Raw genomic sequence first — 42,721 nt, forward strand, 5'->3', positions numbered from 1 at the left:
GGCGGAAGCCCGGCCCACCCCGAGGGGCGCGGTCACTTCAGTTCGGCGGACGACTTGCCCAGCAGCCGGCGGGCCACGATCAGTTGCTGGATCTGTTGCGTGCCCTCGAAGATGTCCAGGATCTTCGAGTCGCGCGCCCACTTCTCCAGCAGTGACGTCTCGCTGTACCCCGCGACGCCGGCCAGTTCGACGCAGCCCAGGGTCACGTCCGAGCCCGTCCGGCCCGCCTTCGCCTTGGCCATCGACGCCTGCAGCGAGTTGGGCTTGCGGTTGTCGGCCATCCACGCCGCCTGGAGCGCCAGCAGGTACGCGGCTTCCCAGTCGGCCTCAAGCTTGAGGAACTTCGCCGCCGCCGCGTGCTGCGAGCCGGCCGGGCGGTCGTAGTCGACCTCGACGCCCGCTTCCGCCAGCACCCTCCGGGTCTCCTCCAGCGCCGCCCGCGCGACGCCGACGGCCATCGCGGCCACCAGCGGGCGGGTGTTGTCGAAGGTCTGCATGACGCCGGCGAAGCCCTGCTCGGTGTTGATCTCCGGGCTGCCCAGCAGGTTGTCCTTGTGCACGCGCACGTTGTCCAGGCGGAAGTGCGCGGTGTCCGAGGCGCGGATGCCCAGCTTGTGCTCCAGCCGCACCAGTTCGAAGCCCGGCGTGCCGCGGTCGACCACGAACGACTTGATCGCCGCCTTGCCCAGCGACCGGTCCAGGGTCGCCCACACCACCACGCAGTCCGCGCGCTCCCCCGCCGTGACGAAGATCTTCTCGCCGTTGAGGACGTAGTGGTCGCCGTCCTTCACCGCCGTGGTGCGGATGGCGCCGGAGTCCGAACCGGTGTCCGGCTCGGTGATCGCCATCGCGGCCCACTTGCCCTGGTACCGCTTGAGCTGCTCGTCGTTGGCCACCGACGCGATCGCCGCGTTGCCCAGGCCCTGGCGCGGCATGCTCAGCAGCAGGCCCACGTCGCCCCAGCACATCTCGATGGTGCCCAGCAACAGCTGGAGGTTCGAGCCGTTGCGGTTGCCCTGCTTGGACTTGTCCGAGGACGAACCGCCGCGGCGCACGCCGCCCGCGCTGGCCCCGCCGCCGGCCGCGGACAGGCCGTCCAGCAGCGCGGCGAGCATGTCCAGTTCCTTGGGGTAGGTGTGCTCGGCCTCGTCGTACTTGCGCGAGTTGGGCCGCAGGAACTCCGCGGCGGCCTGGTGCGCCTGGTCGACGAGCTGCTCGAACTTCTTCGGAACTTCGAGGTTGATCATGATTCCCTTTCCGCCCGCGTCAGACGAGGACGACGCCCTCGGCCAACCCGACCGCACGCAGGTCCCGGTACCACCGCTCGACCGGGTGCTCCTTGACGAACCCGTGCCCGCCCAGCAGCTGCACCCCGTCCAGGCCGATCCTCATGCCCTTGTCCGCGCACAGCGCCCGCGCCAGCGCGGTCTCCCGGGCGAACGGCTTGCCCTGCTCGGCGCGGCCGGCCGCGCGGTAGGTGACCAGGCGCATGCCCTCCAGCTCGATCGCGATGTCGGCGACGGAGAACGCGACGCCCTGCCGGTGGCTGATCGGCTCGCCGAACGCGACCCGGTCGTTGACATACGGGATCACGTAGTCCAGCACGGCCTGCCCGGTGCCCACGGCCAGCGCGCACCACCCCAGCCGCGACAGCCGCACGCAGTCCGCGTAGGACTTCTCGTCGCCCAGCAACGCGGTCGCGGGCAGGGTCACGTCGTCCAAGTGCAGCCGGCCCATGCCGGCCGCGCGCAACCCCATGCCGGGGTCGGCCTCGACGGTCAGGCCCGGCGTGGCGGACTCGACCAGGAACAGCGCGGGACCGCGGCCGGCGAGGTCGGCGGCCACCACGAACAGCTCGGCCTTCGCGGCGTTGGGCACCATGGCCTTGACGCCGTTGAGCACGTACCCGCCGCCGGACCGGTGCGCCTTGGTGCGCAAGGCGAACGGGTCGAACAGCGGGTGCGGCTCCTGGATGGTCAGCGCGGCGGCGGGCACGTCGTCGCCGGTGAACGCGGGCAGGTACGTCGACTGCTGCCCGGCGTCACCCCACAGGGTCAGCGCGGTGCTCACGGCGGCGGGCGCGAGGCACGCCACCGCGAGACCCATGTCGCCGTGGGCCAGGGCCTCGGCGATGAGCACGCCGCTGACCGCCGACCGCTCGCTGCCCGCGCCGCCCAGCTCCTCCGGGACGCCGACCAGGCTGACGCCCAGCTCGTTCATCGCGGCCAGGACCTCCGGCGGCGCGGCGCACGCGGTGTCGGCGTCCCCGGCGACCGGGCGGAGCCGCTCGGCGGCGAACTCGCGCAGCATCTCGGTCATCATCTGCTGCTCGTCGGTCGGCGTGATGTCGAACAGCCCCTGCTCGGGGCGGTTCGGCAGCCGCGCGGGCTTGCCGAGCTTCTGCACGGCGCCGAACCGGCGGCCGGCGGCGGCGACGGTGCGGAACCCGCTCCTGGTCGCCTCGTACACCCCGCGCTCGACCGGCTTGCGCAGCCCGAACCGGTCCAGCACGTCCGACGCGGCCACCCGGTTGAGGACGGCCAACGCCATCCCCATCGGGTCCCGCCTGCCCTGCCCCGTGGTACTCGCCACCGCGACACCCCTGTTCCACACCCGACGACTATCTACTTCAGAGTAACCTACTCGGGAGTAGATACGGGAGCCCCTGCCGGCTCACGCCCGGTCCACGCACACCGCCCGCCCCACGGCGTACCAGTCGTGGGCGAAACCGTCGTCGTCCTCCCACGCGTTGAGCTGGAACCACGACGTCCCGATCGCCCACAGGTTCGGCGACACCTGGCCCGCCGGCGTCACGCCGCCCGCGGCGATGAACGACCACCCCGCCGCCAGCCACCGCTGGTGCGACTCGCACCGGACGTCGAACATCTTGTCCGACCGGTCGGTCACCGAGGTCGCGGAGTGCACGCTCTGCCCCGGCAACGGGTCGGCGCACACCGCGTAGGTCGAGAGCCGCCACGTGCCCGCGTACCCGTCGGGGTCCTCCATGCCGGTCACGGCGGCGCTGGTCAGGTCGAAGGCGAAGGACACCTGGTTCACCCAGACCTGGCCCTCGCCCTGGGTGTTCCAACCGGCGGTCAGGAGCTTCTTGCCGGTGGGACACGTGGCGCGGACCTGCTTGTCGGTCGAGGTGGTGTCGGAGTGCTGGACGACGATCTGGTGCCCGGGGACGGGCAGCGCGCACACCGCCTCCACGATCAGGCTCCACTCCCGCTCGGTGCCGTCCTCGTCCTCGCGGGCCAGGGCGACGGCGGCGGTGGCGGTGGGGATGAGCGCGGTGACCAGGGTGTCCCGGGGCGCGCCTCTGGTGAAGGCGCGAGCGCCGATGAGCTGCTTGCCCGACGGGCAGGACACGGAGTTGATGCGGCTGGTGGCGGAGGTCGGTCCGGCGGCGTCGGACCAGACGACCTCGTCACCGGGGATGGCGGCGTGGGCGGGGGTGACGGCTAAGAGGGTGGCGGCGGCCGTCAACACGGCCACGACGAGCGGACGGATCACACGGACCTCGCAAGGGAAGTGGGGGTTCACCGTCCGAGACGCCCGGAACCGCCCGGGGTTGCTACACCAGCCGCGAGAACAGGCGCTCGTGGGCGTCGTCCCACGCTTCGAAGGCCTCATGGACGTCCCGGACCAGGCCCGACGCGGGGTGGCGCTCGTGCAGGCCGGCCAGGAAGGGCCGCAGGACGCCCGACCGGTCCACGTACTCGACCAGTTGGACGATCGCCGCGTGTTCCACCGCGTCGGACAGCGCGTCGGGGTGGAAGTCGGCGGTCGGGACGGGCAGCACCTCGGCCGCCGCCTCCGCCACCGCCCGGACGCCCAGGTGGTCGGCCACCGCCCCGGCCGCCAGCCGGACCGCCGGGCGCAGCTCGGGGTTGTCGCCGCGCAGCACGTGCACCAGGTCGGCGGTCAGGCGGGACGGGACGATCCGCGCGCGCGGCCAGGTGCGGGCGAAGCGGGCGGACCACTCGCCCAGCAGTTCGTCGCTGCGCAGCGACCACGGGGCGGTGGGCGGGTCGGCCGCCGGGTCCGGCCCGCCGACCAGCGTGGCCCAGTCGCGCAGCCACGCCGGGTCGGGCCGGAACAGGCCGGACAGGCCGTGCAGGACGGTCGCTTCGCCGGCCGCCGCCCGCACGACGGCCCGGCGCAGTTCGTCCACCGGGTACAGGTCGCGTTCGCGCCCGGACCGGCCGAAGTCCCTGCCGCGCAACAGCAGCAGGAACCGGCCGCCGGAGGCCAGGAAGCGGTCCAGGTCGGGGCCGCGCAGGGCGTCCACGCGGCGGTCGTACTCGGCCAGGTCGTCGGGGTCGTGGGAGGCGAGCGCGTCGATCAGGGCGAAGCGGTCCACCCGCGCGCCGCCGGGTACGCGGGTGACCGTGGGCCAGTACTGCCGCCAGCGCGCCGCGTCGCAGTAGGCCCGCGCCAGCCACTCCGGCTCGGCCGCGTCACCCCGGCGGCGCAGGCGGTCCTCGAACAGGCGCACCGCGTGCTCGGCCAGGCCGTCGGCGAGCAGGTGCGCGCCGTGCGCCGCCAGCCACGGGTTCCACACCTCGGCGGGCAGCTCCAGCGCCTCCTCGTCGGTCAGGTCCTCGCCGCGCAACGCCCGCAGTTGCGCGGCCACGCGCGGGGGGAAGTCGCCGCCCGGTGGCGGGAAGCGCCCGCCAAGGACCTCGGTGACCGGCCGCCGGCCGTCCTCCAGCATCAGCAGGTGGTACAGGGCCTCGGCGCCGGCGGCGTCGTCACGCAGGTGCTCGTCGCGGCCCGAGGCGTACCAGTCGGCGGCGGCGCGGTGGATCGCGCGGACGCGGTGGCCGTGCGCGGGGTCGCCGGACATCATGCGTAGCACCGCCCGCCGCACCTCGGGGTGGTGGCGCAGGCCGTCGTGGGCCGCCGCGACCAGCCACACCTCGTCGCCGAGCAGGTCGACCAGGGCGTGCTCGTCGCCGTCGGCCAGGTCGATCCCGCAGTGCGGCGCGAGGACGTGCCGGACCAGGGCGGGCGTCACGCGGCGCAGCACCAGGCCGGGGTGGGCGAGCCGGCGCACGCGGTCGTCGCGGATGTGGCCCAGGAACCGGTCGTAGAGCACGGCGGCGCGCAGCTCGTCGTCCAGGCCGGGGTGGGTCTCGTGCGCGGTGGCCACGAACCGGCGGCGCTCGGCGCGCGACAGCTTGCCGTAGAACCGGGCCGCCACCCGCAGCGCCAACGGGTTGCCGCCGACCGCGCGGGCCACCACGCCGGCCGCGTCCGGGTCCACGCCGAACCCGGTGATCACGCGGACCGCCGCGTCGGCGTCCAGGTCGCCCAACTCCAGCGGCGGCAGCATGGCCAGGTCGTCCATCGTGGACACCGGCGCGCGACCGGACACGATGACCCGCAGGCCGTCCAGGCCCATCTCGTGCCGCAACCGCCAGATCCACTCCTGGACGCGCCGCTCCGGGTCGTTCCACCCGCCGCGCCGCGCCCCGGCCACCGGGCGGTCGCGCTGCCACTCCTCGAACGTGTCCAGCACCAGCACGACGGTCCGCCCGCGCAGGTCGTGCAGGTCGAGCAGGACCCGCGCCTCCAGCTCGAACCCGGTGGCCGTGCGCACGTCGGTCTCCACCGACTCCACCGCCAGGTCGGTGCGCACCTGGCGGCGCTCCTCGCGGGCCTGGTGGCGCAGGGCGGAGAAGTCGGCGGAGGCGACCGGGGCGGCCCAGCCCAGTTGGCGGGTGACCTCGAAGGACAGCTCCAGCTCGGCGTTGACCCGGAACACCACCCGGTCGAAGTCGATCACCACGGCGATCGGCCCGTCCGGGGCGTCGGCGTCGAGCTGCCGCTCCAGGTACGGCCGCACCAGCGCGGCCAGCAGCGTCGACTTGCCCGCGCCGCCCACCCCGGTGACCGCGAGCACCGGCACCGGGCCGGCCGGGTCGGCGGGCGCGCACACGAAGTCCCGCAGCACCGCCAGCTCGCGGTCGCGGCCGTGCACGCCCATGTCCAGCAGGGTCGCGTAGCTGTCCCGGACGGCCATCAGCCCGGCACGCCGGCGGGCCTCGGCCAGGTAGCCCTGCCGTCCGCCCAGCGGCGCGGCCCACGTCAGCGCCTGGAGGACCGCGCGGTCGTCGCGCTGTTCGCGGGCGAGCCCGCGCAACAGCTCCCGCGCGCCGCCCCGCCCGGCGGCGGCCAGCTCGCGCAACGTCCTCCCGGCTTCGTCGGTCGGGACCCGGGCGGCGTCGTCCAGCGCCGCGGCCACCCCGTTCGCCGCGGCGAGCCGGGTCAGGGCCTCCTCGCGCGGCCCGCTGCGCATGGTCCACCGCCAGTCGCCGGCGACCAGCGCGCGGTCGAAGTCGATCGCCACGACGTCCAGCACCCGGTCGGCGTCCTCGGCGGGCAACCCGCGCACCAGGTCACGGGGCGCGACCGCCCCCGAGAGCGCGGCCCGGTCCCGCACCGCGCGCACCGCGCCCTCGGCGACCGGCGGCGGCTCGGGCGGGGCCAACCGCCGCACCAACGCCTCCCGCTCGGCCGCCGACCGCCCCGCCAGGAACGCCGCCAGCAACCGGTCGGCGTCCGTCCCGCCGACCGCGGCGGCGGGGTCGAGCCCCGGTCCGTGAGCGGCCATCACGCCACCTCGCGGGCCTTGAGCATGCTCAACACCAGGTCGATGGCCTTCGTCGCCGCCCGGTACCCGGTCAGCCCGCCCGCCTTGGCCCGCTCCAGCGCGAACCCCGCGAACGCCACGTCGTCCGGCCCCGGCGCGCCACCCGGCCCGACCAGCGCGTACGCCACGTCCTCGGCCGTGGGCGGCTTCAGGTCCTCCACCGACAGCGCGAACCGCTCGGGCGGCGTCTGCTGCCACGACACCATCACCAGCCGCACGGTCCGGTAGTCCGGCAGCGCCCCGATCAACGTGAGCAGCAGGTTGTCGATCCCGTGCTGGTCGCTGACCCGCGCCCGGTCGAACCCCTCGAACACCAGCCACACCGCGCGCCGGCCGCCCACGCCGTCCAGCGCCGCGCCCAGCCGGGGCGCGATCCCGTTGCGGACCCGGCTCTGCCCGGTGGTCACGGGCGCGCCGCACGTCGCGTCGAGCTCGGCGGACAGCGTGCCCGCGATGTGCTCGGCGAACCCGGCCGCGTCGGTGGCCAGGGCGTTGGCCACGTCCAGCGCCACCACCACGCCGTCGCTGTGGGTGCGCACGTACTCCCCCACCAGCCGCTTGGTGAACCGCAGCCCGGTGTCCGGTTCGCCGCGCACGATCAGCAACCGGTCCTCGGCCGGCGCGCCCTCGCGCAACGCCCGCCACAGCCGCTCCTGGGTGCCCCGGCGACCCACGACCCGTCGGGGACCGGCCGGGCCGCGCACCTCCTGGAGGTAGGGCACCACGTCCTCCAGCTCGTCCAGCTTCGCCAGCCACCGGCACACCGGCACCGCCCGGTTGCGCGCCCGCGCCGGCACGCCTTGGGCGTCCCCGACGGCCTGCAACGTCCGCCCGCCGCCCTGGTGCAGGGCCACCACCCGCCATTCGTCGTCGAACAGCGGCGCGCCCGACGAGCCGGCCACGGTGTTCGCATCGTGCAGGTACCGCACGGCGGGCGCGCCGAGCTGCTCGTCGAGCTGCCCGATCGACCACAGCAGCGGCTCGGCGGTGCCGCTGGCCCGGCCCGGGTGGTGCAGGACGTGCACCGGGAACGGCTCACCGGGCGGTCGCGCGCCCAGCCGGGTGCGCCGGTCCACCCGGCGCGGCCGCGCCAGCCGGATCAGGGCCAGGTCCCACGGGCCGTCGGCCTCGGTGATGCCGGAGATGTCGCGGACGTCCGGCAGCCCCAGGCGTTCCGACGCCGTGGGCAGGCTGCACCACGCGAGCCACCGCGCGTCCAGCTCCGCCTCCTCGCCCTCGAACACGCGCACCTGGTCGGGCACCGCCTGCAGACCGGCCGCGCCGCGCGGGTCGGCGGCCGGCGGGGGCAGGTAGTCCTCGGCGTAGCCGAAGGTCAGCCTGAGCTTCTCCCGGCTGCCCTCGACGGCGGTCATCACGCCGTTCTCGGCCCGCACCAGCGCCGCGACGACGTGCGCGGCGGTGGCGACCAGCGTGGGCCGCACCAGCACGCCGGTGCCGTGGTGCCGGCCGTCGATGTCGATGCGGCACACCCGGTCGCAGCTGTCGAGGAACCGGCGGGCCGACACCAGCGCGCTCTTGGGCGTGAAGTCGCCGTTGACGAACAGCTGGAGGTTGAACGCCGTCGCCCCGAGCAACGCGGTCAGCCGCTCCTCGAACCCGGGCAGCACCAGCTCGTTGTTGATCAGGTCGATGGCCAGCCGGCGCAGCAGCCCGCGCCCCTCGGCGACGTGCAGCGCCTCGGCCGCGAACTGGAACGGGTCGGCCCCGGTGTCGCGGCGCAGGTGGATGCCGTGCGCCAGGCGCAGCGGCTCCCACACGCGGTCGAGCAGGACGGGGTCGTCCAGCCTGACCGCGTGCGCCAGCGCGACCACCCCGGGGTCCCAGCGACCCTCGTCCACCGGCGCCGCCACGGCACTACACCCCCACCGCCGCGTCCAGGTCGGAGGTGATCCGCTCGGCCGCGTGCGCCCAGTTCTCCCGCAGGTGGTTGCCCGCGAAGTGCAGGCCCAGCACGGTCCGGCCGTCATCGTCGAGGTCCACCAGCGCCGAGCCGGAGTTGCCGCCCAGCGTGCTGATGTCGTGGGTGAGGATCCACCCCTTCGGGTCGTGGGCGACCTCGCCCGCGCCGGCCATGATCGCGCCGGGGGCCAGCCGCTTGAAGCCGCGCACGCCCGCGAAGATGCTCGCGAACAGGTCCGGCGAGGTGGACCCGCCCGGGTAGCCGACCAGGTAGACGCCGCGCCCGCGGGTCGCGAGCCCGCCCATGCTCACCGGGTCGTCGCCGCGGGCCACCTTGACGGGGGCGGGGAACGGGCGGCCGGGCACCGGTTCCAGTTCCAGGATCGCGAGGTCCAGGCCGCCGAAGTTCAGCTCCGGGAAGTCCGGGTGCCGGGTGCCGGCGTCACCCTCGCGGCCGACCGCGACGACCCGGCGGACGGGGAACCGGCGCTCGGGCAGCGAACTGCGCACCTCGTGTCCGAAGTGGACGGACACGCCGGTCTTGAGCCGCCCCTGGAACCGGCCGTCGCTGCGCACGCCGCCGGGCGCGATGGCTTGCAGCACGTGGAAGTTCGTGGCCACCAGGCCGTCGCCGACGACCCAGGCGGTGCCGTGGTAGCCCAGCCGGACCTCCGGCGACGGGTCGTCCACCCGGCCCACCGACCGGCACACGTCCCGCACGGCGTCCGACACCCGCGACAGCGAGGCCGCGAACAGCCCCAGCGACGGGGTCTTGAGGTCCACGAAGTCGTCCTCGACGAACAGCACGGGCCGCGACCCGTCCGCCCGCACGACCGCCTCCAGCCCGGACATCTCGTCCTGGCCCAGCGACGCGTCGACGCCGTCGCCGTAGAGGTGGCTGATCGCCTCGTTCGCGTTGTCCAGCAGGGCGCGCTTGGCGTCCTCGTCGGCCCGCACCCCGGTCTTGCGCTCCACCCAGGCGATCTCGGCTTCGAGCTTGTCGAGCAGTTCGGACTTGGGCGGCGGGGTGCCGGGCGCGCCGCCGACGCCCTCCAGCCGCGCCGCACCGCGGCCCTGGCCCAGCAGGTGGAGGTAGTTCCTGGCGTCGGTCATGGCGTCACCCGCAGTCGTTTCCCGATCTTGCCGGTCATGGTGGCGGTGCCCGCCGCCGCGCCGGCCGCCACCAGGCGGTTGTCGGCGAGGCGCAGCACCAGGTACGTGATGCTCACGTCGGCCACCAGTGATACGTCGTCCCGGCCGATCGGCCGGTCGTTCACCAGCTGGGTGGTCGTGCCGGCCGCGCCCTTCACCAGCACGACGTGGTCCACCGACCCGTCGTGCAGCGCGTCGTGCAGGCACGCGTCGGCCCACGGCGAGCGCGTCGCGCCGTCCGGGACGGCGGTGATGGCGGCCAGGAAGGTGTCCACCGAGGCGAGGAACGACTTCAACTCGTCGCGCTCCGCGTCCTGCGCGCCGCCGAGCCGGTCGATGCGCTCGGCGACGTCCTTGCGCCGATCGTCCAGCGCCGCCAACGCGGCCTCGACGCGGGTGGCGGTCGGCATCCGGAAGTCGTCGTGCCGCACCACGAGGTTCTTCGCCAGCAGCCTGCCCAGCACGCAGGCGGCGGAGGCGAGGTCGTCGGCCGGGACGGCAGCGGTGGTCACGGTCCGCTTGCTGGACGTGAGCTGCAGCAACGCCGGCACCGCCTGCGTGACGAGCGCGCCGACGCCGAGGACCCCCATCGCCTCCTGCATCGAGGGCTGGACCGTCTTCAGCAGCTCGTCGGCGGTCCGCGTCAGCCGCTCGACACCGTCCACGACCGCCCGGTGCGCGGCCGCACCGCCCGCGAGGTCCACGTCCGTGGTGACCAGCACCGGCCCGGACGGCTTGAGGCCGTGCACCACCTCCGCGACCTTGGCGGCGGCGTCGTCCAACGCCCGCAACGCCAGCGCGCTGCCACGAACGGCCTGGTCACCGGCCACCGTGGTCGCCCCGGGCTGCACCTTGGACAGGTCGGGCACCAGCGCCGCCCACTTGTCCCGCTCGGCGCGGTCGGCGGCGATCCGCGCGGCCCGCGCGTCCGCCGCGGCCTTCTCCGCCTCCGCCGCCTTCTTGGCCGCGTCCGCGTCGACCGCGACCCCGCGCGCACCGTTTTCCTTCGTGTCCATGGCGAGGACCTCCTGCCGTCACGGCGTGTGACTCGCCGTCACTCCGGTCCTCGCCACGTCCACCCGGCGTATTACCGTTGGCGGAACAGGTTCACCCGTTCAGGCGAACGCGCCCGTCACCGCCGGTAGGCCTTTCAGATGATGTTGTGGCCGCCGTCCACGACCAGGTTCTGCCCGGTGACGTAGCTCGCGCGCGGCGAGGCCAGGAACAGCACCACCTCGGCGATCTCCGCGGGCTGCGCGACGCGCCCCAGCACGGTGGCCTTGCCGACCTGCTCGGCCACGCCGGGGTTCATCGCGAGCACGGTGTCGGTGGCCACCGGTCCGGGCGAGACCGTGTTGACCCGGACGCCCTTGAACTCGACCGCCCACGTGCGGGTCAGCGACTCGACGGCGGCCTTGGTGGCGCTGTAGACGGCGGCGCCGGGGATGCCGACGGCGGTGGCCATGGTGGAGACGTTGACGATGCTGCCCGACCCCTTGGCCACCATGCCCGGCGCGAGGGCGGCGGTCAGGAAGAACAGGGCGCGGACGTTGACGTCGAACATGAGGTCGTAGTCCTCCACCGTCTGCTCGACGGTGGGCGCGAACGGGTAGACGCCCGCGTTGTTGACCAGGATGTCGAGGTCCCCGACCTCGGCGGCCAGCCGCCGCACGGCGTCGAGGTCCCCCATGTCCGCCTCGACGAACCGCGCGACCCCACCCTCCCCTTCGATCTCCCGCACGGTCTCGGCACCCCGCCCGGCGTCCCGCCCGGTCACGACGACCTCGGCCCCGGCCCGAGCCAGCACCCGCGCGGTCTCCCGCCCGATGCCCGCCGTGCTCCCGGTGACCAGCGCGACCTGCCCCTTGAGTTCCACGACCACCCCAGTTTGTTCGATGTTCGGTGACTATCGAACACCAACCTAGCGCCCGTCGTTCGATGTTCGCAAATCATCGAACAGCTACCATCGTCCTCGTGCGCCACAAGGACACCGACCCGACCGTCGAGCAGCTGCGCCTGCCCGACGTGATGGCGGCGCTGAGCGACCCGCTGCGCCTGGGCCTGGTCCGCCTGCTGGCCGACGGCGAGGAACGCAACTTCGGCGAGTTCTGCGCACCGGTGGCGAAATCGACCCTGAGCCACCACATCCGAACCCTGCGAGCAGCCGGCGTGCTCCACAGCCGCAACGAGGGCACCCGCTGCTACCTGACCCTGCGCCGAGCCGACCTGGACACCCGCTTCCCCAACCTGCTGGACGCGATACTGGCCGCAGCCACCCACGACGAGGTAGGCGCCCACGTAGGCCTACAGGACACCTAGACCGGCATCCACGCCCGAGCGGCGGTGACGAGGGCGGCCACGCCTACGTCCAGGGTCGGGTTGATCACCGGCGCGAACAGCGGTGAGTGGTTGGCAGGGATGGTCGCCGCCACGTGTCGAAGCTCGTCAAACGTCGCAGCCCCCGCGAACGCCCCCGGATCGGCCCCACCCAACAGCCAATACACCAGCGGAACCCCAGCCGCCGTCGCGAAAACCCCCACGTCCTCGCTCCCCGTCACCGGCCCCGGATCGACAACCCGATCAGCCCCGAAAGCGACAGCCAACGCCTCCCCCACCCGACCCGCAGCCGCCGCATCATTGACCGCCGCCGGAAAGCTGGTCAGCACGGTCACCTCGGGTTCCCGGGGCGCGCCGGACGCCGCCGCCTCCGCCCGCACGATGCGCTCGATCGCGTCCAACGCCCGCGACCGCACCACCGAGTCGTAACTGCGCACGCTGAGCAGCAGTTCGGCGTCGTCGGGGATGATGTTGGCCACCGTGCCCGCCCGCATCGCACCGACCGTCACCACGCACGTGTCCCCGCCCGCGATCTCCCGCGACACCACGGTCTGCAGCCGCAACACCGTCGCCGCCGCCATGACCACCGGATCGACCGCCGCCTCCGGCCGGGACCCGTGCCCGCCGCGCCCGTGCAGGACCACCCGCACGGTGTCCGCCGCCGCGAACGCCGGACCCGGCCGCACGCCCAGCATCCCCGCCGGGATCGGGGCCACGTGCTGCCCCAGCACCACGTCGGGCTTGCCGAACCTTTCGAACAGGCCGTCCTCGACCATCGCCTCCGCTCCCCCGCCCACCTCCTCGGCGGGCTGGAACACCGCGAGCACCGTGCCGCGCCACCCGTCACGCCCGGCGGCCAACTGCCGAGCCGCACCGATCAGGCAGGTCACGTGCACGTCGTGGCCGCACGCGTGCGCCACCGGCACCTGCTCGCCGTCGCGGTCCGCCACGGCGGTGCTCGCGTAGGGCAGGCCGGTCTTCTCCCGCACCGGCAACGCGTCCATGTCCGCGCGCAGCAGGACCGTCGGGCCGTCACCGTTGCGCAGGACGCCCACCACGCCCGTCCCGCCCACGCCCTCCGTCGTGTCGAAGCCGGCGGCGCGCAGTTCGCGGGCGGCGATCGCGGCCGTGCGGGTTTCGGCGAAGGCCAGTTCGGGGTGCTGGTGGAGGTCCCGGTACAGGTCGGCGAGGTTCACGACGATCACTATCGACGGCCGCGCCACGCCCGGCAAGCCGGCCCATACACTACGAATCCACACCCACCGACCCAAAACCCCCCGACCCACGACCCACCGATCCGCGAACCACGGATCGATACGCTACGGATGTAGACACAAGCACCGGCGAGGAGCGGCATGCCCAAGGTCATCGACCACGACGAGCGGCGGGAACACATCGTCGACGTGACCTGGGACCTCATCGTCCGCGGCGGGTTCGAGGCGGCGACGATGCGCGAGATCGCCGCCGCCGCCGGGTTCGCCAACGGCGCGCTGAAGCGGTACTTCGCCAGCAAGGACGCCCTGGTGGAGGCGACGTTCGACCGCGCGCTGTCGCAGGTGCACGCGCAGATCGCCGCCGCGACCGCCGACCGCTCGGGCCTGGAGGCGCTGCGCGTGCTGTGCTACGGCGCGATGCCGCTGGACGCGAAGCGGATCACGGCCGGCCGCGTGCTGCTCGCGTTCTGGGACATGTCCCTGGGCAACCGCCGCCTGCACGACCGCTACGCCGAGCACCTCCGGTCGTGGCGCGCGGCGCTGCGCGAGCACATCCGCCAGGGCCGCGCCGACGGCGACATCCGCACCGCGACGCCGGACGAGCAGCTGGTGGACGAGATCGTGCTGATGAACGCGGGGGCCAACGTGATGAGCCTGGTCGGCCCCCGGTTCTCGACGCGCAAGCTCCAGAAGGCGCACCTCGACTCCTTCTTCGACCGCCTGACCCGCCCGTAGGACCTCACCAGGAGCCGTCGGCACGCACCCCGCGGTCGGCCCACAACGGGTCCAGCGCGGCGCGGAGCTCCGCACCGTGGTCGGTGGCCAGGCGCAGCGCGCCCAGGTTCTCCCGCAACTGCGCGAGCCGGCTCACCCCGAACAGGACGTTGGCCACCGCCGGGTTGGTCAGGCAGAACGCGATGGCCGCCTGCGCGGGCGTCGCGTCGAACCGGGCCGCGACCAGGGCCACCTCGTCGGCCGCCGCGCGGATCGCGTCCCGGATGCCGCCGGGGTCCGCGCCGATCTTGCGCTCGGGGAACTTGCGCCCCGCCAGGATGCCGCCCTCCAGCACGTCCGAGGCCTGCAGCACCAGCCGCCCGGACTCGAACCACGGCCCGTAGTGCTCACCCTCCGCCATCGACCGGCGCGCGACGCTGTACTTGAGCTGCGCGAACGTCGGCGGCACCAGCCCTTCGGCGTCGGCGAACTCCAGAGCCGCCGCCAGGTCGCTCGCGACCCAGTTGTTCACGCCCCACACCGCGAACCGCCCGGCGCGGATCTGCTCGTTGACGTCGGCGACGATGGCCCGCACGTCCGGCGGTGACATGTAGTCCCCCACCACCACGCTGTCGAACCGCTCGACCCCGATGCGCTCCAGCGAGGTCGTCAGCTGCCCCTCGAGCCCGGTCGCCGGGTACTCCCACAGCCACAGCTTCCCGCACAGGTGGTACTCGTCGCGCCCGATCCCGGCGGCCCGCACGGCCTCGCCGAAGATGATGTCGGTGCGCGCCTGCTCGGCGTGCGGCCCCATGTTGTAGTGCGCGACGTCGAACAGGGTCGCGCCGGCGTCCACCGCGTGCCGCAGGAGCGTGACCGCGTCGGTGAACTCCATGCGGTCCCAGGTGTTCCACGAGCCGAGCCCGAAGACCGGCCACTGCTGTTCGCCCATGAGAAGCACTCCCTCTCGCCGCGCCAGGTTCGGGTTAGTCTACACACATAGACTAAAACCTTGATCCCTTGCGCAACAGCAAGCATCATGAGGTCGCTTCATCTACATCCGTTGACGGAGGACGCCGTGCCGACACCCCCACCCGCCGACCTGGTGCTCACCGGGGGCACGGTGCTGACCTTCGACGCCCGCGACCGCGAGGCCGACGCGCTGGCCGTCGCCGGCGGGCGCGTGGTCGCGGTCGGCGACGTCGCCGACCTGGTCGGCCCGGACACCCGCGTGGTGGACCTGCGCGGCCGGACGGTCATGCCCGGCGTCAACGACTCCCACCTGCACGGCGCGTGGCTGGGCGCGCTGTGGCCGCGCACCCTGTTCGGCTCGGAGGGCGCGGTCGAGCACGCCGAACCCCTGATCACCGACGCCGAGGGCCGGCGCAAGGCGATCCTGCACACCGGCGACCTGCTCTCCCGGCTCGGCGTCACCAGCTACACCGAACCGGGCCTGGGCCCCGGCGAGGACGCCGGCCCGACCGGCTGCTTCGGCAGCGCGGTGCTCGACGAGTACGCCGCCCTGGCCGCCGAGGGCGAACTGCGCGCCCGCGTCACCGTCCTGCGGCTCTTCGGCGAACTGGACGGCCCCAGCTCGCTCCGGGCCTTCGAGGCCGGCCTGGCCACCGCGCCGCCGACCGCCGACCCGCGCTGGCTCAACGTCACCGGCGTGAAGATCTTCGCCGACGGCATCCCGCCCATGCGGTCGGCCTGGACCCACCACTGCTACGCCGACGGCACCTCCGGTCACCTGCTGGTCGAGGGCGAGCACGACCCCGACCGCGAGGCCAACCTGCGCGCCATGATCACCCTCGCCCACCGCGCCGGCCACCAGATCGGCGTGCACGCCACCGGCGACCGGACCACCGAGGTCGTCGTGGACGCCCTGGCCGACGCGATCGCCGCCCACGGCCCGGCGGGCCGCCACTACCTGATCCACGGCGACCTCGTCCCGCCGCACGTGCTGGACCGCCTGCCCGCCCTCGGCATCGGCCTGAACACCCAACCCGGCATCGCGGTCACCACCGCGCCCTGGCTGGCCGCCGCCCTGGGCGAGGACGTGGTGCGCACCGCGTGGCCGCTGCGGGACGCGTTCGAGCGCGGCGTGCGGGTGTGCCTGAGCTCCGACGCGCCCGTGCTCGACCCGGACTGGCGGCGCGGGGTCGCCGCCGCCGCCCGGTGGCTGGACCTGCCCGCGAGCCGCGTCCTGATGCGCCGCCTGCTGCGCGCCTACACCGTGCTGCCGGCGCACCAGGACGGCGCGGAGTCGTGGAAGGGCACGCTGGAGGTCGGCATGGCGGCCGACCTGTGCGTCCTGGAGACCAACCCGCTGGACGTGGACCCCGCCGACCTGCCGCACGTCGGCGTCGCCATGACCGTGGTGGACGGCCGGGTCGTGTTCGAGGCCTAGGACAACCCGGGGAACGCCCGGCGCAGTTCGGCGAACAGCACGTCGTGCCGCCCGTGCCCCATGGTCGCGGCGGCGGTGTGCACGACCTCCACCGCCGCGCGCAACGGGTCCTCCCCGGTCACCGCGAACAGCACCGGCAGCGCCATCGCCTGCTGGAGGAAGTTGTCGGTGCGCCCGTCCGGCGTGGTGATCAGGGTCTGCGGCACGGTGGGGTCGGCGAACAACCGGTCCCACGGCTCCCGGTCGTCCTGGAACGGCGGCGGCAGCGGCTCACCGCGGTCCGCCGCGTCCAGGGCGGGCGCGATCCACGAGACGCCGTCCAACCCCGCCTCCACGCACGCCCGTCGCGCCGCCCAGCGGGCGATGTCGCGCTGCACCTCTTCGGGCGCGGCTGCCAGCGCGTCGAGCAGCGGCCGGTCCATGCGGGCGAGGTTCAGGGCCGGCCGCCGCATCGCCACCAGCCGGGGATCGGGCAGCACCCCGCCCCACTCACGCACCAGCGCTTCGTGCCGCGCCCGCTCGTCCGCGCGCCGACGTTCCTCCTCGGCCGCGAGCCGGGCGCGTTCCTCCTCCTCCGGCGTCGGCGGCGGGGGTTGCTCGCGCGCGAAGGCGTGCCAGTACTCGGCCTGCGCGCTGGTCTGGCGGACCACGGCGTCGGGCGCGGGCGGTGCGGGCCAGAACTGGAGCAGGTACCGCTCTTTCGCCACGTCCTCCGGCTCGCCCGCGTTCTCGCGGTCCATGCCGACACCGCAGTAGCGCACCCGGTAGTCCGTCTCGGCCAGGTCCAGTTCCTCGGACCACTCGCCGGCCCAGCCCACCAGCGACGCCTCGCCGATCGGCCGGAACGACGCCTCCACGACGTCTTCCCATTCCGCGCCAAGGGAAGGCTCACTGTCGTGCAGCTCGACGGTGAAGCCGACCTCGCCGGTGTGCAACCCGGTCATGAGGAACAGCGTCCCCGGCACGGACGCGCCGAGCAGACCGTTGCGCTGCCCGCCGAAGCAGCCCCGCATGTCGCCGCCGATCTCGACGTCGCTCTCGACCGACAACTGCCCGTAGTGGACCCACACCGCGTCCTGTAAGAGAACCCGCACGGTTGCACTATCGCGTACGTCCACCCGGGCGGTGTGACGCGGTTCCCGGAACCGGTCGGCGCGGACGTTCGTATTCCCCGGTGTCGGAGGAAGATCGTTGGAAGGGTTGGTGGACCAGGTGACCGACGGCCGCGAGGAACTCGTCCCCCTGCGCACGGACTTCGACGCGGCGTGGCGCGGGTTCGACCGCCGCCAGGTCCGGCACTACGTGGCGGCGGTGGAGGCGGATCTCCGGCTGCTCGCGGTGGACCGCGACGCGGCGGTGGCGCGCGCCGACGACCTCGCGCGCGAACTCGAACGCGCCCGCGCGGAGATCCGGGAGTTGCGGGACGCGCTGGACCGGGTGTGCCGCACGCCCGTCGAGCCGGAGGCGTTGTCCGAACGGCTGCGCCGCATGCTCGAACTCGCGCACGCCGAGGCCGACGAGGTCACCGCGCGGGCGCGGGCGGCGGCGGACCAGGCGTGGGAGACCACCCGCCGCGCGACCGAACGCCTGCGGGAGCGGCACGAGCGCTTGGTCGCCGACCTCGACGCGCGCCGCCACGAGATGGAGACCGAGCACCGCGACCTGCTGCGCCGCACCCGCGACCAGGTGGACGCGATGACCCGCCAGGCCGAGCAACGCCGCCGCGACCTGGACGAGCAGGCCGCCCGCCTGCGCGCCCGCGTGCAGGCCGACTTCGAGGTCGCCATGGCGGCCCGCCGAGCCGAAGCGCTCCGCGAGGTCGCCGACCAGCGCGCCGCCGCCCGCGCCCACGCCGAACGACTGGTCCGCGAGGCCGAGGACCGAGCCCACCGCCTGGTCGCCGAGGCCCGCGCGCGAGCCGACCGGCTCGACGCCCGCCGAGCCGGCATCGCGGAGTCGCTGGCCGAAGCCGAACGCCTGCTGACCGACCTCGACCCCCTGCTCGACCCCCTGCCGGAAGAAGCCGAACTACTCGCCGCCTGACCCGCCCGCCGCCGTCTCCGCACAGCCCCGGCCGCGCACCCCGCGCTGGTCCGTTCGAGTGATCATCGGCCTCCCCGGGGAGACGCCCGCCCGCCGCTCCACGTACGGGGCGCGGGCGAGGTGCCCGCCGGGAAGGAGACATCATGCGCACAGCGTGGAAAGCACTGCGGACCCTGGGGCTCCTGGTCGTGGTCGTCGCCGGCGCGTTGCTCGGCACGGCCGCGCCCGGGTGGGCGTTGCCGGTGTTCGTCAACGACGAGACCTGGGCGTACCTGAGCAACCCCCAGACCGGGATGGCGGTGGACGTCGAAGCCGCGGCCACCGGCGACCAGGCGCGCGTCCAGACGTGGCCGTTCCACGGCGACCTCAACCAGTACTGGCAGGTCAAGAAGGTCGCTGGCACCCCGTACGTGCTGGTCGTGGCCGCGCACAGCCGCCGCTGCCTGGACGTGCGGTGGGGCGACTGGAACAACGGCACCCCGGTCTGGCAGTGGGGCTGCCACGGCGGCGACGCCCAACTGTGGCAGCCCGAGCAGGTGGCGGCCGACGGTGCGGGCGGCGTGACGTTCCGGCTGCGCAACAAGGGCAGCGGTCGGTGCCTGGAGATCCCCGGCGGCATGGCGGCGCACGGGGCGAAGCTGGGCATCTGGGACTGCCACGGCGGTCGCAACCAGGAGTGGCGCTACGGCAGCTACCTGAGCAACCCGGCGCGCGGGCACGTGGCCGACATCCCGGGGTGGCACCCCCACCCCGGCATGGGCGCGCAGATGTGGACGTTCCACGGCGGCACGAACCAGCAGTTCACCGCCGCCTACACCGCGGGTCACGGGGTGAGCGCCCGCAAGCTGCGGGTGGCGCACTCGGGTCTGTGCCTGGGGCTGCAGAACGCCGACATCGGCCGCAACGGGGCACGGGTCGTGCAGCAGGTCTGCGAGACCGACCCGCGCGGCGACGCCAACCAGGTGTGGTTCGAGGAGCGGGTCGCGAGCGACAAGTGGGGCTGGCCGATCCACCGCTACCGCAACGCGGCCAGCGGCAAGTGCCTGGACATCTGGGTGCACGACGCGGCCGTGGGCGCGCGGGTGCTCCAGTGGGACTGCCACAACGGCTGGAACCAGCAGTGGCGGGCCAGGTGAGGTAGGCGGGGCGGGTCTGGGACCGGGTGCGTCGAGCGCACCCGGTTCCGGCTCACGCCGACGGTTCCTGGAACACCATGACGGGCACGTCCCGCACGACCCGGGCAGCCGCCACCGGCTCCTGCACGGGCAGCGCGACCACGTCCTCGGCCACGTCCTCGTCAAGACCGAGGACGGGGTCCAGGTCGGCCACGACGTCGTGCTCCGCCACGGGCGCCGCGGGCGCGGTCTCGACCACCAGGTGCTGCTGGGCCTGGTTGATCCACAACAGCCACATCACCTCGTCCCGGTGCCCCCGGAACTCGGCTTTGAGCGCCGACAGCGCACCCCGCACCCGAGCGACCAGCACCTGGTCCTCGGCCACGGCCCCCCACACGGCCCGCGCCCCGGCGTCCCGCGCCTTGACCATCAGCCGCACCTGCTCCGCCAACTGGTCGGCCGCGAGCTCCGACCAGGCAGCGGCAACTTTCCGAGCTCGGTTCACAATGCACATCCTCGCTCAGCCGACCCCCTGCCGGTGGTAGGACACGGAGTAATCCATCTCTCGTTTCCGCCGTCCGCAATGGACGCCGCCGCTCCCGACCCCGCCAATCGAGACGGCGTCGGAGACCGGCCTTCGGAGATCCACAGTGGACCTCGGGCGGAGGTCAGGACAGGGCGAGCAGGGCCCGGACGGTCGTGCCGGCGGGGCCGGTGTGGAGGCGGACCAGGTCGGCCAGGTCGTTGACCATCAGCAACCCCCGCCCCGAGAGCTGGCCCGGCTCGGGCGGCCGCCGCCCGGCCAGCGGGTCGCTCAACGCCCCGCCGTCCCGGACCTCGCACACCAGGTGCCCGTCGGCCCGCCACACGCCCACCCGACAGGGCCCGCCGCTGTGGCGCAGGCTGTTGGTGGCCAACTCGGTGACGATCAGCTCCACGTCGGCGACCCGGTCCGACGCGCCGCACCGCGCCGCAGCGAACCGGCGCGCCTCGGCCAGGTCCCCGGTCGTGGACACCTCGAACACCGCGTCCGCCGGCGGCTCGGGCAGCGGCTCGTTGTAGCGGTCCAGCAGGCCGGGCACGTCGTACTCGTCGCTCTCGTAGGACGACGTCCCCTCCCACACCACGGGATGGGTCACCAACGCGTCCGCGACGGCCCGCTCCGACAACGACGACACGTCGTAGGGGCACAGGATCGTCACGTCCCGGCCGTCGAACGCCAGGTTGATCAACGCCTCGTGCTGGGCGCACGCCGGGTACTCGGTGGCGCTGCGCCCCGCCCACACCGGCTCGCCCACGATCCGGACGTGCCGGTCACGGTGCCGGTCGGCGAAGCGGCGCAGCACGCGGGCGATGATGCGGCCGGGGTTGCGGCCCTCGACGGCCATGTCCAGCAACGTCACGTGCTGCGCCAGCGCGCCCAGGCCGGAGCGCACCAGGTCGAGGCGGTCGCCCGGCACGGCCATCGCCACCGGGTGGCCGGCGTCGAGGCCCTCGGCCGCGAACGGCACCAGCGCCGCGAGGTACTCCTGGTCGGTCCGGTAGAACAGCGCGGGGTGGACGAAGGTGTTCATGGGATCTGCTCCACCCGGACGTCGGGGATGTCGAGGACCTCGACCAGGCGCGCCGCACCGGTGGCGCGGGTGCGCAGGACCAGGCCCCCGCCCCGCCGTCTCGCCGAGTCGGCCAGCATCAGCAACCCGCGGTGGTCGATGAACGACAGTTCCGGCGCGTGCACGACCAACCCGCCGGGCCCCGCGTCGATGCGTTCCAGCAACGCCCCGAGCAGCTCGTGCCCGGACGCGTCCAACTCCCCGCCCAACTCGAAAACACCGCCGGCCGGGCCGCTGTCGCCGTCGGGACGCACGGCCACCGCGTGCAACCGGAACGGCGCGGGCCGGTTCGCGCACGGGTGCACGCCGGCCAACTTGGTGATCGCGGGTCCGTCCAGCTGGGTCGTGTCGTAGCCGCACATCGCCGAGAACGGGCGTTCGGCCATGTACCGGTCCACCAGGTGCTCGTACCGCAGGAAGGCGGCGAGTTGCGTGGGCGTGCGCACCAGCGGCGTCGCCTCCGCCGCGACCCGCAGCCCGGTGTGGCCGGCCGCCAGCGCCTCCTCGGTGGCCGCGGCGTAGGCGCGGACCTGGTCCTCGGGCACGACGACGGAACCACTCGCATAGGTGTCACCCAGTGAGGTGATTTGCGCAGCGCCGGACGCCAGCGCCTCCTCGAACCCGGACAGGACGCCGGTGTCGTCCCCGGCGGTGACGTAGCGGACCCGCTGCCCCAGCGCCAAGCCCTCGGCGAGGTACTCGCGCGCACGGTCCCGGAAATCCGCGATGTCGTCGTACGACCAGCACACGTGGTCGTGGCGACCCAAGTCGCGCGCGTGCTGCACACTCCCCGACCTGCGCATGAGCCAACCCCACCGTGAGAGTCCCGGATCGCCGGGCCGCGCGGGCTGGCTGCTGAACCCGGGGCGTGGAATGCCGGTCACACCCGGCACACCGCACTCTACACACCTCGGGTGCCCCCGGAAGAGGACCCGGGGACACCCGAGGCGACGCTCAGAACACCGACACGCCGTACTTGGCCAGCGCCTCGGTCACCGGCTGGTAGAACGTCGTCCCGCCGCGCCGGCAGTCGCCGCTGCCGCCCGAGGTCAGGCCCAGCGCGGTGCCCCGGTCGTACAGCGGCCCGCCGCTGTCGCCGGGTTCGGCGCACACCGTCGTCTGGATCATGCCGCGCACCGTGCCGCCGCCGGAGTAGTGCACGGTCACGTCCAGCGCGGTGACCGTGCCGCTGTGGGTGCCGGTGGTGCTGCCCCGGCGCGTGACGGACTGGCCCACGACCGGGTCGGCCGCCGCCGTGATGTCCGTGCCGCCGACGGTGCCGGAGATCGCGACGGAGGTGTTGGTGTAGCGGACGATGCCGTAGTCGTTGCCGGGGAAGCTGGACCCGGTGCGGTCGCCCAGCTTGGTCCGCTGCGCGGAGTCGGCGAACCACGCGGTGGCCGAGTCCGTGCAGTGGCCAGCGGTCAGGAAGTAGTACGTGCCGCCGCTGCGCACGTTGAAGCCCAGCGAGCAGCGGTACCCGCCGCCGTAGATGGCGTCGCCGCCGGAGATGAGCGGGGCGAACGTGCCGGTGGCGCGGTCGACGCGGGCCGCTCCCCCGGTGTCCTCGGCCGCCGAGCGCAGGCGCGCCAGGCGGTCGGCGGGCACGGAGTCGTCGGCGGTGACGACGACCTGGTTGGCGGCCGGGTCCAGGGCCAGGGCCGTGCCGGGGGTGGCGGCGTCGAGCGCGGCGCGCACCCGCTCCAGGTGCCGGGCGCTGCGGGTGACCAGGCGGGCCTGGCCGCCCGCCGCGCGCACGGCCGCCGCGGCCGCGTGGTCGGTGACGTTGACGACGAGCCGCCCGGCGTCGAGGTGCGCGCCGGCCGTGCGGTCGGGGCCCAACGACGACGTGACCGCGGCCAGGTCGGCCGGCGCGGCGGTGGCGGTGGTGGCGGGGATCAGCGCGGTCGCCGCGGCGACGGCGACGACGAGGGCATGACGAACCGTTCTCATTGCTCCGCCCTTTCGCAGGGGCGAGGGGCGCGGGTAGGCGCGACCCCTCGGACGGGTGTTTGAGACCCGTCCCACCCAACGGGACGGCGGAAGCGCGCACAAGGCTGCGAAGGGCTGACGCTTGCTGCACTGCGGAGGTCCGCAACCCTTTCGGGTTCGCGAACGGCGGCATGGTTTACCCGCCGTTCGGCGGAGGTAACTCCCTGCTGAACGGGTGCGAGCAACGTGTCCCACCGGAGAACGCCCCCAGAGGAGAAGTCATGCGACGTCTTCCGGGCCAAGCCCTTTTCGCCGCCGTCCTCCTGGCCACCGCGGTCACCGCCGCACCCGCCGGCGCGGAGTCCGCCACCGGATACATCGTCCTGCTCGACGAGAACGCGCCGGTGACCTCCGTGGCCGCCGAACTCGGCGTGCAACCCGTGCACCTGTACGAGTCCAGCGTGCGCGGCTACTCGGCGCTGATGACCCCGTCGGACGCCGCCCGGATCGCGGCCGACCCGCGGGTGAAGCTGGTGCAGCCGGACGGCGTGGTCACCACGACCGCGCAGACCCTGCCCACCGGCGTCGACCGCGCGGAGGCCGACCTGAGCCCGACGGCCAAGATCGACGGCAAGGACGAGAAGGTGGACGTGGACGTCGCCGTGATCGACACCGGCATCGACCTGGACCACCCGGACCTCAACGTGCACACCGCCGGCGCGAAGAACTGCTCCACCGGCCAGAGCGCCGACGACGGCAACGGCCACGGCACGCACGTCGCCGGCACGATCGGCGCGCTGGACAACGAGGTCGGCGTCGTCGGCGTCGCGCCCGGCGCGCGGGTGTGGCCGGTGCGGGTGCTCAGCAACAGCGGCAGCGGCACGTGGTCCGACGTCATCTGCGGCATCGACTTCGTCACCGCCAACGCCAAGGACATCGAGGTCGCCAACATGAGCCTCGGCGGCACCGGCAGCGACAGCAAGTGCGGCGCGAACACCGACGTGATGCACGAGGCGATCTGCCGCTCGGTCAAGGCGGGCGTGACCTACGTGGTGGCGGCGGGCAACAGCGCCACCCCGACGACCTCGTTCGTGCCGGCCACCTACGAAGAGGTCATCACGGTCAGCGCGCTGGCCGACTTCGACGGCAAGCCCGAGGGCGGCGCGCCCTCGACGTGCCGCCGGGACGTGGACGACACGTTCGCGGACTTCTCCAACTACGGCGAGGACGTGGACATCATCGCGCCGGGCGTGTGCATCCTGTCCACGTGGCCCAAGGGCGAGCGGTACAACACGATCTCGGGCACGTCGATGGCCAGCCCGCACGTCGCCGGCGCGGCGGCGCTGCACAAGGCGAAGAACCCGACCGACCCGCCCGAGGCCGTGAAGGCCGCGCTGCTCAAGGCCGGCACCGACAAGTGGACCACGTCCACCGACCCGGACCAGGCGCACGAGCCGCTGCTGGACGTGGCGAAGTTCTGATCCACAGTGGACGCGCATCCCCCCGCGTGCCACGATCGGGACATGGTGGAGCGGCGGCGCATCGCGGAGTCCTACAGCGACACCAACGTCCTGTTCCACCTGCTGCGCCACGTCGGCTGGGGCGACCTGGTCAACGTCGGGTACTACACCGTCCCGACCCTGCACCACGCCCTCGGCGGGCTCGGGTGGTTCCAACGGGAGTTGCTGCGGCGGTCGTTGGACCTGCTGGAGGCCGAACCGGGCGACCGGGTGCTGGACGCGTGCTGCGGGCGCGGGTTGTCCACGGCGGTGTTGGCCCAGCGGGGCTGCGACGCGCTGGGTGTGGACGTGCAGCCGGAGCAGGTCGAGGAGTCGCGGCGGCGGTTCGGCGATCGGCCGGGTGCCTCTTTCGCGGTCGCCGACGTGACGGAGTTGTCCAACCTGGGCGGGTTCGACCGGGTGCACTGCCTGGAGGCGGCTTTCCACTTCGGCCCGGAGGGGCGGCGGGCGTTCCTGGGCGAGGCGTTCCGCGTGCTGCGGCCGGGCGGGCGGCTGGTGCTGGTGGACTTCACGTGGCGTTCGGCGGACCCGACGACCATCGAGTCGGTCGACCGGGACGGTGTCGTGCGCTCGGCGTGGTGCTTCGAGGAGGTCGAGCCGCTGGACCGGTACGTGGTGCGCGCGCGGGAGGCGGGCTTCACGGTGACCGCCGTGCACGACTGGACCCGCCCGGTGCTGGACCGACCGATGAGCCTGGCCGGTCCCGTGCTCACCCTGATGCGGTCACCGCTGGGCCGTCGGGTCCTCTGCACGCGCTGGCCGGGCCTGCGTGAACTGAGCCGGGAGGACTGGTCCGCCGCCGCGCGGAGCGTCGAGGCCCACCGCGCCTGGGCACGCGCCTGCCGCTACACCGCCTTCGTGCTGGACAAGCCCCGCAACGCCGGCGGGTAGCGCTCGGCGCTTGCGGGTAACCCGCGGCCGTACGCTCGACCCACGAGGAGGAGCGATGACCGTTCCCCACCCCGAGCCGCCGTCGCCGCGGCCCACGCCCGGCGAGCCCGACCCGGTTCCCCCGACCCCCATCCCGGACCCGGTGCCGCCGGGGCCCGAACCGCTGCCCCGCGACCCCGGCCTGCCGCGACCGGAGCCGCTCCCCCGGCCCGACCCACTGCCGCCCGGTCCCGGTCCCGGCGAACCACCCGGTCCGCTGCCGCCCGGCCCCGGTCCCGGCGAACCACCCGGTCCGGTGCCGAACCCGAACCCGTTGCACTGACCGTCAACCCCTGTGCCCTGATCGGGTGGGAGTGCTCCCCTCACCGGGGGATGACCCGTCCCGCGACGGCGGTCGAGCGCATAGCGTCGCCCGCGTCAGCGAACGCTCCAGGACGGGAGACCGACCGTGGCCGTTTCCGTGGACTTGGACAAGCAACTCGACAAGGCCTACGAGCAGCTGGACCTGACCGCGCTCCTCGACTCCCCGGTCGACGCGCTCGCGGGAGTCAGCGCCGGCGACGCGGAGAAGCTCGCCGCGGCCTTCGGCATCAAGACCGTGCGCGACCTGGGCACCAGCAAGCAGTTCAAGCTCGCCGCCGCGCTGGTCGCGCTGGACCAGGCGACCCGGTAGTCAGCCGGTCCGCTCGCGCGCCCACGCCAGGGCCGCGTCCGCGATCTCGGTCCACCCCTCCTGCCCCAGGCTGAAGTGGCACCGGCCCTCGAACTCCAGGTAGTCCACCCGGTGGCCGGCGCGGCGGTAGCGGCGGGCGTTGGCGCGGACCACCGACGGCGGGCTCTGGTTGTCCGCCGTGCCCGCCACGAACAGCAGCGGGGCGCGGCCCGACCGGGCGTAGCGGACGGTGTAGGGCGAGCGCGGGCTCAACTCGGCCAGGGCGCGGTCCAGCACCAGCTTCGGGGCCGGTGGCACCGCGTGGCGGTGGTAGACGGCGGCGGACTCGTCGTCCGGCATGGTGTTGGTCAGGGTGTAGCGCATCTGCGCGTAGGTCGGCATCACCGGTGTGCGGCCGTGGCGCAGGGCGGGCAGGTGCGTGCGGATGGTGGACCAGGGCAGCCACCTCATCCCGCGCGTGGGCGCGGTGCCCAGGGCCACGCCCGCCGCGCCCAGGCCCCGGTCCAGCAGGAGCTGGGTGAACGTGCCGCCGTAGCAGTGGCCGACGATGATCGGCGGCCGGTCCAGCTCCTCGATGATCCGCGTGTAGTGGTCCAGCACGCGGTCCACGGTCTGCTCGGCCAACGGGGTCGGGTCGCCGCGCAGCGCCGCCACGCCGACCTCCAGGCCCGGCCACGCGGGCGCGAGCACCCGGTAGCCGGCCGCCGTGTACCGGTGCACCCAGCCCTCCCACACCGCCGGCGTCAGGTGCATGCCGTGGACGAGCACGACGGTGTCCGGGCGCATCGGGCTCCTCCGCGGGCGGTTCGGGCGGTCGGGACACGGTACCCAGTGCCCCGACCTCGGACGACGGTGTCGTGAGGATCATGGGACGGGTGGGTGTGCCGGCGCATCACCGGTGGTCCCCAGTCCGTTAGGTTTCCGCGCATGACCTTGCTGGACCGGGCCCCCGAACGCGCCGCCCTGGACGGGTTGCTGGCGTCCGCGCGCGAGGGGCGCAGCGGGGTCCTGGTGCTGGTCGGCGAGCCGGGGATCGGCAAGAGCGCCCTGCTGGGCTACGGCATCGGCGCGGCCGAGGGGTTCACCGTGGCGCGGGTCGCCGGGGTCGAGTCCGAGCGGGAGCTGGGCTTCGCCGCGCTGCACCGCCTGCTCCTGCCGTTCGGCGCGGCCCGCACCCGCCTGCCCGACCCGCAGCGCGAGGCGCTGGACGTGGCGTTCGGCCTGGTCGCCGGGCCGCCGCCGGACCGGTTCCTGATCAGCCTGGCGGTGCTGACGCTGCTGTCGGAGGTCTCGGCGGACGCGCCGGTCCTGGTCGTGTGCGACGACGCCCAGTGGGTGGACCGGGCGAGCCTGTCGGTCCTGGCGTTCGTCGGCCGCCGGCTGCTGGCCGAACGGGTGGTGCTGGTCTTCGCCGCCCGCCCGGACCTGGAGCCGGACCTGCTGGCCGACCTGGACCACCGGACCCTGCCCGGCCTGCCCGCCGCCGACGCCGCCTCCCTGCTCACCGGGGTGGACCGCGCGCTGGGGCTGCGCATCGCGGCCGAGGCCGGCGGCAACCCGCTGGTGCTGGCCGAGCTGGCCCGCGAGCTGGACAGCGGCGCGACCACGCCGGCCGGGCTCGCCGGTGCGCCGCTGCTGGGCGGGCCGCTGCCGGTGGGGCGGCGGCTGGAGGCGCGGTTCGCCCGGCGGGTGGGGTCGCTGGCGGCCGGCACGCGGACGTTCCTGCTGGTCGTGGCGGCGGAGTCGACCGGTGACGCGGCCGTGGTGCGGCGGGCGGCCGGTGCGGTGGTGCCCGACCCGCTGGACGCGGTGGTCGAGGACGCGGTGGCGAGCGGGTTGCTGGTGGCCGAGCCGTCGGTGTGGGCGGCGGAGCGGTTCGCGTTCCGGCACCCGGCCGTGCGGTCGGCCGTGTACGCGAGCGCCCCGGTCGGGCTGCGGCGGCGGGTCCACGCGGCGCTGGCCGAGGTGACCGCGGACGACCGCCGGGCCTGGCACCTCGCCGCCGCCTCCGCCGGTCCGGACGAGACCGTGGCGGGCGAGCTGGAGCGGTGCGCCGACCGGGCCGGCGCGCGCGGCGGTCACATGGCCCGGTCGGCGTTGCTCGCGATGGCCGCGCGGCTGAGCCCGGACCGCCCCGACCACGACCGTCGCCAGGTGGGCGCCGCCGACGCGGCGGTCGCCGCCGGAGCCGTCGCCCACGCCCGGGAGCTGTTGGCCCGGGTGGACTCCGAGCAACCGCACGCCACCAGGTTGCTCGCGTTGCTGGACGACGATGTCCCGAGACTGCTGAAGGCCGCCGACGGGCTGGGCGGCGCCGAGCGCACGGACGCGTTGCTGGAAGCGTTCGACATCGCCGTGCTGGAAGGCGGCCCGACCGCCGAGGTCGCCGCGGCCGTCCCCGACGATTCGGGGACCACGGTCGCCGAGCTGGTCCTGGCCTCGCACGCGCTGTTCGTGAAGGCGGGTTTCGTCGAGGCCGCGCCGAGCCTGCGGGCGGCCGTCCGGGCGGTGCGCGACGCGGAACCCGGGCGGTGGACGCTGCCGGGCGTGCTGGCCGCGGTGGAGCTGTGGGACGAGGAGTCCCTGGGCGTGTGCGCGGCCCGCTCCGCCGCTGCCGCCCGCCGCCGAGGCGAGCCGAAGGCGCTGCTCACGGCGTTGTCCGCGCTGGCGGGCTGGGAGGTGTTCTGCGGCCGGTTCACCGCCGCCGCCGGCCACCTGACCGAGTTCGCCGAGACCGCCACCGCCGCCGGCCTCCGGTCACCCCTGGCCGGCACGGCCGACGCGCTGCTGCGGGCGTGGCGGGGCGAGGAGGTGGACCTCGCCGGCGACGGCCTGCGCGCGAGCGTGGCGCGGGCGGCGCGCGTGGTCCTGCACCTGAGCGAAGGCCGCTACCAGGAAGCCCTGGACCTCGGCGGAACCGTCCTGGACGAGCCTCCGACGCACTGGGCCGGCCTCCTGCTGCCCGACCTGGTGGAGGCCGCGACCCGCGCCGGCGACCACGCCACCGCCACCCGTGCCGGGCGGGCCGTGGAGGCTCGGGCCAAGGCCGGCGGCACCCCGTGGGCGAAGGGCCTGGCGGCCAGGACCCGGGCCCTGACCTCGGAGGACGCCGAGCCGCACCACCGGGAGGCGATCGACCGCCTGTCCCGCACCCCGGTGACCACGGACCTGGCCCGCGCCCACCTGCTCTACGGCGAGTGGCTGCGCCGGCGCCGCAGACGCGCGGAGGCCTCGACCCACCTGCGCACGGCCCACGAGCTGTTCACCGGGATGGGCGCGCCGCGCTTCGCCCGCCGGGCCGACCAGGAGCTGCGCGCCGCCGGCGGCACCCCGAGGGTCGCCGAGAGCCGCCCCGACACCGCGGAGCTGACCCCGCAGGAGGCCCGGATCGCCGACCTGGTGGCCGACGGCGCGACCAACCAGGAGATCGCCACCACGCTGTTCATCAGCGTGAGCACCGTCGAGTACCACCTGCGCAAGATCTTCCGGAAGCTGGCCGTCACGTCCCGCCGCCAGGTCCGCCTGGTCCTGCGCTGATGCGCCATCCGAGTAGTTCTACCGAGGTCGCCCGACGGCACCCGCGGATAGCGTGCAGCGAGGAGGTGCCGGAGTTGGGGACACGGTTGGCCGGTGTAGCGGTGCACCTGCCCGAGCGGCAGGTGAGCACGGACGAGGTCGAGCGGCGCGTGGGGCCGTTCACCCCGCCCGCCGGGTTGATCCGGCGGTTGACGGGGATCGGGTCGCGGCACGTGATGGGCGACGACGAGCAGGCGTCGGACCTCGCGGTCGCGGCGGCGCGGAAGTTGTTGGCCGACACCGGGACCGAGCCGGGGGACGTGGACCTGCTGCTGTTCGCGTCGGCCAGCCAGGACATGGTCGAGCCCGCCACCGCGCACATCGTGGCGGCGAAGCTGGAGCTGCGCTGCCCGGTGATGGACGTCAAGAACGCCTGCAACAGCGTGCTGAACGCGATGGAGGTCGCCGACGCGCTGATCAGCACCGGCCGTTACCGCACGGTGTTGATCGCGAGCGGTGAGTCACCGTCGCGGGCCGTGCGGTGGGAGGTCGGCGGGCTGCGGGAGTTCCTGCGGGCGTTCCCGGGCTACACCCTGTCCGACGCGGGCGCGGCGGTGCTGCTGACCGACGGCGAGACCGGGATCGTCGGGTGCGGTTTCACCGCCGACTCGACGCAGTGGGACGTCGGCACGCTGCCCGGCGGCGGGTCGCGGCACCCGCGCGACCCCGAGCGCACCTACTTCGACCTCGACGGCGCGCGGTTGAAGAACGCGTTCCTCGGGCTGGGCGGCGGCGTCCTGGACAGCACCCTGGACCGGCTCGGCCTGACCTGGGGCGACTTCGCCGTGGTCGGCGTGCACCAGGTGTCGTTGCCCTACCTGGACGTGTTCGCCGACCGGGTCGGCGTGCCCAAGGACAAGCTCGTGATCACCCTGCCCGAGCACGGCAACGTGGCGTCGGCGAGCCTGCCGCTGCAACTGGTCACCGCCCAGCGGATGGGCCGCTGCGGACCCGGTGACCTGGTCGCGCTGGTCGGCTTGGCGGGCGGGGTCAGCCTCGGTCTGGTGGTGGTGCGGCTGTGAGCCTGTGGGTGGTCGTGCCCGCGTACAACGAGGAGCGCGGGATCACGGCGACGCTGGAAGCGTTGGCCGGGCAACAGGACGCGGACTTCACGCTCGTGGTGGTCGACAACGGCTCCACCGACTCCACTGTGGACGTCGTGCGGCGGTTCGCCGAGGAGCACCCCGAGCTGCGGCTGGAGATCGTCCACGAGCCGGAGAAGGGCACGGGAGCCGCCGCCGACACCGGGATGCGGCACGCGATCGGACAGGGTGCGCGGTGGCTGGCCCGCACCGACGCCGATTGCCTGCCCGCCCCGGACTGGACCGCCCGGATCAAGGCCGCGTTCGACGACGGCCTGCGCCTGGTGTCCGGACGGCTCCTGCCGCGCGAGGACGAAGGTCTGCCGGCGCTCCAGCGGTGGGTGCTGGTCGCCGCCGTGGAGGTCGCGTCGCTGTTCGGCAAGATCCGGCCCGGCAACCGGGACCCGCGCTACCGCGGCCCGTACGTGATGACCGCGGGCTGCAACATGGCGATCACCGCCGAGCTGTACGCGCTGGCCGGCGGGTTCCCCCGGTCCAGGATCGAGGACCTGCACGAGGACCGCGCCCTGGTCAACGCCGTGCGCCTGCACACCCGCGCGTACGGGCCGCGCCGGGACGTCGTGGTGCACGGCTCGTCGCGGAGGGCGCAGGCGTGGGGGCTGCGCAAGACCCTCGCCTGGTACGCCGACCACCGCTACCGCCCGGACGTCGTGGACATCCGGTGAACTGGGAACGCAGGCTCCAGCTCGCCGCGCACCCGCTGGCCTACCCGTTGGTGCGCGGCCTCGGCCGGATCGCGCCGGTGGTCCGCGTGCCCCGCGTCGGCGTGGTGGTCAGCGACGCCGGGATCGCCAAGCGGGTCCTCAACGACCCGGCGCACTTCACCAAGACCGGTCCCGGCTCGCCCGCCGACCTGTGGACGCCCGTGGTCGGCCCGACCGTGCTGCTGAACATGGAGGGCGCGGCCCACGCCGAGCTGCGCCGCAAGCTGTCCGGCCTGTTCACGCCGCGCAGCGTCGCCGACCTGTGCGCCCGCGTGGCCGACGAGCCGGTGCGGCGCCTGCGCGACGACCTCGCCGCCGGGCCGGTGGACCTCGTCCGGGTCGTGCGGCGGCTGGTGGGCGCGGTCATCTGCGAGCTGGTCGGGCTGGAGCCGGGCGAGGCGGTCGCGGCGCACGCGGCGGGCACCGCCATCACGTCGATGATCCGGCTGGGCCGGCCCTCGCTGACCCCGGCGCAGGTGCGGCACGGCCGGCAGGCGCTCGGCACGCTCACCCGGCCCGCCGCGCGGGCCTACGCGGACGGCGACCCGGCCACCGTGCCCGGCCGGATGCGGCAACTCGGGCTCACCGAGGAGGAGGCGCTGGGCGCGGTGGCGGCGTTCGTCCTCACCGGCACCGAAACCCTGGTGTCCTACCTCCCGCGCCTGGTCGCCCTGCTGCACGACTCCGGGTGGCTGGACCGGCTCGCGCGGGACCGCGCGCGGACCGACGACGTGATCGCGGAGGGGTTGCGGGTGACCGTGCCGTCGCCGGTCATGCTGCGCAGCGTCGCCGCCGACACCGAGGTGGGCGGGGTGCGGGTCCGCGCCGGGGACCGGGTCGTGATCGCGACCATCTCGGCCGCCCGCGCGCTCGGGTCGTTCGACCCGGACCGGCCGCACCCGCCGGACGTGCGGCAGCTGTGGTTCGGCGCGGGCCCGCACTTCTGCCTCGGGATGCCGTTGGCGCACGCGGAGATCCGGGCCGTGCTGGACGCCGTGCTGGACTGCGCGCCGCTGTCCGTGGTGGACCGTCGCGCGGCGCGGCGGGTGCTGATCCCGTGCTACGAGAGGCTGGTGGTGCGGCGTGGCTGACCTGCTGGTGGAGGTGGTGCGCGCCGGTCGCGAGCACGGCCCGCGGCCCGCGTTGACCGACGCCCGCGGCCGGACGGTGACCCACGCCGAGCTGTCGGCCCGGGTGTTGAGCACCGCGCGACGGTTGCGGGACAGGGGTTTCACGCCCGGCACGCGGATGTTGTTCTCCGTCCGACCCGGCCCGGACGCCATCGTGCTGGCGCTGGGGACGGTCGCGGCCGGCGGCACGGTCGTGTTCGTGGACCCCGGCGTCGGCCCGGAGCTGTTCGCCCGACGCACCGGGCTCGCCGCGGCGGGCTGGGCGGCGGCGGAGTCCGTGCTGTACGCGGCGAGCGCGCCGGGCCCGCTGCGGGCGCTGGCCCGCCGGCGCGGCCTGCTGCTGCCGGACTACTCCGCGCTGCCGGTGCGGCACATCAGGTCCGGGCCGTGGCTGCCCGGCGTGCCGCTCGGCGCGGTGTCCATGAAGGCCTTGGCGAAACCGGTCGCCGACGCGCCGTTCCCGGAGGCCGACCCGGACCAGGACGCGGTCGTCGTGTTCACCTCCGGCACCACGGCCGCGCCGAAAGCCGTCGTGCACACGCGCGGTTCGCTGGCCGCCGCCCTGGACGCCCTGGCCACCCGGTGCGCGCTGGGCCCGGACACCCGCGTGCACACCGACCAGATGATGCTCGGCCTGCCCGCGCTGGTCGCCGGCGCGCACTGGTCCCTGCCGCCGCACGGCTTCGCGCCCGCCGCCGACCCGACCGCCCTCGCCGCCGGCCTCGACGGGGCCACGCACACCTTCCTCGTCCCGACCGACCTCGCCGCCGTCCTGGACAGCGGGGTGGCGCTGCCGCGCTCGCTGCGCCAGGTGCTGCTCGGGTCCGCGCCCGTCCTGCCGCCGCTGCTCGAACGGGCCCGGCGCGCGCTGCCGGACGTGGAGTTCCTGGCCGTGTACGGGATGACGGAGATCCTGCCGGTCGCCATCGCCACCGGCGAGGAGAAGATCGCGCACGGCGGCGACCTGCTGGGCCGGCCGCTGCCCGGCGTGCGGGCGCGGATCGCCGACGACGGCGAACTGCTGGTGTCCGGCCCGAACCTGTGCCGCGGCTACCTGGGCGAACCGCCGCTGACCGAGCACGCCACCGGCGACCTCGCGCGCCTGGACGGCGACCGGCTCGTGCTCACCGGCCGGAAGAAGGACATGATCCTGCGCGGCGGCGTCAACGTGTACCCCGGCCTGCACGAGCCGGTCATCGCCGGCCTGCCCGGGGTCGCGGCGGCGGTGCTGGTCGGCGTGCCGGACGAGATCGGCGACGAGCGGATCGTGCTGGCCCTGGTGCCCGGCCCGGACGCCGCCCCCGACCTGGCCGACCGCGTGCGGGCCGCGCTGCCGCGGCTCATCGACACCGCCGCGCTGCCCGACGAGATCACCGTGCTGCCCGAACTGCCGGTCACCGGCCGGACCCGCAAGCTCGACCGGTCCGCGTTGCGCGCGAAGCTGGCCCGCTGATGCGGCTCGTGGTCACCGGCGCGACCGGGTTCGTCGGCGGGGCGGTCCGGCGGGCCGCCGAGGCGCGGGGCTGGCAGGTGCACGCCTACGGCTCGCGGGACTGGGACATCGCCGCCGGTCCCCTGCCCGACCCGCCGGAGGTCGATGCCGTGGTGCACTCGGCGGCGGCGGTGACCGACTGGGGGTCGGCCTCGCGCATCCGACGGGTGAACGTGGACGGCACCCGGCACGTGCTGGCGTCGTTCCCCGGAGCGCGGTTCGTGCACATGTCGTCGGCGAGCGTGTACGACCCGTTCACGCCGAACGTCAACGCCGTCGAGTCGGCCGCGCCGGTGACGCGGTACCCGACCCCTTACGGCGCGACCAAAGCCGAGGCCGAACGACTGGTCCTGGGCCGCCCGAACACGGTCGTCCTCCGGCCGCACGCCGTGTACGGCCCGGGAGACCCGACGCTGTTGCCGCGCGTGCTGAGCGCCATCCGGGGGCGGACGCTGTTCGTGGTCGGGGACGGGCGGGCACGGCAGTCGCTGACGTCGATCGACAACCTGGCGCAGGCGACCCTGCTGGCCTGCACAGGCGAACCGGGCGTCTACAACGTGGCCGACGCCGAACCCGTGGTGCTGGAAGAGGCCTTGCAAACCCTGCTGGCTGAACGCGGTCTGGACGTACGCATCCGACACATCCCGCTGCCGGTGGCGTGGCCGTTGGCGGCGGTGGCGGAGACGGCGTGGCGACTGGCCCGCGCCTCGACCCCACCGCGCCTGACCAGGTACGCGATCAGCCACCTGGCCCACGAACGCACCCTGGACACGACCGCCGCCCGCACCCGCCTCGGGTACACGCCCGCCGAGACCTCCTTCAAGGGCGCGGCGGGCTGGTGAGGCCGGTGGGATAGCGTTCGGGCCGTGTACGTGAAGTTGTGCGGCCTGCGGACAGCGTCCGACGTGGCCACCGCTGTCGAGGCCGGTGCGGACGCGGTCGGTTTCGTCCTCACCGCCAGCCCCCGCCGGATCGACCCGGAAACCGCCTCGGCACTGGTGCGCGAGGTGCCGCCCGGGGTGCTGTCGGTGGGCGTGTTCCGGGGCGTCGAGGCGGCGGAGGTGGCGCGGCTGGCGGCGTTGACCGGGGTGGGGGCGGTGCAACTGCACGGGGCCTACCCGCGTTCGGCGTTCGACGAGGTCGCGGCTCTGGGGGTGCCGCTGATCCGGGCGGTGAGCCTGAACGCCGAAACGGACGTGCGCGTGGGCGCCTTCGGCGAGGACATGCTGCTGCTGGACTCCCCCGACGCCGGCTCCGGCCACCGTTGGGACCTCGCGGCGCTGGAGGGCGCGCGCCCGGACGGCCGGTGGCTGCTGGCGGGCGGCCTGGACGCGCGAAACGTCGGCGAGGCGGTAGCGCAGGCCAAGCCCTGGGGCGTGGACGTGTCCAGCGGCGTGGAATCCAGCCGAGGAGTCAAAGACCACGGCCTGATGCGAGCCTTCGTAACCGCCGCCCGCGCCTAACCGCCTTACGCCGCGCAGCGGCGTGCTTTTGGTTCGGGCTCCCAGCCACAAGGGGCCTTCGTGTTCCCCACCGTATGACCTGCCCGAAGGGCTACCACAGATTGCCGGGGTCGGGCCAAAAAGTTTGCGAGGAACGAGCAAAGTTTTTCGACCGACCCCGGCAATCTGTGGTTGGCTCCGCCAGGTCATGCGGTGGGGAACACGCAGGCCCTTCCCCCCACTGGAGGCCTCCCGGCCGCTTTTAAGCTTTGGAGCGCTTCGCGCGTGCGCGAAGCGCTCTCAAGCGCGAAGCGCGTTCATTCTTAGTTAGCGCGGAGCGCGTTGCGTTCAGACCCGCGAAGCGTGGATTTGATTAGCGACAGCGCAAGTTCAAAGATCAAAAGAGCCTCGCCGGCGGGCGAGCCACCGAAGATGACACAACTGCCAAAGCGGGGGCTTCTTGCTTGTGCCATCTCCGGTGGACTGCCCGCTTGGTGGGCCCTCAGTCGTCTGGGCCGAGGGTGAGGAGTTCTGACACTGTGGTGAAGCGGTAGCCGCGTTCGCGTAGGCCGTCGATGATGGGTTCCACCGCTGCACGGGTCCTGTCGCGACCCGGGTACATCCCGTGCAGGAGCACGATCGAGCCCGGGCGGGTCTCGGCCAGGGTCGCCCGGACGATTTCGTCCGTGCTTCGCTTGGCCGCCTCCTCGCTGGAGTCCGGCTCCACGTCCCACATGATCGTCTTGCGGCCGTGTTCATCCAGGTAGTGCGGCAGGGCCAGCAGTTTCTTGCCGTTCGGCGGGCGGAAGGTGATCTCCCCGGTGTAGCCCGCGGCGCGGATGCGGTCGTCGGTGCGTTCCACTTCCCGCGCCACGAAGCTCGGGGTCACGAACACCATCCGCTCGTGGTGGTACGAGTGGTTGCCCAGTTCGTGACCCGCTTCGACGATCGCCCGCCCCAGGTCCGGGTGTTCCGACAGCTCGCGGCCGGTGACGTAGAACGTCGCACGGACGTCTTCGCGCGCCAACGCGTCCAGCAGCGGTCGGGTGCCGGCCGGGTGCGGGCCGTCGTCGAAGGTCAGGGCCACCACCTTCTCCGTCGTCCGCACGCGGTCGGTGAGGCCGCCGAAGAGTTGGTAGCCGCGCGAACTGGCCAGCGCCATCACGCCCACGCCGCCCAACGGCAGCAGTACCACGACCGCCACAGCGATGATCACCAAGCGGCGCCGCAAGATCCCCATCGGGCCATCCTGGCGCATCCCGCCGAGCGACGATCACGCGGTCGGCAGCAGTGCCTTGGCCAGGGTGCGCCAGTGTGGCATCGCCGTCTCCCCCGGCGGGACGCCGATCACCTGTACGCCAACGTGGTCCGCGCCGGCCTCCACGTGCGCGCGCAGCTTGTCCACCACGGTGTCCAGGTCGCCCCAGAACACCAGGTCGTCGACCAGGCGATCGCTGCCGCCGCCCGTGACGTCGTCCTCGGTGTAGCCCAACCGCCGGAACTTGGCCAGGTTGTACGGCGTCGCCAGGTAGGGCACCAGGTGTTCGCGCGCCACCGCTCGTGCTCGCTCGGGGTCGGTCTCGAACAGGACCGCGTGCTCCACACCGAGGAACGCGTCCGGACCCAGCACCTCACGTGCTTGTGCCGTGTGGGCCACGTTCACGTGGTACGTGTGCGCGCCGTGCGTGCGGTCACGAGACAGTTCCAGCATCTTCGGCCCGTACGCGGCCAGGATGCGTCGCACGCCGTCCGCCGGGTCGAGCGCGTCGAGGTACTCCGCCATGGCCGCGAGCGGCTTGACGCCCGGACGCGGCTTGCCGCCGAAGCCCAGGCCCAGGACGTGCCGGCCCGGGTAGGCGTCGGCCAACAGCAGGCTCGCGCCCCTGGTCGCCACCGCGTCCCGGGACCAGATCTGCGCGATCCCGTTGACCACGGCCATCCGCCGGGTCGCCGCCAGCAGGTAGCCGGCCAGCGAGAACGCCTCCCGCCCGCCGACCTCGGGCACCCACACCGCCCGCCAGCCCAGGTCTTCCAGCTCCTGCACCGAGTCGCGCACGACCGCCGCCGACCGGCTCTCGAAGTCGAACGTCCACACCCCGAACGTGCCGAGGCCCATGTCGCCCATCGGGCTCCCCCTTCCGTCAGATCGAAGTATCGCGGATTTACGATTTGACGGTCAAGCCCGTACCGGCGGAGTCCACTGTGGAAGGTCAGAGAACCTTGCCGAGCAGGGCGATCAGCTCGGCGATACGTTGTTCGTCACGCTTGTAGTGGGTCCACTTGCCCACCCGCGTGGCACGCACCAGGCCCGCGCGCTGGAGTTCGGCCATGTACGCCGACACCGTGGACTGCGCGAGCCCCACCTTGGCCTGGATGTGGCTCACGCACACCCCCGCCTCGTGCGGATCGACCAGCGCGCCGGTCAGGTCGAAGTTGCGTTCCGGGTCGCGCAGCCAGCTCAGCAGCTGCAGGCGCAACGGGTTGGACAGCGCCCGCAGCGCCTGCACCACCTCCGCCGGGACCTCATCCGCCACGCCCCCAGGCTACCGACCGGCGCGCAACCGCTCGTCCAGCGCGTCGAGGCTGGGCACGAACCACACGTGGTCCCCCTCGTTGGACTCCGCCACCAGCGCCCGCAGCGCCGAACTGGCCACCAGGTGCTCGGAGATGTCGCCGACGACCGCGAGCAGCATCCGGTAGTTCACGAACTTCTGCATGACCTCGCCCGCGAACCGGGTGCTGAGCGTGAAGAACCGCTCCCCCAACCGGTGCGCGGGCACGGCGGCCACCCGCGCGCCGAGGAACACCGCGCCGATGATGTCCAGGGCGTCCTGCTCGGTCTCGATCGGCGGCCCGTCCGGGTCGCACTCCAGGACCTGCACGCCGACCCGCTCGCGCACCACGTCAGCCACCCTCGACCTCCCCGGCGACCAGGCCGTTGTCGCCGTCGAGCACGGCGGCGAGCAGCCTGAGCAGGTCGGCGGTGGCGGCGGGGCCGCCGAACACGACGATCTTCATCCGGTTCCTCTCCTCGTCGAACAGGGTCTGCACGCGCAACGGGTGCGCGGGGTCGGGCGCGGAGCCGACCCCGGCCAGGACCAGCGTGCTCAACCGGTCGGCCCCGGCCCTGCCCACACCGGCCACCTCGACCACCGTGGACACCTCCACCGCGGGGCGCGGCGGCTCGGGGCGGCCGAGCAGGGCGGCGAGGTCGGCGCGGGCGATCCGGTACTGCTTGCCGATCCGGACCGCCTTGAGCCGACCGGTGCGGATGTAGCCGCGCACCGTCCGGACGTGCAGGCCGAGCCGCTCCGCGACCTGCTCGACCGAGTACATATCGTCACTCATCGTTCCTCAACATAGCTCGCATGGGGAAGAATAGGGAAGGCAGTGATCAAGTTCACCGGCTTTCGGAGTGGCGCGCTGCTATAGACGACAGGTGCGCGCGGCTGGCCGAGCTGGGCGCGGAGCTGACGGCGCTGGTCGGCGGCCGGCCGCGCGGGGTGTACCTGTGGGGCCCGGTCGGGCGGGGCAAGAGCTGGCTCGCGGACACGTTCTTCGACCTGCTCCCGCTGCGCCGCAAGCGCCGCGTGCACTTCCACGAGTTCTTCCGCGAGCTGCACACCCGCAGCTGCACTTCGACGAGTTCCACCTGCACGACGTGGGCGACGCGATGCTCGTGCTGCGCCTGCTGGAGTCGCTGCGGGCGCGGGGCGTGGTGCTGATGGTGACGTCGAACTACCCGCCGTCGGGCCTGCTGCCCAACCCGCTCCACCACGACCGCTTCCTGCCCGGGATCGCGTTGGTCGAGGCGAGCATGGACGTGGTGGAGGTGGCCGGGCCGCGGGACTACCGGCGCACGCCCGTCGGCGCGCCGCGCTCGGTGTTCGAGACCGGGGTGTGGTGCTCGCCGGGGACCGACGCGCAGCTGGCGGCCCTGGGTCTGGCGCGGCCGTCGGGATCGGTGGTGCTGGCGGTGAACGGGCGCGAGGTCCGGGCGCGGGCGGCGCGGCAGCGGTTCGCCAACGTGGTGGACGTGCTGGTGGACCGGGACGTCCGGCTGGTGCTGGTCGGCGAGGCGGACCTGCTCACCGGTGACGCGCGGGCGCTGGACCGGGCGCGCACGGCCAGCCGCCTTGCCTTGCTCCAGCGCCCCGGGTGGGAAAACCGGTTCCGCCTCGACGGCGTCTCGATCTAGGGTCGGCCCCACCCGCGCCCGCCGGCACGAGCGGTGCCCGTCGCCACCTCACCGACACCGCGCTGCCGCGCGACCTGGAGACACCGTGATCTTCCGCCCCATGACCGACACCGACCTCGACCGCGTCCTGCCGCTGCTGGTCCCCGGCGAGGTCGGCGCGTGGAGCGACGCCGACGCCTTCCGCCACCGCCTGGGCACCGGCGAGTACCGCCACGAGTGGACGTGGATCGCCGAGGACGCGGGTGACGTGCACGCCGTCGCCGTCTGGTGGGGCCAGACCAAACCGGAGGCCCTGGACACCCTCCACGCCCACGGCGACGACCGGGCGGGAGTGGCCGCGCGACTGCTGTCCACCGCGCACGAGGTCCTCGGATCGGCGCTGGAGTACCACGTGCTGCTGCCGGCGGACTGGCGCGACCGACCCGACGCGGTCGCCGCCCTGCACTGGCGCCGAGAGGCCGCCGAGCGGGCCGGCCTGACCGAACCGGTCGAGCGGCTGCGCTACGAGTGGACGCGCGAAGCGGGCGTGCCCGCGCCGTCCCCGCGCCTGCGGTTCCGGGCCGAGCCGGACGACGAGGTGTTCGTGGACCTGTTCCGCCGGGCGGTGGAACAGTCGCTGGACGCCGCGTCGAGCAAGGAGGCGCGGGCGGTCGGGGCCGAGGCGCAGGCGCGGTCGGACGTCGAGTTCTACCGCGACTTCATGCTGGGCGACCGGGCGTGGTGGCGGGTGGCGGAGACGGCGTCGGGCGAGCCGGTGGCCTTCGGCGTGCCGTCGCGCAACACCGGTTTCGCCACGGTGGGCTACCTGGGCGTGCTGCCCGAGCACCGCGGCCACGGGTACGTCGACGACATCCTGGCCGAGATCACCCGGTTCCTGGCGGAGGAGACGGGCGCGGAGGTCATCCGGGCCGACACCGACCTGACCAACCAGCCGATGGCGGGCTCCTTCGAACGCCTGGGCTACACCAACTTCGCCCGCCGGCTGGTGCTCTCGCCGCCCCGGTGATCCCGGGGGCCGCGCCCGGTCTCCCGACGCAGGACCCGGCGCAGGGTGGTCGGGTCCGCGTAGCCGACGCGGCGGGCGATGTCCTCCACCGGCAGGCGGGTCGTCGTGAGCAGGTCCACGGCGGTCTCCACGCGGAGGCGTTGCAGGAAGCGCACCGGCGACAGGCCGGTGGCCCGCTCCACCCGCCGGGCGAAGGTCCGGGCGGACATCCCGACCGCCGCCGCCACGTCCGCCACCGACACGTCGTCGGCCAACCGGGCCCGCGCCCACCGCTCGGCCGCCGCCACGTCCGGGTCGGCGGCGGTCAGGAACCCCAGGGCCATGTAGGCGGACTGGCTGGCCCGCACGTCCGCGAGCAGGTACCGGGCACACCGGTCGGCCAGCTCCGCCCCGCCGTGGCGGGCCACCAGCGTCAGCATCAGGTCCAGGTGCGCCATCGCCGCGCCGGCCGTGGTCACCGGCCCGTCCCGGACCACCAACGCCTCCGCGTCCAGCTCCACGCCCGGGTGCAGTCGCCGGAACAGCGGAGCCAACCACCACGACGTCGTCGCCCGCCGCCCGTCCAGCAACCCCACCGCCGCCGACAGGAACACCCCCGAGCACGACGTGGCCACCTCAGCCCCCCGAGCGACCGCGTCCACGAGCACCGCACCGGCGGCCCCCACCTCCGGCCGCCCCAGGAACGCCCGCACCTCGGCCCCGCTGGTCAACCCCAACCCCGGCACGACCACCACGTCCGCGGCGTCCTCGGTCACCCGGAACACCGGACGCCCCTTGACCCGGTTCGCCGTCTCCAGCACGTCGAACGTGACCGCCACGCTCGTGGCCATCGCCCCTTCCAGCGCCAACACCCGCACGGACGTCATCGGCGAGAAATCCCCGATCGTTGTCGATTCCGCCACTCCCGACACCAGTGTGCACCGCCGAAGATCACCGTCGTGGACACCCTCGACGACTTCACCCACCGCCGGACCACGCTCAACGGCGTCACCAAGACCGTGCACGTCGCCGGCAAGGGCCCGGCCGTGATCGTCATGTCCGAGATGCCCGGCATCAGCCCGCACGTGGCCCGCTTCGCCCGGTGGGTGCGCGACGCCGGCTTCACCGTGTTCATGCCGTCGCTGTTCGGCCGGGACGGCGCGGTGCCCTCGGCCGACGAGGGCGCGGCGGTGGTGCGGGGGGCGTGCCTGAGCGCGGAGTTCCGAGCGCTGGGCGGAGGCAGGTCGAGCCCGGTCACCCACTGGCTCATGGCCTTGGCGCGGGAGGCGCACACCGAGTGCGGCGGCCCGGGCGTCGGCGCGATCGGCATGTGCTTCACCGGCAACTTCGCCCTGACCATGATGCTGGAACCCGCCGTACTGGCCCCCGTCCTGGCACAACCCTCGCTGCCACTGGACAACCCAGCCGCCCTGGAGATCTCCCCCGACGACCTGCGCGCGGTGAAAGCAAGACTCGACTACGACGACCTGACCGTCCTGGCCTACCGCTTCAAGGGCGACCGAATCTGCACGGCCCAACGCTTCGCCGCGTACCGGGAAGCCCTGGGCGACCGCTTCAGGGGACACGAACTACCGGACGACCCGAACCCGGACGTCCCCCCGTTCTTCGCAACCCACGTCCCCTACCCCCACAGCGTCGTCACAGTTCACCTGGTAGACCGCGAAGGCCACCCCACCGCGACAGCACGCGACGAAATCCTCACCTTCTTCCACCACCGACTGACCCCGTAGCCCGACCGCACGCACGCTTTTCGAAGGGCTATCAGCCACAGGAAGGGCCTCGGTTCGTCCCCCGTACGGCCTGGGCGCAGCCCAACCACAGATCGCCGGGGTCGGCCTGAAAAAGTTTCGCGAGGAACGAGCGAAAGTTTTTTGG

General features: G+C 73.9%; 42 protein-coding genes. 20 read left to right on the plus strand and 22 right to left on the minus strand.

Annotated features, from left to right (window positions below; genetic code table 11):
* Positions 1 to 32: 32 nt before the first annotated feature.
* The 8 genes from AB0A74_RS15825 to AB0A74_RS15860 all read right to left on the minus strand — a co-directional run bounded on the left by AB0A74_RS15825 (position 33) and on the right by AB0A74_RS15860 (position 11,609).
* Entirely contained in the window at positions 33 to 1,247 is a 1,215-nt protein-coding gene (locus AB0A74_RS15825; RefSeq protein ID WP_358249926.1) for an acyl-CoA dehydrogenase family protein, read from the minus strand.
* Positions 1,248 to 1,266: 19 nt separating this feature from the next.
* Positions 1,267 to 2,556 carry an acyl-CoA dehydrogenase family protein gene (locus tag AB0A74_RS15830; RefSeq protein WP_358250003.1) on the minus strand — a complete coding sequence of 430 codons (1,290 nt, stop codon included), beginning with the start codon at positions 2,554 to 2,556 and terminating at the stop codon, positions 1,267 to 1,269.
* A gap of 117 nt (positions 2,557 to 2,673) precedes the next feature.
* On the minus strand, positions 2,674 to 3,516 hold the full coding sequence (locus tag AB0A74_RS15835; protein ID WP_358249927.1) for a hypothetical protein: 843 nt from the start codon (positions 3,514 to 3,516) through the stop codon (positions 2,674 to 2,676).
* A gap of 61 nt (positions 3,517 to 3,577) precedes the next feature.
* Positions 3,578 to 6,622, minus strand: a complete 3,045-nt coding sequence (locus AB0A74_RS15840; protein ID WP_358249929.1) for an AAA family ATPase — start codon at positions 6,620 to 6,622, stop codon at positions 3,578 to 3,580.
* Positions 6,622 to 8,532 (minus strand): trypsin-like peptidase domain-containing protein, encoded by a 1,911-nt coding sequence (locus tag AB0A74_RS15845; RefSeq protein ID WP_358249931.1) that lies wholly within the window; start codon positions 8,530 to 8,532, stop codon positions 6,622 to 6,624. Before AB0A74_RS15845 ends, AB0A74_RS15840 begins: the two co-directional genes overlap by 1 nt.
* Before the next feature lie 4 nt (positions 8,533 to 8,536).
* Positions 8,537 to 9,694: a serine protease gene (locus tag AB0A74_RS15850; protein WP_358249933.1), complete on the minus strand. Its 1,158-nt coding sequence runs from the start codon at positions 9,692 to 9,694 to the stop codon at positions 8,537 to 8,539.
* The gene (locus AB0A74_RS15855; RefSeq protein ID WP_358249935.1) at positions 9,691 to 10,749 is read right to left on the minus strand and encodes a hypothetical protein; all 1,059 of its coding nucleotides are present in this window, start codon (positions 10,747 to 10,749) and stop codon (positions 9,691 to 9,693) included. Before AB0A74_RS15855 ends, AB0A74_RS15850 begins: the two co-directional genes overlap by 4 nt.
* A 134-nt stretch (positions 10,750 to 10,883) precedes the next feature.
* On the minus strand, positions 10,884 to 11,609 hold the full coding sequence (locus AB0A74_RS15860) for an SDR family oxidoreductase (protein WP_358249937.1): 726 nt from the start codon (positions 11,607 to 11,609) through the stop codon (positions 10,884 to 10,886).
* A gap of 98 nt (positions 11,610 to 11,707) precedes the next feature.
* Here AB0A74_RS15860 and AB0A74_RS15865 point away from each other — a divergent pair, with 98 nt between their 5' ends.
* A complete protein-coding gene (locus AB0A74_RS15865) occupies positions 11,708 to 12,052 on the plus strand; it encodes a helix-turn-helix domain-containing protein (RefSeq protein ID WP_358249939.1) in 345 nt (114 codons plus the stop codon).
* Here AB0A74_RS15865 and AB0A74_RS15870 read toward each other — a convergent pair.
* Positions 12,049 to 13,266, minus strand: coding sequence for an amidohydrolase (locus AB0A74_RS15870; RefSeq protein ID WP_358249941.1), 1,218 nt, complete (start codon positions 13,264 to 13,266; stop codon positions 12,049 to 12,051). The genes AB0A74_RS15865 and AB0A74_RS15870 overlap by 4 nt on opposite strands.
* 159 nt (positions 13,267 to 13,425) lie before the next feature.
* Here AB0A74_RS15870 and AB0A74_RS15875 point away from each other — a divergent pair, with 159 nt between their 5' ends.
* On the plus strand, positions 13,426 to 14,019 hold the full coding sequence (locus tag AB0A74_RS15875; RefSeq protein WP_358249943.1) for a TetR/AcrR family transcriptional regulator: 594 nt from the start codon (positions 13,426 to 13,428) through the stop codon (positions 14,017 to 14,019).
* A 4-nt stretch (positions 14,020 to 14,023) separates the two neighbouring features.
* Here the strand turns inward: AB0A74_RS15875 and AB0A74_RS15880 are convergent, their stop codons facing one another.
* Positions 14,024 to 14,950, minus strand: coding sequence for an aldo/keto reductase (locus AB0A74_RS15880; protein WP_358249945.1), 927 nt, complete (start codon positions 14,948 to 14,950; stop codon positions 14,024 to 14,026).
* A gap of 111 nt (positions 14,951 to 15,061) precedes the next feature.
* Here AB0A74_RS15880 and AB0A74_RS15885 point away from each other — a divergent pair, with 111 nt between their 5' ends.
* Positions 15,062 to 16,408, plus strand: coding sequence for an amidohydrolase family protein (locus AB0A74_RS15885; RefSeq protein WP_358249947.1), 1,347 nt, complete (start codon positions 15,062 to 15,064; stop codon positions 16,406 to 16,408).
* Here the strand turns inward: AB0A74_RS15885 and AB0A74_RS15890 are convergent.
* On the minus strand, positions 16,405 to 17,502 hold the full coding sequence (locus AB0A74_RS15890; protein WP_358249949.1) for a hypothetical protein: 1,098 nt from the start codon (positions 17,500 to 17,502) through the stop codon (positions 16,405 to 16,407). The two genes, AB0A74_RS15885 and AB0A74_RS15890, sit on opposite strands and share 4 nt — an antisense overlap.
* A 97-nt stretch (positions 17,503 to 17,599) precedes the next feature.
* Here AB0A74_RS15890 and AB0A74_RS15895 point away from each other — a divergent pair, with 97 nt between their 5' ends.
* Both AB0A74_RS15895 and AB0A74_RS15900 read left to right on the plus strand, forming a co-directional pair.
* Complete coding sequence (locus AB0A74_RS15895; RefSeq protein ID WP_358249951.1) at positions 17,600 to 18,451, plus strand: metallopeptidase; 852 nt, start codon at positions 17,600 to 17,602, stop codon at positions 18,449 to 18,451.
* Between the two features lie 143 nt (positions 18,452 to 18,594).
* Positions 18,595 to 19,587 (plus strand): RICIN domain-containing protein, encoded by a 993-nt coding sequence (locus AB0A74_RS15900; RefSeq protein WP_358249952.1) that lies wholly within the window; start codon positions 18,595 to 18,597, stop codon positions 19,585 to 19,587.
* Positions 19,588 to 19,639: 52 nt separating this feature from the next.
* Here the strand turns inward: AB0A74_RS15900 and AB0A74_RS15905 are convergent, their stop codons facing one another.
* The 4 genes from AB0A74_RS15905 to AB0A74_RS15920 all read right to left on the minus strand — a co-directional run bounded on the left by AB0A74_RS15905 (position 19,640) and on the right by AB0A74_RS15920 (position 23,132).
* Positions 19,640 to 20,071 (minus strand): hypothetical protein, encoded by a 432-nt coding sequence (locus AB0A74_RS15905; RefSeq protein ID WP_358249954.1) that lies wholly within the window; start codon positions 20,069 to 20,071, stop codon positions 19,640 to 19,642.
* A 163-nt stretch (positions 20,072 to 20,234) separates the two neighbouring features.
* Positions 20,235 to 21,140, minus strand: a complete 906-nt coding sequence (locus AB0A74_RS15910) for an anti-sigma factor RsbA family regulatory protein (RefSeq protein ID WP_358249956.1) — start codon at positions 21,138 to 21,140, stop codon at positions 20,235 to 20,237.
* A complete protein-coding gene (locus AB0A74_RS15915; protein WP_358249958.1) occupies positions 21,137 to 21,982 on the minus strand; it encodes an MEDS domain-containing protein in 846 nt (281 codons plus the stop codon). Before AB0A74_RS15915 ends, AB0A74_RS15910 begins: the two co-directional genes overlap by 4 nt.
* Before the next feature lie 151 nt (positions 21,983 to 22,133).
* Positions 22,134 to 23,132, minus strand: a complete 999-nt coding sequence (locus AB0A74_RS15920; RefSeq protein WP_358249960.1) for a S1 family peptidase — start codon at positions 23,130 to 23,132, stop codon at positions 22,134 to 22,136.
* 260 nt (positions 23,133 to 23,392) lie between these two features.
* Between AB0A74_RS15920 and AB0A74_RS15925 the strand changes: the two genes are divergently transcribed.
* From AB0A74_RS15925 to AB0A74_RS15940, 4 genes are all read left to right on the plus strand, one after another.
* On the plus strand, positions 23,393 to 24,592 hold the full coding sequence (locus AB0A74_RS15925; RefSeq protein WP_358249962.1) for a S8 family peptidase: 1,200 nt from the start codon (positions 23,393 to 23,395) through the stop codon (positions 24,590 to 24,592).
* 42 nt (positions 24,593 to 24,634) lie between these two features.
* Entirely contained in the window at positions 24,635 to 25,522 is an 888-nt protein-coding gene (locus AB0A74_RS15930) for a methyltransferase domain-containing protein (RefSeq protein ID WP_358249964.1), read from the plus strand.
* 55 nt (positions 25,523 to 25,577) lie between these two features.
* Positions 25,578 to 25,844 (plus strand): hypothetical protein, encoded by a 267-nt coding sequence (locus AB0A74_RS15935; RefSeq protein ID WP_358249966.1) that lies wholly within the window; start codon positions 25,578 to 25,580, stop codon positions 25,842 to 25,844.
* A gap of 126 nt (positions 25,845 to 25,970) precedes the next feature.
* Positions 25,971 to 26,195 (plus strand): hypothetical protein, encoded by a 225-nt coding sequence (locus tag AB0A74_RS15940; RefSeq protein ID WP_358249968.1) that lies wholly within the window; start codon positions 25,971 to 25,973, stop codon positions 26,193 to 26,195.
* On the opposite strand, the gene AB0A74_RS15945 is transcribed toward AB0A74_RS15940, so the two are convergent.
* Entirely contained in the window at positions 26,196 to 26,981 is a 786-nt protein-coding gene (locus tag AB0A74_RS15945) for an alpha/beta hydrolase (RefSeq protein WP_358249970.1), read from the minus strand.
* Between the two features lie 141 nt (positions 26,982 to 27,122).
* Between AB0A74_RS15945 and AB0A74_RS15950 the strand changes: the two genes are divergently transcribed.
* The 7 genes from AB0A74_RS15950 to AB0A74_RS15980 all read left to right on the plus strand — a co-directional run bounded on the left by AB0A74_RS15950 (position 27,123) and on the right by AB0A74_RS15980 (position 35,663).
* Entirely contained in the window at positions 27,123 to 29,732 is a 2,610-nt protein-coding gene (locus AB0A74_RS15950; RefSeq protein ID WP_358249972.1) for an AAA family ATPase, read from the plus strand.
* A gap of 65 nt (positions 29,733 to 29,797) precedes the next feature.
* Positions 29,798 to 30,793 (plus strand): ketoacyl-ACP synthase III, encoded by a 996-nt coding sequence (locus AB0A74_RS15955; RefSeq protein ID WP_358249974.1) that lies wholly within the window; start codon positions 29,798 to 29,800, stop codon positions 30,791 to 30,793.
* The gene (locus AB0A74_RS15960; RefSeq protein ID WP_358249975.1) at positions 30,790 to 31,539 is read left to right on the plus strand and encodes a glycosyltransferase family A protein; all 750 of its coding nucleotides are present in this window, start codon (positions 30,790 to 30,792) and stop codon (positions 31,537 to 31,539) included. Before AB0A74_RS15955 ends, AB0A74_RS15960 begins: the two co-directional genes overlap by 4 nt.
* Positions 31,536 to 32,669: a cytochrome P450 gene (locus AB0A74_RS15965; protein ID WP_358249977.1), complete on the plus strand. Its 1,134-nt coding sequence runs from the start codon at positions 31,536 to 31,538 to the stop codon at positions 32,667 to 32,669. The genes AB0A74_RS15960 and AB0A74_RS15965 overlap by 4 nt, the downstream gene beginning before the upstream one ends.
* On the plus strand, positions 32,662 to 34,161 hold the full coding sequence (locus AB0A74_RS15970; RefSeq protein ID WP_358249979.1) for a class I adenylate-forming enzyme family protein: 1,500 nt from the start codon (positions 32,662 to 32,664) through the stop codon (positions 34,159 to 34,161). The genes AB0A74_RS15965 and AB0A74_RS15970 overlap by 8 nt, the downstream gene beginning before the upstream one ends.
* Positions 34,161 to 35,042, plus strand: coding sequence for an NAD-dependent epimerase/dehydratase family protein (locus AB0A74_RS15975; protein WP_358249981.1), 882 nt, complete (start codon positions 34,161 to 34,163; stop codon positions 35,040 to 35,042). The genes AB0A74_RS15970 and AB0A74_RS15975 overlap by 1 nt, the downstream gene beginning before the upstream one ends.
* Before the next feature lie 24 nt (positions 35,043 to 35,066).
* Complete coding sequence (locus AB0A74_RS15980) at positions 35,067 to 35,663, plus strand: phosphoribosylanthranilate isomerase (RefSeq protein ID WP_358249983.1); 597 nt, start codon at positions 35,067 to 35,069, stop codon at positions 35,661 to 35,663.
* 481 nt (positions 35,664 to 36,144) lie between these two features.
* On the opposite strand, the gene AB0A74_RS15985 is transcribed toward AB0A74_RS15980, so the two are convergent.
* The 5 genes from AB0A74_RS15985 to AB0A74_RS16005 form a co-directional block, all read right to left on the minus strand.
* Entirely contained in the window at positions 36,145 to 36,882 is a 738-nt protein-coding gene (locus tag AB0A74_RS15985) for a polysaccharide deacetylase family protein (protein ID WP_358249985.1), read from the minus strand.
* A 33-nt stretch (positions 36,883 to 36,915) separates the two neighbouring features.
* Positions 36,916 to 37,758, minus strand: coding sequence for a TIGR03620 family F420-dependent LLM class oxidoreductase (locus tag AB0A74_RS15990; protein ID WP_358250005.1), 843 nt, complete (start codon positions 37,756 to 37,758; stop codon positions 36,916 to 36,918).
* Between the two features lie 94 nt (positions 37,759 to 37,852).
* Positions 37,853 to 38,176: a metalloregulator ArsR/SmtB family transcription factor gene (locus AB0A74_RS15995; RefSeq protein WP_358249987.1), complete on the minus strand. Its 324-nt coding sequence runs from the start codon at positions 38,174 to 38,176 to the stop codon at positions 37,853 to 37,855.
* A 9-nt stretch (positions 38,177 to 38,185) separates the two neighbouring features.
* Positions 38,186 to 38,554, minus strand: a complete 369-nt coding sequence (locus tag AB0A74_RS16000) for a DUF4180 domain-containing protein (protein WP_358249989.1) — start codon at positions 38,552 to 38,554, stop codon at positions 38,186 to 38,188.
* A complete protein-coding gene (locus AB0A74_RS16005) occupies positions 38,547 to 38,990 on the minus strand; it encodes a helix-turn-helix domain-containing protein (RefSeq protein ID WP_358249991.1) in 444 nt (147 codons plus the stop codon). Before AB0A74_RS16005 ends, AB0A74_RS16000 begins: the two co-directional genes overlap by 8 nt.
* 20 nt (positions 38,991 to 39,010) lie before the next feature.
* Between AB0A74_RS16005 and zapE (AB0A74_RS16010) the strand changes: the two genes are divergently transcribed.
* The 3 genes from zapE (AB0A74_RS16010) (at position 39,011) to AB0A74_RS16020 (ending at position 40,846) form a co-directional block, all read left to right on the plus strand.
* Positions 39,011 to 39,367, plus strand: coding sequence for an AFG1/ZapE family ATPase (gene zapE, locus AB0A74_RS16010; RefSeq protein WP_358249993.1), 357 nt, complete (start codon positions 39,011 to 39,013; stop codon positions 39,365 to 39,367).
* A complete protein-coding gene (gene zapE / locus AB0A74_RS16015) occupies positions 39,304 to 39,840 on the plus strand; it encodes an AFG1/ZapE family ATPase (protein WP_358249995.1) in 537 nt (178 codons plus the stop codon). Before zapE (AB0A74_RS16010) ends, zapE (AB0A74_RS16015) begins: the two co-directional genes overlap by 64 nt.
* A 100-nt stretch (positions 39,841 to 39,940) precedes the next feature.
* Complete coding sequence (locus AB0A74_RS16020; RefSeq protein WP_358249997.1) at positions 39,941 to 40,846, plus strand: GNAT family N-acetyltransferase; 906 nt, start codon at positions 39,941 to 39,943, stop codon at positions 40,844 to 40,846.
* Here the strand turns inward: AB0A74_RS16020 and AB0A74_RS16025 are convergent.
* Complete coding sequence (locus AB0A74_RS16025) at positions 40,801 to 41,712, minus strand: helix-turn-helix domain-containing protein (protein ID WP_358249999.1); 912 nt, start codon at positions 41,710 to 41,712, stop codon at positions 40,801 to 40,803. The two genes, AB0A74_RS16020 and AB0A74_RS16025, sit on opposite strands and share 46 nt — an antisense overlap.
* 72 nt (positions 41,713 to 41,784) lie before the next feature.
* Here AB0A74_RS16025 and AB0A74_RS16030 point away from each other — a divergent pair, with 72 nt between their 5' ends.
* Positions 41,785 to 42,576 (plus strand): dienelactone hydrolase family protein, encoded by a 792-nt coding sequence (locus AB0A74_RS16030; RefSeq protein ID WP_358250001.1) that lies wholly within the window; start codon positions 41,785 to 41,787, stop codon positions 42,574 to 42,576.
* The last annotated feature ends 145 nt before the right edge of the window (positions 42,577 to 42,721 follow it).

Origin of the sequence: Saccharothrix sp. NPDC042600 (assembly GCF_040647305.1) — a bacterium.
Lineage (GTDB): Bacteria > Actinomycetota > Actinomycetes > Mycobacteriales > Pseudonocardiaceae > Actinosynnema > Actinosynnema mutabilis.

Coding starts and splice junctions, on each gene's coding strand:
- AB0A74_RS15840 (WP_358249929.1), bottom strand. CDS start 6,622: ATGGCCGCTCACGGACCGGGGCTCGACCCCGCCGCCGCGGTCGGCGGG.
- AB0A74_RS15975 (WP_358249981.1), top strand. CDS start 34,161: ATGCGGCTCGTGGTCACCGGCGCGACCGGGTTCGTCGGCGGGGCGGTC.
- zapE (WP_358249993.1), top strand. CDS start 39,011: ATGGGGAAGAATAGGGAAGGCAGTGATCAAGTTCACCGGCTTTCGGAG.
- AB0A74_RS15825 (WP_358249926.1), bottom strand. CDS start 1,247: ATGATCAACCTCGAAGTTCCGAAGAAGTTCGAGCAGCTCGTCGACCAG.
- AB0A74_RS15945 (WP_358249970.1), bottom strand. CDS start 26,981: ATGCGCCCGGACACCGTCGTGCTCGTCCACGGCATGCACCTGACGCCG.
- AB0A74_RS16005 (WP_358249991.1), bottom strand. CDS start 38,990: ATGAGTGACGATATGTACTCGGTCGAGCAGGTCGCGGAGCGGCTCGGC.
- AB0A74_RS15850 (WP_358249933.1), bottom strand. CDS start 9,694: ATGACCGACGCCAGGAACTACCTCCACCTGCTGGGCCAGGGCCGCGGT.
- AB0A74_RS15925 (WP_358249962.1), top strand. CDS start 23,393: ATGCGACGTCTTCCGGGCCAAGCCCTTTTCGCCGCCGTCCTCCTGGCC.
- AB0A74_RS15930 (WP_358249964.1), top strand. CDS start 24,635: ATGGTGGAGCGGCGGCGCATCGCGGAGTCCTACAGCGACACCAACGTC.
- AB0A74_RS15855 (WP_358249935.1), bottom strand. CDS start 10,749: ATGGACACGAAGGAAAACGGTGCGCGCGGGGTCGCGGTCGACGCGGAC.
- AB0A74_RS15875 (WP_358249943.1), top strand. CDS start 13,426: ATGCCCAAGGTCATCGACCACGACGAGCGGCGGGAACACATCGTCGAC.
- AB0A74_RS16025 (WP_358249999.1), bottom strand. CDS start 41,712: ATGACGTCCGTGCGGGTGTTGGCGCTGGAAGGGGCGATGGCCACGAGC.
- AB0A74_RS15935 (WP_358249966.1), top strand. CDS start 25,578: ATGACCGTTCCCCACCCCGAGCCGCCGTCGCCGCGGCCCACGCCCGGC.
- AB0A74_RS15880 (WP_358249945.1), bottom strand. CDS start 14,950: ATGGGCGAACAGCAGTGGCCGGTCTTCGGGCTCGGCTCGTGGAACACC.
- AB0A74_RS15985 (WP_358249985.1), bottom strand. CDS start 36,882: ATGGGGATCTTGCGGCGCCGCTTGGTGATCATCGCTGTGGCGGTCGTG.
- AB0A74_RS16020 (WP_358249997.1), top strand. CDS start 39,941: ATGACCGACACCGACCTCGACCGCGTCCTGCCGCTGCTGGTCCCCGGC.
- AB0A74_RS15920 (WP_358249960.1), bottom strand. CDS start 23,132: ATGAGAACGGTTCGTCATGCCCTCGTCGTCGCCGTCGCCGCGGCGACC.
- AB0A74_RS15830 (WP_358250003.1), bottom strand. CDS start 2,556: ATGGGGATGGCGTTGGCCGTCCTCAACCGGGTGGCCGCGTCGGACGTG.
- AB0A74_RS15950 (WP_358249972.1), top strand. CDS start 27,123: ATGACCTTGCTGGACCGGGCCCCCGAACGCGCCGCCCTGGACGGGTTG.
- AB0A74_RS15910 (WP_358249956.1), bottom strand. CDS start 21,140: ATGAACACCTTCGTCCACCCCGCGCTGTTCTACCGGACCGACCAGGAG.
- AB0A74_RS15990 (WP_358250005.1), bottom strand. CDS start 37,758: ATGGGCCTCGGCACGTTCGGGGTGTGGACGTTCGACTTCGAGAGCCGG.
- AB0A74_RS15900 (WP_358249952.1), top strand. CDS start 18,595: ATGCGCACAGCGTGGAAAGCACTGCGGACCCTGGGGCTCCTGGTCGTG.
- AB0A74_RS15915 (WP_358249958.1), bottom strand. CDS start 21,982: ATGCGCAGGTCGGGGAGTGTGCAGCACGCGCGCGACTTGGGTCGCCAC.